Consider the following 56,545-nt stretch of genomic DNA (forward strand, 5'->3'; position numbering starts at 1 on the left):
TGCGCTCAGAGAGATTCGAACTCCCGACCCCTTAGTTCGTAGCCAAGTGCTCTATCCAGCTGAGCTATGAGCGCGACATAAGTAAAGTTGGCGGTGAGAGAGGGATTCGAACCCTCGATACAGTTGCCCGTATGCATCCTTAGCAGGGATGTGGTTTCAGCCACTCACCCATCTCACCGTAACGTGCCGCCATAATACAAACTTAACCCTAGTACTGCAAGCACAGCCGCTCTTTTTTTTGCATTATTTTGCTCAATTAAATACTTTTTAAACAATTTACTCAAATTTGAGCAGAATTTATCCCATATCGATACATATTACTTTCAGAATTTGGCTTCTCGACCCCAATTGCTCGCGGAAAAACACATTATTGCAATCATTTACGTGCAGTCTGACGCTGCATGTCTTATGCTAATCCTATCTTCTGACACAAAACCAAATCCATGATGAAAAATTGGGTCGATCCTGAAGCCAAAGCGGAAGCTGAACGCTACGAAAATCCTATTCCGAGCCGTACGCTCATTTTAGAAACTATAGAACAATTAAATTCGCCACAATCGCATGCCGATTTAGTGGAACACTTCCAAATTGCCGATCAAAAGAGTATTGATGCCCTGAGCCACCGACTCATCGCCATGGTACGTGATGGTCAACTCATGAAAGATGGCTTTAAATTTCAACGTATGGCGGATCAACCGAGCCATGAAGCCACCGTATATATCAACAGTAAGGGTTTAGGTACCGCCAATATTTCTGGACATGATGATTTACTATTACCCGAACGCGAATTACGCCAAGTGTTTAATGGTGACCGCGTCAAGGTTCAACAGACCTCAGTTGACCGTAAAGGTAAAGCCTGGGGCTTTATTTCTGAAGTGGTACAGCATCGTGTCAAACAGATTATCGGCAAAGTCTCGCAACATGAAGGCGAATACTTTATTCAGCCTGCAAATCCGAATGCACATCAACCGATTACCTTAGAAAAGGAATTGATTGAACATGCTCAATTGAAAATTGGCGATTCTGTTCGTGTTGCCATTGATGATTACCCGACTCGTGAGACCTTTGCGACAGGTCATATCGTACAGTCGATGGCAGATAAAGCCGATACAGAAATTATTATTCCGCAAACCATTCTAGAGTTTGGTTTGCCTTACGAATTCCCAGAAGAAGTGCTGAAAGAAGCGGAAAGCTTTAAAGAGCCAAGCGCCAAAGACCGTCAGGGTCGTATTGATTTACGTGATTTACCTTTGGTCACCATTGATGGTGAAGATGCGCGCGACTTTGATGATGCCGTTTATGCTGAAAAACGCCCAGGTGGGGGTTATCGTGTCGTGGTTGCGATTGCGGATGTGAGCCATTATGTCCGTATTGGCAAGCCTCTGGATGAAGAAGCACAAGAACGTGGCACATCGGTGTATTTCCCGCATTTTGTGCTGCCAATGCTGCCTGAAGCACTCTCGAATGGTCTCTGTTCTTTAAATCCAAATGTCGACCGTTTATGTATGGTCTGTGATTTAAAACTCTCACGTACTGGTCGTGTCACTGGATTTGAGTTTTATCCATCGGTGATGCATTCACAAGCACGCCTGACCTATACACAGGTAGCGCAATATTTTGATGGTGACAGTGCTGCCGTTCCAGAAAACCGCGATGTGCGTAAATCTTTAAATACCTTATTCCAACTGTATCAGGTGTTAAAAGGCTTACGTGCAGAACGTCATGCCATGGAGTTTGAAACGGTCGAAACCTACATGACCTTTGATGACTTGGGCGGTATTAGTGAAATTTTGCCACGTACCCGTAACGAAGCACACAAATTGATTGAAGAGTGCATGTTGTTGGCCAACGTGGCTGCGGCAGAGTTTGCATTGGAACATGATGTTCCGATGCTGTATCGCGTGCATGAGCCACCTGAGTTTTCGCGCACCCAAAAAGTCCGCGATTTTGTCAAATTACTCGGTTTGAAATTCCCAGACCAACCGACGCAGAAAGATTATCAAGCCGTCATTGAAGCCACTAAAGACCGTATTGATGCGCCAAGTATTCATGCGGTGCTGTTACGCTCCATGATGCAAGCCTATTACGGCGCCAAAAATGCGGGGCACTATGGTCTGGCATATGAAGCCTATACCCATTTCACCTCGCCAATCCGTCGTTACCCAGATTTACTGCTCCATCGTGCCATTAAAGCCAAACTGGCTGAAAAACCGTCCCCACTTTCGGGTGCTGCACTGGATGATGCGGGCGAGCATTTTTCACAAACCGAACGTCGTGCAGATGAAGCCTCACGCTCTGTGACCATGTGGCTCAAATGCCATTATATGCAACAACACCTGGGTGATGAATTTGTCGGTGTCATTTCAGCGGTGGCTGAATTTGGTTTGTTCGTGACGCTGAAAGACCTGTATGTCGATGGCATGGTGCATGTCAGTCAATTGGGCGATGACTTCTTTGTCTTTGACCAAGTTAGTCAAAGTCTGGTTGGACAAAATCGTGGTCAAACCTTTGGTTTAGGCGATGAAGTCAAAATTAAAGTGGCTGGAGTGAACTTGGAAGAGCGTAAAATTGACTTTCAACTGATCCAGCAACTCACGCATGCAGGACGTGCCATTCGTAGTCGTGCACCGCGCGTTGCCAAAGCTGGAACCGCACAGGTAAAAGAAGAAACCTTTACCCCGCGCGCTGCAAAAGCGCCTAATGAAACGCGTGAGTCAGGCGAGCAACCCGTTGCGAAAAAGAAAGCCAAGGCCAAGCCAAGTTCTTATGGCAAAAAAGCTGATAAAAAAGCCGCAGCAAAGGCTGATATAAAAGCTAAAGAAAAAGCCAAGAAAAAGAGCAAAGCCAAAAAGAAAAAAGCCAACGCAAAAGTGCGTAGCGAATAAGTTTAAATAGGTGTTAAGTCCCGTGGCTTAGCACCTTTTTATAAAAAAAAGCATGAAAATTATTCGACGTTTGATCCGCAAACCCATTAGCCAGTATCATCCCCTATTTTACTTTTTATCAACCTGTACCCGACGGGCGCTCCGCTATTGGCAATGGAAAACCGATGGTCAAGATTATGCTCAAGACAAGTGCTCTACGCCCTTGCCTTATCGGGTAAAGAAACATCAATCGGTCTTGATCCGAAAATTAGGTGATAGCGAGCAACACTGGCAACACAACAAAGTGATCAACCTGAAAATTGCCAGTCCCTGTATTTCAGGTATTCTGATTCATCCTCAACAAACTTTTTCTTTCTGCCAGTTGGTGGGGCAACCCACATCTGCCAAAGGCTATGTGGAAGGCATGGAACTGAGTTTCGGTCAGGCACGAGGCGGTATCGGTGGTGGCATCTGCCAAATTGCCAACCTGATTCATTGGTTGGTGCTGCATAGCCCACTACAGGTGGTACAACGCGCGCAGCACTCCTTTGACCCCTTCCCTGATCAAGGACGGGTTTTACCTTTTGGTAGTGGTGCTGCCATCTTCTACAATTACATCGATTATCAATTTTATAATCCGACCCCACATACCTTTCAAATTCGCTTATGGTTTAGCGACAAATGTCTGGAGGGGGAACTACGTTGCTCGGTAGATTTGGGCTATGTCTATCATGTGTTTGAACAACAGCATGCTTTTTTTAAAATAGGTTCTGACTATTATCGTCAGAATGAAATCTGGCGGCATCGTAAAGAAAAATATAAAAGTGGCGAAATTCTGGAAACTGAATGCATGACCCGTAATTTTGCCAAAGTCCTGTATATCCCTCAGCGGATTGATCAATCCTTTGCCTCTTGGGCGGAATTTACTGCTGAACAGCAAACTCCCACAATAAAAACTTGATTTCCCTGTCAAGAATCCCTACATCTAGATTAAGTTTAAAATGAAATGGCGAATGCACATGCACTTAGATCAAGCAACTTTACCTGTTCCTCAGTTTGATCAAATTCAACTTAGCGAATTAAAACAACAAATCGAACAAGCCATTCAACACGGTCAGCAATTTTTAGCCGAACTCACTGCCGTACCTGAACAGCATGCCGCTCAACTTCAAGTGTTAAGCCAAGTCGATGAACTTGAAAATAGCATGAGTGAATCTTGGGGAGTACTCTCCCATTTAAATGCGGTCATGAACAATGCTGAAACCCGTGATGTGTATCAGTCATTACTACCTGCACTGAGTGAATATTACACCGCGCTCGGGCAACACACCGTGCTGTACCAAACCTATCAGCAAGTACAAGATTCGACAGAATTTCAACAACTGCCTGCGGCTCAGCAAAGCGCGATCAAGCTGGCATTACGAGATTTCAAACTCTCTGGAGTCGCCTTAGAAGGTGAAGCAAAGAAACGCTATGCTGAAATTTCAGCACGTTTATCGCAACTGTCTTCCGATTTCTCCAACCATGTCTTGGATGCCTCTCAAGCCTATTTCAAACCCTTAACTGAAGATCAGCTTAAAGGGCTACCTGCCAGCAGCATTGAACTATTAAAACAATATGGTCAGCAACGTGAACTTGAGCAAGCGGTGGCTACTCTAGATATTCCTGCTTATTTGGCCATTATGACCTATGCCGAAGATCGTGCTGTACGTGAAGCATTGTATCGTGCATATACCACTCGTGCCTCAGATCAGGCAGAACAAGCTGAATTCGACAACACGGCGGTAATGGAAGAAATCTTAAGCTTGCGTCAGGAAATGGCGCAATTGCTGGGTTTTAATAACTATGCAAAATTGTCCCTCGCCAGCAAAATGGCGCCCGATGTCGACACTGTTGCCAACTTTTTGGTTGAACTGGCAGAACATGCACGCCAACCTGCCGAGCAGGAAATTGCCGAACTGAAAGCCATTGCAGCACAAGACGGAATTAAAACCCTCGAACCATGGGATACAGGTTTCTACTCTGAAAAACTCAAAGTTCAACAATTCAATCTGTCTCAGGAAGATTTAAAACCCTATTTCCCTGCACCGAAAATTATACAAGGCTTATTCAGCATTGTTGAACGCTTGTATGGCATTCAAATTGTGCAACGTGCAGCACCTGTCTGGCATGCAGATGCACAATATTTTGAACTTGAAGATCAAGGTAAAGTGGTCGGTGGTTTCTATTTTGACTTGTATGCCCGCAATGGCAAACGCGGTGGTGCATGGATGAGTGGTTTCCGTTCTCGTATGCAAACCACACAAGGTCTACAAAAACCAATCTGCTACATGGTGTGCAACTTTACCCCACCTGTTGCAGGACAAGCAGCTTTACTGACCCATGATGAAGTCACCACCCTGTTCCATGAATTTGGACACGGCTTACACCATATGTTGACCGAGGTCGATCACATCTCTGTCGCAGGCACCCACGGCGTAGCTTGGGATGCAGTAGAACTACCAAGCCAGTTTATGGAGTTCTGGACTTGGGACAAAGAAAGTCTAGATTTACTTAGTGAGCATATTGAAACTAAAGAGGTGCTGCCTGAATCCTTACTCAAAGCGTTGCTGGATGCCCGTTTCTTCCAGTCGGGTATGCAAACCCTGCGTCAAATTGAGTTTGCCTTATTTGATTTAAACATTCACCGCACCACCCCTGCATTAGATGCAGCGGGTATTCAAGCCAGCTTAGATCAAATTCGCCAAAACTATGCCGTTGCCCCAACGGCTGCCTACAACCGATTCCAACACAGCTTTAGCCATATTTTCGCAGGCGGCTATGCTGCAGGCTATTATTCTTATAAATGGGCTGAAGTTTTAGCCAGTGATGCCTTTGATCGCTTCGAACAAGAAGGGATTTTCAATACGCAGACTGGCAAAGAGTTTCGACAGTTTATTCTAGCAGTTGGCGGAAAGGATACAGCGCTTGATGCATTTATCAATTTCCGCGGACGCGAGCCAAAAATAGACGCATTATTACGCCATCAGGGTTGGACGAACACGGATAAAAGCGCTTAAACTACGTCATTATTTTTCACAGGGTGTTATTAACTGACATGAAAAGACAGTTTATCGCAGGCGCAAAATGTCCTAAATGCGGAGCTTTAGATCGTGTGGTTAAGATCATCACTGTGGATGACGAGTGGATTGAATGTATAGAGTGTGAATATACAGAAAAGCGTCCGACTCATGTCGAGCCCGCTGAACCTGAATATCCAGACGAAATTGGGGTCATTCAATTTAAACCTCGTCAGCCTGAATAACCACAAGGTTCAAGTCATGACGTTAGATCAAAGACAAAATTCAAAACTTTTAATGGGGATCATTGCAGGACTGATTGCTGTGGTGGCTATTTTTCTCGGCTACCAATGGATGACATCCTCGCAACCAAAACATGAGCTGGAACAACCAGTCGTGCGTGCAGCAGTAAAACCAGCAGCTCAAGCACTTGCTCCTGCTACTGAAACGGCGGCATCCACAGCAACAGCAGATGCTGCTGAAGCACCAATCCAATTGGTCGATGAAAGCCTGTTGAAACAAGATGTACCAAAAAATGCAGCGCTGGCAAAAGAAGAAATTGCCAAACTGGACGACCTCCAGACTCAGCTGAATGAGCAAGAAAAAATGCTCAAAGCACAACATAGTGATGCAGATGACCTGATTGCACTTAAAGAGGAACAAATTAAGTTGCTTGAAGCACAACTCGCACAAGCTCAATAACCGATTGCTTAAAATTCGGCTAGAATAGATTCGTCTATGACTATGCCGAATTTTTGCATGAACATCTCCCCAACCAATCGCAATCTAGTCAAGGCGTTTGGTTTTCTGACCCTGTCTGCCTTTTTATTTTCGCTGATGGGCGTCTGTATTCGTTATGCTTCTTATAGCGTCGATAATCCGACCATTGTCTTTTTCCGCAATTTTATTGGCTTATTCGTCTTTCTACCAATTATATGCAATAAAGGATTAGGCTTTTTAAAAACCACCAAAATCTGGATGCACACTTGGCGTGCCGTGGTCGGTCTAATTGCCATGTATGGCTTTTTCTATGCGATTGCGCATTTAAAACTCTCCAATGCCATGGTGTTTACCTATTCCTCTCCCATCTTCATTCCGCTCATTGCCTGGCTGTTTTTAAAAGAAAAAATTACCCATTCCATGCTCTTGGCCGCTGCAATTGGTCTGGCGGGCGTCTTGTTTGTGGCAAAACCAGACTCAGGACTATTCAACCAGATTTCCCTGATTGGCTTAATCGCGAGCTTTTTAGCTGCCATGGCGTTTGTGACCGTGCGTGCGCTGACCAGTACCGAGCCACCTGAACGGATTGTATTTTACTTCTGCTTCATTGGTACGCTCATATCCATGCTCCCCATGTTCTGGTTATGGCGACCTTATACACTACATGAACTCAGCTTTTTGATTACCGCAGGCGTATTGGCAAACATCAGCCAGATTTTTATGTCCAAAGCCTATCAACTAGCACCCGCAGGTCAGATTGGTCCCGTGAATTATATTGCGATTATTTTTGCTGGGACTTGGGGCTATATTTTCTGGCAGGAAGTGCCTGACCATTACAGCCTCATTGGTTTCAGTTTGATCTTGGCCGGTATCCTATTTTGTAGTCCTTTATTTCAACAACGCCAAAAAACATAAAGCACCCGAAGGTGCTTGATCTGTTATTCGAGTCACTTAGTAATACCAACCAAACAATTTAAACAAGTAAGGTACATAAGCAATAATCAGCATGGCAGGGAATAATACCAAGAGTGGCAGGATCCAGCGTTCATAGCGATAGTAAAAAGACGCATGTCGAACTTCTGCATCCGCTTCCGCGACTTCTGCATCGCCAATCGACTGACGTGCCAGCAAATGATTCAGTGCTACAGGTGGCGTCACATACCCCAATTCAAAACCAATCAAGGTAATCATCCAGAAATGCACAGGATGAATGCCATACTGATAGGCAACAGGAGCAACCGTAGCTGAAATTAAGATCACGGCACCAAACGGATCCATAATCATGCCAACCACAATCATCAGAACCACAATCATGCTAATAACCAAGTAGATGTTGGCAATATCCGTCGGGAACATACTCATGACTTCAATCCGCTCAAGGAAGCCACCGACACTGACCGATAACGCCATGAGAATAACCAATGCCCCAATATGCCCAACCGTTTCACTGGTCGAAATATGCAACGATTTCCAGAAACCCACTTGGCGCATCGGATCTAACTTTTCTGAATGCTGCACCGCATGATTGACAACAAGCTCACCTGCCGCTTGTGCCGGATGAATCCCCTCTCGATATTCTGCGGTATTGGATAAATCAGCACCAGCCGTCACAGGTTGAGCCGAGGATGTATAACTTAAATCCAACGTTTCATCCCAATGCCCGACAGCTTGAATCGGTGCAGGTTCATGGCGTAATTTATCGAACAACACCATAACCAACAGAATGATTGGCATCATCACCGGTGCAGTAAATTCATTCAAATCTGTCGACAAGGCGTACTTATAAAACAGCCAGATCAACACAAAAATCATAATATAAGGCAGGACAGGTGCAAGCGCGCGGACAGATTTAGGTCCTGCAATATGCAATGGTGCGATACGGAATTTCTGCTCCGCAAGGAACAGCGATACCACTAAAAACAAGGTCGATGTCAACAAGAACGTATAACTGCCGTATTGATAGAGCCAGTCTGTAGTCACTTCTTTATTCAGTGATGCCACCACCACAATCAATAAACATGGTCGTAATACCACGCCCAAAGAACCCGACATCGCTGTTGCTGCCAAAGCAAATTGACGGCGTCCTCCTGCATTCCAGACTTCTTTATAAATGATTGCTCCAGCCGCTATCACGAAAATCCCTGATGCACCGGTATATGCAGTTGGTAATGCCGCCGCAATCAGAATTAACCAGGTTAAAGTTTCAGGTGCCAGATTCCATGGACGCAAAATATTCAGGAATAAATCCACAATTCGGGTTTGCTTTAATAACATCCCCGCCCAGATAAAGAGCGCAAGATTCAGGAAGATATTGGAGAACTCGACCAGTTGCCCCAAGTAAATCCCTTGTCCCATCGGGTAGTCCATAAAGAAGGTAAAGGCAACACCTGTAATCACCGCCATATAGGCATATAAAGGCACACTCAAAAATGCCATACCCAATCGCCCGCCGTCTTTGGTCGGCATAGGCTGTTTAACTAATTGAAACAGGCTAATCAAGGTCAGCAAGCCAAATAACGTAATCCACATCCAGTAAATACTGAACATTTCACTCGTCATCGGTACACCCGAGTTTTGGACAGAATGATACTGGCTTAAACTGGAAGCCACCAAAAAGCCATTGGCTACCAACATAAACAGACTATATACCCGAAAATCAATCTTGGTTGCAGGACTGCGTAAACCAATATGATGGGTTTTTAGGGTTGCGCTGATGGCTGCAAATACCACCATCAATACCAATAAAATGGCACGATTTTCACTCCCAAACTTAAACACCCCAAAGAAGGTGGTTTCCACAGTACGGTAGGTTCTTAAGGTTGGATGTGCCTGCATGTGTTGCATGGCTTTGTCGTAGAACTGATATTTTTCTTCACATAAATTTTGTGCTGCAAGAATTGAAGCCCTGACATCCGATTCTGAAGCTGTACCAAAAATATCGGCAAATTCATCTGCAGCATTAGTTTTCATTTGTGCTTGAACCAATGCATCCACATTCGGATGACGGTTACAATCGGGTTTGCTCGGTTCTGCTCTTAAGAAAGAATATTGCATGCCTTTGGCAGGGTCGCCATACAGGCTTTCCCCCATGCGCAATAATTGCCCATGAATCATTTCACCTGTGCCAATAATCAGTGTTAAAACCAGCAACACTAAAATCACAAAGGCGGAGATCCATTCAGTCCAAATATATTTAAACAGGTCTAATCCAGACCGTTTCTGTCCTGCATCGTACATATGCGTTCCTGTTTTTATTTTACTCATCATCAATGATGATGTAGACATCCTTTCTGCACAGAACATCTCCATATTCTGTTGCTATCTTTATTTTTCAACTTCACTCTGCATGACTTTCAGACTGAAAAAAATGACCGCTTTTGTTTTCTTTCTGCTTAAAATGTCAACTGTTTGGCTTTAACACCCTTAAATGAAAAGGAAAATATACTGCGGCTAACAGCATGCCCCAAATCGCACCCAACAAATGTGCTTCGACCAAAACAGGGCTACCAATCAATTCTGCAGTGCTGGTGTTGCCCATGGTATTTTCCCAAATCAACTTTAATACAATCAGTCCCAACACGCCTGCCGCAAATTTACGTTCATGGACATAACTGAGATGAACCAATGCCACTGCAACATAAGCACCATGCAATACACCTGAAAGTCCTGCATAGGCTTCAATATCAGGAAAACCATAATAAAAACTCAGACTAATACAGACAGGAAGCAAGAGCAGCAATGCTGCAAATTTCCACACGCGTACATGCGGAAAAATAAAAGGTAAACAGGCAAAGGCCAGCATATTGAGCAAGTAGTGAACCCATCCCACATGAACCCAATGTGCAGTCCAAAGGCGCCAGAATTGTGCCAACAGATCTGGACGCCAATAAATAAAATAGTCTGCAAAAATCTGTAGGCAGGCAGAGATTGAAGCAACCCCTGCTATAAATGCCACTTTTCGAGCAACGTATGGATCAATCATCAGCATCTCCTTCTACATCAGCAGCGATTCCTTTGCCTCTATTCGCAGGCTCGACCTTGGCTATTGTTTGGTACTACTGACCGTATCTTCCGTTCCATCAAATAGATCATCCAAGCCTGTACTGTCGTCCTGCTCATCCCAGAATTGGAGCATCCCCCCATCACCTGTACGTTTGCCCGTATGTTCTGTCCAGTAACGATCAGAGATCCCTTGCACCATACTGGCAGCCATACTATCAATCAGCTTAAACTGAGGATTCACTGGTTTTTCATCAGAACGTGCAGCAGCAAACTGCTTTAAGGCATCACGAATTTTGGCATCATCGCCACTGGCTTGCGCAGCAACCGCATATAAGGCATGTGGTAAGCGTACCCCTTTTTGTTCGCCAATTTGCATTGATTGTTTAAGGGTTTGGTATGGATCTGGTTTACCATCCCCCGCGCCTGGCAGTAATGTCCAGATTGCTGCACGAGTCGCCTCTGGCGCGCCCCAGAACTTTTCATTGTTCAAGCAGACCATCCCGCGCTCTACTATCGCAGCGATGTCTTTCGGTACATTGACTGCACCCCCTGAGTTAATGTCATTGGTCATGGCTTGTAAGCCACTGAGCATGCCCAGTAAATACACAGTCTGATCAATGTCACTTTTCATTTTCGGGCAACTTTCACCCAAAGCTTGCTGGTATTTGGCTTGCCAACGCTTCTCTAACAGTTGATAACCCGCATACTGACGCTGTGCCGCTACTGCTGACCAACGCTTTTGTTCAATTCGTGCATCCTGAGCTTCTGTAACTTGCCCCGATTTGGATGCACGTAAATAGCGTAGCTCAGCATCCAAAGCATGATTTTCAGCGCATGTTCCTGCAGCGGAATACAGTAAAATGGCAATACGGGTCGGGTCTGCGCCCATATCTTGGGTCGACATGATGGCTGGGGTTAAGGCAGTACCTGAGTTGCATACCATATCCGCATCATCCATGGCTAAAATGGGTGGTACAATATGTTTTTCACTAAATCCTAAAGCGACATTCGCACCTGATTTCACCACATGCGAACACCCTGTAAATACTGTTGTTGTAATCATTAAAATCGCCATACCTTGGCAAATTTTCTGGACTTGCGACATCTTCCTGTCCTCTATATTTTTTGTTTGTGTCCTTCGCAGTAAACATAGCAGAAGCGAATTTTCAAGAAAAGAGTATTTACTCTAATTCAAAGCATTACTTTGCCATGAAAAATAAAGAGAAAAATTGACTGTAGAAGCAGAATTCTTAAATTTTAGGCAAAAAAAAGTAGCATTGCGACGGTTCAGCACATGCTACCTATTAAATGAACGCCCAGAGGGCTTTATGTTCGTGTAAATCGATCCTTCAGCACCGTTCCTAATCGTCCTATAACAATTGCCAAAACAATCGCTACCATCAGAAACATCCACGTGGGAAAAATCATACTGATCTCCTCGTCTGCTGTTTGGTGGTTTTAATGTACAAAGAAAATGCAGTTGGAATCGCTAAAATTGTCTAACAATTTATACTTTTTGCCAATTTATTGAGTTTCTGTCTGACAGGAGCAAGCTGAAATATATATAATATTTTGATTTTTATAATTTTAATAAAAATAGATATACCATCAGGTGTCTGACAATTAGAGCATTTTTGCCAATAATTTAAGTCTTTTCCAATCTGCCAAGGTCAGTTGGTCGTACCAAATCACATAGCTACAGCGTTGTTGCTGCTGGAAATAAAGTACGATATACCAGTGATGATCCACCACGCGTTGTAGTTGCATGCGTGTCACTTGTTGATCAGTGATGGCAACCGACCATTCGTGTAAGGAGAAAGGCTCAAAATAATATAGAGGTGTTTGTTGAAGCTGCAACCAAAATGAGAGCAATACAATAACTAGAGCGATACAGGCCAACCAAAGTGGCAATAAGATGAAAACTAAACTGAGAATGAGGATAAGAATGCAGATTTGAAACACAATCGCCACGCGACTGCGTTTCAAATAATAGGCTGTATTAGCCATGAACATAATGCTTTAATTTAAGAATAAACGTCTTGATCTCAGCGCGAGGCGGTTCACCCACTTCCATAAACCAATCCAGTAAATCTGGATCTTCTTGATCGACCAATTCAGCAAATAAAGCCTTTTCTTCAGGAGAAGCATTTAAATAATAATTGCGAACATATGGGTCAAAATACACATCAATTTCTTTTAATCCACGACGTGCACGGTAAATCACTTTGCGTTCTTCAAGCGTCATTTCTTCGCTCATTATATTCCCCTAGACCGAACAGAATTGCCCTAGTTTAACCGAATCATTTAGCCAATTTCGAGCACATTTCCACTGAATGACCAAATCTACCATTTTTATTATGGAATTGAGCATTGCTCATATTGCCCAACTCCCAGCAGATCTTTTAACTTCGTATCCACAATTATAATTCAAGGACTTCAACATCATGCAATCTGGTGCTATTCGCCCACTCGACCCGATGCTACCACGCCAACTGTTCACTGAAGAACATGAAGCATTTCGTGAAACTGTACGTAAATTTTATACACAGGAAGTGATTCCCAATACTGAAAAATATGAGCAACAACAACATGTTGATCGTGATTTGTGGAACAAGGCGGGTGAACTCGGTTTACTCTGCGCCACCATGCCCGAAATCTATGGCGGTTCAGGGGTCGATCGTCTCTACAGTATGATTCTGATTGAAGAGCAAGCCTATGCCATGGACTCCGCAACTGGCTTCTCCCTGCATTCCGACATAGTCGCCAACTACATCTTAAATTTTGGCAATGAAGAACAAAAGCAGTGCTGGCTTCCCAAAATGGCGACGGGTGAAACTGTGACAGCGATTGCCATGACAGAACCGGGGACAGGCTCAGATTTGCAAGCGGTAAAAACCACAGCAGTCTTAGATGGTGATGAATATGTGATTAATGGCTCCAAGATTTTTATTACCAATGGCTACCTGTGTGATATGGCTATCGTGGTGTGTAAAACAGGTCATGGTGACAAAGGTTCAGCAAATCTGTCTCTAATCATGGTTGAAGCAGATCGAGCTGGGTTTAGCAAAGGCAAACCCCTGCATAAAATTGGCATGAAAGGTCAGGATACCTGCGAGTTATTCTTTGATGATGTCCGTGTACCTCAGCACAACTTACTGGGCGCTGAAGGCATGGGCTTTATGATGCTGATGAAGGAACTGGCATGGGAGCGTATGCTGGTGGCAATTATCTGTCAGGCAGGTGCAGAAGCTGCTTTTGCGCATACTGTGCAATACACCAAGCAGCGTAACGCATTTGGCAAACCTATCGCTTTTTTTCAGAATACCCGCTTTAAATTAGCGGAGCTGCGTACCGAAATAGATTTTTGTCGCACTTACCTTGATCGTTGTATGCAGCTACAACTACAGGGTCAACTCAGTGATGCTGCTGCGGCTGCAGCAAAATACAAGATTTCAGAGATGTACTCCAAAGTGGTGGATGAATGTTTACAACTACATGGTGGATACGGTTACATGCTGGAATACCCGATTGCACGTGCCTATATCGATCATCGTGCCAATCGAATCTATGCAGGGACCAATGAAATTATGAAAGAACTCATCTCACGAACCCTATAAAAATTGACCTAATAAAAAGGAGCTACACGCTCCTTTTTATGCCTAAGATTATGACACCAATTTAGGTTTACGTTGCGCATGCGGATGCGCTTTTTGGAATTTTAAGACTGCATCTTCAAAACTCGCATGTTTTAAGGTTTTACGATCTGCCAAATAATTATTGGTCACTTTCCATGGCGCATGTTTGCCTTGTTTAGGCATCACATTGGCTGCACGGGCAATATATCCCGAAGTCAGACTCCCCATCACCGTGTCTTCAAGTAATTCAGTCTGATCTCCCTGAGGAATCACCTGTACATAGCCTTTTTGATCCATATAGTTAATCAAACGACAGATATAATCTGCAGCAATATCAACTTTCAAAGTCCACGAGGCATTGATATAACCAATGATCATTGCCATATTCGGGACATCACTGACCATGACACCTTGGTAAAGCATATGCTTCGAAGTATCAATCGGTTGACCATCCAACGACACCTTCATCCCTCCAAGAATTTGAATGTCCAAGCCAGTCGCCGACACAATAATATCTGCATCCAAATGTTTACCAGACCTGAGTAATACCCCTGTTTCAGTAAACTTTTCAATTAAATCTGTTTCAACACTCGCTTGCCCTGAACGTAAAATTTTAAATAGGTCACCATCGGGAACCACACACAAACGCTGATCCCACGGATTATAGCTCGGGGTAAAGTGTTTCATATCCACCTTACCCTTAAGCTGCATTTCAATCGACTTCAATAAAAATTTGCGCAGTAATTTTGGCTGCTTTTGTGCAAGGGCATAAATCCCACGTTGCATGCCAATATTACGGGCTCGGGTCAGTTTATAAGCGACATCTTCAGGTAAATATTTACGCATTTTATCGTAAACAAAATCTACAGAAGGCACAGACGCAATATACGTTGGCGAACGTTGTAGCATAGTCACATGTGCAGCACCACCCTTCGCCATCGCAGGTACCAAGGTAATGGCTGTTGCGCCACTGCCAATAATTAAGACTTTCTTGCCACGATAATCTAATTTTTCAGGCCAATGCTGTGGATGAATAAACTCACCCTTAAATTCGGGTAGATTTTGAAATATAGGTTGATAGCCATGCTCATAGTTATAGTACCCCGTGCAGCCTAAAATAAAATTAGCCACCCAAGTTTGTTTCTTTTTGTTATGGTTTTCAATTTCAACCACCCATTTCTGAATTTCAGTATCGTAATTGACTGAAATGACATTATGTTGAAAGTGAATTTTAGATGAGATATTAAACTCTTCCACTACCTCAGACAAATAGCCTTTAATTGCAGCACCGTCAGCTAAAACACTGGATTGCTGCCAAGGCTTAAAATTATAGCCAAAAGTCGACATATCCGAATCAGAACGAATACCAGGATATTTGAATAAATCCCATGTACCCCCAATACTCTCGCGACGTTCAATAATCTCATAAGAACGATGAGGATTGTTTTTGGATAAATGTACCGCTAGACCAATACCAGAAATGCCAGCACCCACAATCAAAATATCAATTTGCTTTTCCATGTTGTTTTTATAACCTTACTGATAATACATTTTTATTAAAGCACAAATCTGACAATGATCAATGTCAAGTTGATTTAAAACCGCTATTAAAACGTATCATTTCGGGACATCCTGAAATTTTGTCTAACAACAGGCATTAAAAAAGGTCGGTTAAAAACCGACCTTTTTTAAGAACAACTGAATAGCTCTACGAAATTATTTAACTTCGCGATCTACTAGTTCAACGTAAGCCATCGGTGCAGCATCACCCGCACGGAAGCCCGCTTTAAGAACACGTAGATAACCGCCGTTACGTTCTTTGTAACGAGGGCCAAGAACGGTAAATAATTTACCAACAGTTGCTGCTGAACGAGTACGAGCAAACGCTAAACGACGGTTTGCAACAGTATCGTTTTTAGCTAAAGTGATTAAAGGCTCAGCAACGCGACGTAATTCTTTAGCTTTAGGAACAGTAGTTTTAATTAACTCGTGTTCGAACAAAGAATTAGCCAAGTTTTGGAACATCGCTTTACGATGACTGCTTGTACGGCCTAATTTCACACCACTATTACGATGACGCATGGTGATAGTCCTACTAAATTAACGGCTACGATAGGCGAAACGATCGTCCATACGGAGACTAGCTGGTGGCCAGTTCTCTAAACGCATGCCGAGTTGTAAGCCTTTAGAAGCCAGAACATCTTTGATCTCAGTAAGCGATTTCTTACCAAGGTTAGGAGTCTTAAGTAACTCAACCTCAGTACGCTGTACTAGATCACCAATGTAGTAAATATTTTCTGCTTTTAAACAATTCGCAGAACGAACAGTAAGCTCTAGATCATCTACTGGACGAAGCAAAATTGGATCAACTTCTTCACGAGGTTCTTGAGCAACAGGAGCTTGATCTTTCTGAAGGTCAACAAAAATTGCAATTTGTTGTTGCAAGATTGTAGCCGCTTTGCGGATCGCTTCTTCTGGATCAACTGTACCGTTGGTTTCAAGATCAATGATCAGTTTATCAAGGTCAGTACGTTGTTCTACACGCGCATTTTCTACGATGTAAGACACACGTTTGATTGGGCTATAAGATGCATCTAACTGTAAACGACCCACTGGGCGAGTTTCGCCTTCTGGGAAGCGTGAATCAGAAGTTTCATAACCACGGCCTTGAGCAACTTTAAGGCGCATTTTTAATGAGCCAGTTGCACTTAATGTACCGATCAAATGTTCAGGGTTAACCACTTCAACATTATGAGGTAAACGAAGGTCAGCGGCAGTAACATCACCAGGACCTTGTTTCTCTAATGTTAAATAAGCTTCATTTTGATCGAACAGCTTAATAGACAATCCTTTCAGGTTCAGCAAGAGCTCGACGATGTCCTGCTGCAAGCCTTCCAAGGTACTGTACTCGTGCTCAACACCTTCAATTTCAACTTCAACCACAGCTGCGCCAGGTAAAGAAGAAAGTAGGATGCGACGTAAAGCATTACCAAGAGTATGACCAAAGCCACGCTCTAATGGTTCTAGAATAACTTTTGCCGAGGTCCCGCTAACCGCTTCGACCTTGATCGCTTGCGGAGTTAGAAACTCATTTGCAGTACGCGTCATTATTGCTACCTCAAGGATTATTTAGAATACAATTCTACAATCAAGCTTTCGTTGATTTCAGCAGGTAAATCAGAACGATCTGGTGCAGCTTTAAATGTACCTTCCAACTTAGAATGATCAATTTCCATCCAAGAAGGAATACCACGTTGAGCAGCTAATTCAACTGCATTTTTGATACGCAATTGTTGCTTAGCGCCTTCGTGAACTGCAATCACGTCACCAGCTTTAACTTGGATAGACGCAATATTAACACGACGACCATTTAAAGTGATAGAACGGTGAGATACAAGCTGACGAGCTTCTGCACGTGTAGAACCAAAACCCATGCGATAAACAACGTTATCTAGACGGCTTTCAAGCAATTTCAACAAGTTTTCACCAGTTGCGCCTTTAACACGAGCAGCTTCTTTATAGTAGTTACTAAATTGACGCTCTAAAACACCGTACATACGACGTACTTTTTGTTTTTCACGTAATTGTAGTGAATACTCAGATTGTTTTGCACGGCTTTGACCATGTTGGCCAGGAGCTTTAGCATGTTTTTTAGTCTTAACGTCAAATGGTTTAACGCCAGATTTTAATTGCAGGTCTGTCCCTTCGCGGCGAGAGAGTTTGCATTTTGGACCAATATAACGAGCCATGAATGTTTCTCCTTACACGCGACGTTTTTTAGGTGGACGGCAACCGTTGTGCGGAATTGGAGTCACATCGGTAATGCTGTTAATTTTATAACCCACTGCACCTAATGCACGAACCGCAGACTCACGACCAGGACCAGGACCTTTTACAAGGACGTCCAAGTTTTTCAAACCGTAATCTAAAGCAGCTTTACCAGCAACTTCAGCAGCTACCTGAGCAGCAAACGGAGTTGATTTACGTGATCCACGGAAGCCTTGTCCACCTGAAGTAGCCCAAGCCAATGCATTACCTTGACGATCAGTGATCGTTACAATGGTGTTATTAAAAGAAGCGTGAATGTGTGCGACACCTTCAGAGACGGTACGAGTGACCTTCTTGCGTGCGCGAGTATCTTTAGCCATCTTTTAGCTTCCAGAAATCTTATTTCTTAATAGGTTTGCGCGGACCTTTACGGGTACGTGCGTTAGTTTTGGTGCGTTGTCCGCGGACAGGCAAGCTGCGACGATGACGAAGACCACGGTAGCAGCCTAAATCCATTAAACGTTTAATGTTCATGGAAATTTCGCGACGTAAGTCACCTTCGGTAGGAACCTTAGTAACTTCTGCACGAATCGCATCAAGCTGAGCATCATCTAATTCACGAATCTTTGTAGTTGGAGCGATACCTACAGCAGCCAAGATGTTCTTAGCAGTGTGGCGACCAATACCAAAGATATAAGTGAGAGAGATAACAGCATGCTTGTTATCCGGAATGTTTACACCGGCAATACGAGCCATTCAATTTTCTCCAAAAAGGCAGTAGAGATAATCAACCGCCCCACAAAAATCTTGAGGGGCGGATAATAACCTAATTAGCCTACTGAAATCAACAGGTCTTGATCAGATTTTAACCTTGACGCTGCTTATGACGAGGTTCTGCGCTGCAAATTACGCGAATAACCCCATTACGACGGATAACTTTACAGCTACCACAAATTTTCTTTACAGAAGCTTGTACTTTCATGATGAAACCTCTAAGTGCGCTTATCCCTTCGGATGAGCAGTCGTTTTTCTCATTAACGTTTGATTATCATATTGATGAGAAGTCAGGTGTGCTTGCAATTGCGCCATGAAATCCATAACTACAACAACAACAATTAGCAAAGAAGTACCACCCAAATAGAATGGGATACCAAACGAGCTTTGCAAAATCATCGGCATTAAACACACGATCGTAATATAAATTGCACCAATAAATGTCAAACGATTGAGAATATGATCTAAATAACGAGCAGTTTGCTCACCTGGGCGAATACCAGGCACATAAGCTCCGCTGCGTTTTAAGTTTTCTGAAACTTCTTTAGGACTAAATACTAGCGCCGTATAAAAATAACAGAAAAAGATAATTAACGCACCAAAGAGCACCAAATACAACGGCTGTCCAGGCGACAATAAAAGAGCCAAATCTTGCAAACTACGCTTGATAATCCCTGCACTCGGATCTGAACTACCCACCCATTGACCCAGACTGGCTGGAAACAACAGTAAAGAGCTAGCAAAGATCGCTGGAATCACACCTGCCATATTAATTTTTAATGGTAAATGTGTTTGCTGCGCAGTAAATACACGACGACCTTGCTGTTTTTGAGCATAATTTACTGGAATACGACGCTGCGCTTTCTCAATAAACACAATTGCTGCCAACACCGCCAATGATAACAAGCCAAAAATAGCCAAGCCAATCAAGCTTGTTTGACCATTATCTACCGATGAAATAGATTGCATAATTAAATTCGGCAATCCTGCAACAATACCTGCAAAAATGATCATGGATATACCATTGCCCACTCCGCGTTCGGTAATTTGTTCACCCAACCACATTAAGAACATGGTACCTGCAACCAATGAAGTTACAGCTGGAACGTAGAAGGCCAAACCAGCAGAAAGCGTGATGCCCTGACTAATTAAACCTGCACACATCCCTGTCGCCTGCACTAAAGCTAAAAGCAACGTACCTTGACGTGTATATTGGTTAATCTTGCGTTTTCCTTGCTCACCCTCTTTTTTCAAAGCCTCGAGTGATGGAATAACTGTCGACATTAACTGCACAATAATCGATGCAGAAATATACGGCATAATTCCCAAGGCAAGAATTGACATTCTTTCTAAAGCACCACCTGAAAACATGTTAAACAAACCAAGGATCGTACCTTGGTTTGCATTAAAAAGGTTTTCAAGTGCAGCATTATTAATGCCCGGTACTGGAATATGCGCTCCTAGTCGAAAAACCAACAATGCACCGAAGAGAAACATCATTCGGCGAATAATTTCACGGTATTTCACGTAAAACGGTTGGCCTTTCATCATGTGAACATGACCTGAAGAACTAGGAGACATAGACACTCGCGATTACTCCTCGACTTTGCCGCCAGCAGCTTCAACAGCAGCTTTAGCGCCTTTAGTCAATGCAACACCTTGAACAGTGAATGCACGAGTAATTTCACCAGAAAGTACGATACGAGCACGAATCATATCTTTACGTACAACATTCGCAGCTTTTAAAGTTTCAAGTGAAACGATATCACCTTCAACTTTAGCAAGCTCTGATAAACGTACTTCAGCAGTTTTTAAAGCGATTTGGCTAGTGAAACCGAATTTAGGTAAACGACGATAAATCGCAGTTTGACCACCTTCGAAACCTGGACGCACGCCACCGCTCTTACGAGACTTTTGACCTTTAACACCGCGACCACCAGTCTTACCAACACCAGAACCGATACCACGGCCAAGGCGAAGATTGTCGCGCTTAGCACCTTCTGCAGGTGCAAGTTCATTTAAACGCAGAGTCATGGCTTATTCCTCTACACTAACCATATAGTAGACTTTGTTGATCATACCACGGTTAGAAGGCGTGTCTTGCACTTCTACAGTATGACCAATACGACGCAGACCTAAACCTTGTAAGCAAAGCTTGTGATTTTTCAAGCGGTGCGAAGCAGATTTAGTCTGGGTAACTTTAATCGTTTTCATGATTGATTACCCTTGAATTTGTTCTACAGAAAGACCGCGTTTAGCAGCTACTTTCTCTGGAGAAGTCATATCACGCAAACCTTTGAAAGTTGCGTTTACAACGTTCGCAGCATTTGTAGAACCGTAACATTTAGCAAGTACGTTATGTACGCCTGCAGCTTCAAGAACGGCACGCATTGCGCCACCAGCGATTACGCCAGTACCTTCAGAAGCAGGTTGCATGTACACACGGCTTGCACCATGACGCGCATTCACAGGGTGTTGTAAAGTAGTACCAGCAAGGTCTACAGTAATCATGTTGCGACGTGCAGCTTCAAGTGCTTTAGAAATAGCAGCTGGAACTTCACGAGCTTTACCACGACCGAAACCTACGCGACCATTACCATCACCCACAACAGTTAATGCTGTGAAAGAGAAGATACGACCACCCTTAACAACTTTGGCTACACGATCAACGGCAACCAGCTTTTCAACAAGACCTTCGTTTTGTTCAACTTTAGCCATGATTAGAACTCCAAGCCGTTTTCACGAGCAGCATCAGCCAAGGCTTTGATACGACCATGATATTTAAAACCAGAACGGTCAAATGCAACTTTAGTAACACCAGCTGCTTTAGCACGCTCTGCGATTAAAGCACCTACTTTAGTCGCTGCTTCAATATTACCAGTTGTACCCGCACGTAAAGTAGCATCTAAAGTTGAAGCTTGCGCTAAAACTTTGCCACCATCTGCTGAGATAACTTGAGCATAGATGTGACGCGGCGTGCGGTTTACACACAAACGAGTCGCACCCAACGCACGGATGTGCAAGCGTGTGCTTTTCGCACGACGCAAACGGGATTGTTTCTTTTCGTTCATAAGAACCTCGCGCCTTATTTCTTCTTAGCTTCTTTACGAAGTACAACTTCGTCAGAATAACGAACACCTTTACCTTTATAAGGCTCTGGTGGACGGTAACCACGGATATCTGCAGCAACTTGACCTAAACGTGCTTTATCAGCAGATTTAAGGATAATTTCAGTTGCTGTAGGAGTTTCAGCAGTTACACCTTCAGGAAGCGTATAGTCGATCGGGTGAGAGAAACCAAGGTTAAGGTTAACAATGTTACCTTTAACCGCAGCTTTATAACCAACACCGATAAGTTGTAACTTACGTTCGAAGCCTTCACTAACACCCTTTACAAGGTTGTTAAGAACAGCGCGAGCAGTACCAGCTTGCATCCAAGCGTCTTTCGACTCAGCTTTTGGAGCAACAGCTACAATACCGTCTTCCTGTTTAAGCTCGACCAGCGCATGCAGGTTGAAAGACAATGTACCTTTGCTGCCTTTCACTTCGACCTGCCGGCCGTTCTGAGTAACTGTAACACCGTTAGGTACAGTTACTGGGGCTTTAGCCACACGAGACATGAGGAATCACCTATTAAGAAACAAAAGCAATAACTTCACCACCAACGCCTGCAGCACGTGCAGCGCGATCAGTCATGATGCCTTTGCTTGTAGAAACAATTGCAACACCTAAACCTTGCTTAACGCTCGGAAGTGCATCTTTACCGCGATATTGGCGAAGACCTGGACGGCTTACGCGCTTCACAGTTTCGATAACTGGTTTGCCTTCGAAATATTTTAAAGTGATGGTCAAAGTAGCTTTGCCTTCAACTTCAGCAACTTCTACGTTTGAAACATAACCTTCTTGTTGAAGTACGTTTGCAATTGCAACCTTCAACTTAGAATTAGGCATTGAAACTGTTTGTTTCTTTGCCATTTGTGCGTTACGAACACGAGTTAACATGTCGGCAACGGTATCTTGCATACTCATTTATAGTCGCTCCTTACCAGCTTGCCTTAACAACGCCCGGTACATCACCTTGCATTACTGTGTCACGTAATTTGTTACGGCTTAAGCCGAACTTACGGAAGTAACCATGAGGACGACCAGTTAAACCACAACGGTTACGAAGACGTACTGGAGACGCATTACGTGGTAATGCTTGTAACTTCATCATCGCTTCGAAACGCTCTTCGTCGCTTGCATTTACATTTGCAATCGTAGCTTTTAATTCAGCACGTTTTGCAGCAAATTTAGCAACAGTAGCTTCGCGTTTCAATTCGCGATTAATCATACCTTTCTTAGCCATATCGACCTCTTATTTGAACGGGAAGCCGAATGCACGCATAAGCGCACGGCCTTCGTCATCGGTGCGAGCAGTCGTAGTAACGGTAATATCCATACCACGAATACGATCAATCTTATCGAAATCGATTTCAGGGAAAACGATTTGCTCTTTAAGACCCATAGAGTAGTTACCACGACCATCAAATGATTTCGATGAGAAACCACGGAAGTCACGGATACGAGGGATCGCGATAGAGATCAAACGGTCTAAGAATTCGTACATATGTTCGCCGCGTAAAGTAACTTTACAACCGATCGGCCAACCATCACGAATTTTGAAACCAGCGATTGATTTGCGAGCTAATGTAAGCACTGGTTTTTGACCAGCAATTGCTTGCATATCTGCAAGAGCACCATCAAGGAGTTTTTTGTCAGCAGCTGCTGCACCAACACCCATGTTGATCGTGATTTTAGTGATGCGAGGAATTTCCATCACATTCTTAATGCCCAATTGTTCTTGTAATTGAGCTTTAAGTTCGTCGTTATAACGCGCTTTAAGTCTGGCCATTGCCTATTTCAACCTATTACTTCGCTACCGCCACTGATTCACCATTTGATTTGTAAACGCGAGTTTTCACGCCATCAATCACTTGGTAACCAACACGGTCAGCCTTTTGGGTTGTAGCATTAAAAATTGCCACGTTAGAAATATGAAGCGAAGCTTCTTGAGTTACGATGCCGCCTTCAGCGCCAGTAACACGGTTCGGCTTTTGATGCTTCTTCACTAAGTTAAGGCCTTCAACCTTAACCAAGTCATTAGAAACAGACAGAACAGTACCCTGTTTGCCTTTTTCTTTACCTGCGATCACAATTACTTGATCGCCTTTTTTAATCTTAGCCATGAGTGCCTCTTATAGAACTTCAGGAGCCAATGAAATGATTTTCATGAACTGTTCAGTACGAAGTTCACGAGTCACTGGTCCGAAAATACGAGTTGCAATCGGCGCTTTGTTGTTGTTCAAAATTACAGCTGCGTTGTCATCAAAACGGATCACAGAACCATCTGGACGACGAATGCCGAACTTTGTACGTACAACTACAGCATTCATCACGTCACCTTTTTTAACACGTGCGCGTGGAATAGCTTCTTTTACAGTAACTTTAATAATGTCGCCAACAGAAGCATAACGACGATGTGAACCACCAAGTACTTTAATACATTGTACGCGGCGGGCACCACTGTTGTCTGCTACGTCGAGCATAGTTTCGGTTTGAATCATTGCCCTACTCCAAAACCGTGCATCACCGGTCGCAATTTCGAAAGGCTCAAAGAGTACTCGAAATTGACCGATGATGCAAGAACGTTTAATTACTCAGCAGCAGCTTCAACAACTTCAACTAATGTCCAAGACTTAGTTTTAGAAATTGGGCGGCTTTCTTTGATGGTTACAAGATCGCCAATCTTAGCGGTGTTGTTCTCATCATGAGCATGTAATTTAGTTGAACGGCGGATTGATTTGCCATACAACGGGTGTTGAACACGACGTTCGATAAGCACAACAATAGACTTGTCCATTTTGTCGCTTACTACTTTGCCGGTTAACGTGCGGACTGTTTTTTCACTCATTGTCCGTTCCCCTGTTTTTCGGTAAGGAGGGTCTTAATACGAGCAATTGTTTTACGAGTAAGCGCAACTTCATGCGACTTACCCAATTGACCAGTTGCTTTAGCCATACGAAGACGGAATTGGTTAAGCTGTTGCTCATCAAGCAAAGCTGTCAACTCTTCTACCGACTTTTCACGTAGATCTTTAGTTTTCATTACATTACCGTCCGAGTCACGATAGTGGTTTTAAACGGAAGTTTAGCAGCAGCAAGCTTGAAAGCTTCAGTTGCCAACTCATCGTTCACACCTGCCATTTCGTACAGGATCTTACCTGGTTTGATTTCACAAACCCAGTATTCCACATTACCTTTACCGTTACCCATACGAACTTCTAATGGCTTTTCAGTAATTGGTTTGTCTGGGAATACACGGATAAAGATCTTACCACCACGCTTAACACGACGGCTAATGGTACGACGCGCAGCTTCAATTTGACGTGAAGTCATACGACCACGTTCAATTGCTTTAAGTGCGATTGTACCAAATGATACTGTACTACCACGGTGCGCTAGACCAGTGTTACGGCCCTTTTGCACTTTACGGAATTTGGTACGTTTAGGCATCAACATGGATTATTCTCCCTTGTCAGCAGCACGGTCATTACGACGTCCACGACGTTGTTCTTGACCTTCACCACGACCACGACCGCGTTTAGCTGGGCGCTCTTCAGCAGGAGCTGGGTTCATGACTTGTTTCATGCCGCCCAAGATCTCACCACGGAAGATCCAAACTTTAACACCAATCGTACCGTAAGTTGTTTCAGCACGCATAGTTGAGTAGTCGATGTCCGCACGAAGTGTATGCAAAGGTACACGACCTTCACGATACCATTCAGTACGAGCGATCTCTGCACCACCTAAACGGCCAGAAACTTCAACTTTGATACCTTTAGCACCAGCACGCATAGAGTTCTGTACCGCACGCTTCATAGCACGACGGAACATAACACGCTTTTCTAATTGAGAAGCGATTGCTTCAGCAACTAAACGAGCATCTAAGTCTGGGCGATCGATTTCGTTGATGCTTACTTGCGCTGGAACACCCATAATAGATGTTAATTCGCGCTGTAATTTCTCAATGTCTTCGCCTTTTTTACCGATAACGATACCAGGACGAGCAGTGCTAATAGTTACTTTAGCAGCGCCTGTAGGACGTTCGATAAGAATATTGCTGATCATTGCGTTCTTAAGTTTTTTAGTTAAAAACTCACGAACTTGCAAATCTTTAAGCAAGTATTCAGCGTATTGTTTCGGACTCGCATACCAGTTGGCGTTATGACGTTTTACAACACCAAGGCGGATACCGATTGGATGAACCTTCTGACCCATATCAAACCCCTACCTTAACGGTAATGTGACAAGTACGCTTAGTAATACGATCCGCACGGCCTTTAGCACGTGGCATAATACGTTTAAGGCTAGTGCCTTCATCAACGTAAATCGTAGTAACCTTAAGGTCGTCTACATCTAAACTGTTATTATGTTCAGCGTTTGCAATTGCAGATTCCAATGCTTTTTTCACCAAAACTGCAGCTTTTTTGTTGCTGAAGTTCAAGATGTTAAGCGCGTGAGCAACAGATTTGCCACGGATTAGGTCTGCAACCAAACGAGTTTTTTGTGCCGAGATAGCGGCACCGCGTAATTTAGCAGTAACTTCCATCATAGCACCTTAACGTTTAGATTTCTTGTCAACACCGTGACCACGATAGGTACGAGTTGGCGCGAATTCACCTAGTTTGTGACCAACCATATGTTCAGATACGATCACTGGAACATGGTTACGGCCATTATGTACAGAAATTGTTAAACCAACAAAATCCGGGAGGATCATCGAACGACGCGACCAAGTTTTGATCGGCTTACGGTTATTAGCCGCAATAGCCGCTTCAACCTTAGCGAACAAGTGCGCATCGACGAATGGGCCTTTTTTCAGAGAACGAGGCATTGTCAGATTCCTTTACTTGTTACTTAACGCGACGGTCGCGAATAATCATCTTAGTCGTACGCTTATTGGTACGTGTCTTGTACCCTTTAGCTTTTTGACCCCATGGGCTTACAGGTTGAATACCTTTGTTACGACCTTCACCACCACCGTGCGGGTGATCTACTGGGTTCATCGCCATACCACGAACGGTAGGACGAACGCCACGCCAGCGTGCTGCACCTGCTTTACCAAGTGAACGAAGGTTGCTTTCTTGGTTAGAAACTTCACCAAGAACTGCACGGCACTCAACGTGAATTTTACGCATTTCACCAGAACGTAAACGAACGATAGCGTAAGAACCGTCACGACCCAACAATTGAACCGAAGTACCAGCTGAACGAGCTAATTGCGCGCCTTTACCGATTTTAAGTTCGATGTTGTGAAGAGTAGAACCGATAGGCATGTTGCGAAGCGGTAAGCAGTTACCTGGACGAATTGGAGCATCGTTACCAGATTGAACTTTATCGCCAGCGCGAAGACCTTTAGGCGCGATGATGTAGCGACGCTCACCATCAGCATACAATACAAGTGCAATGTGTGCTGTACGGTTAGGATCGTATTCAATACGCTCTACAGTTGCAGGAATGCCATCTTTGTTACGTTTAAAGTCAACAAGACGGTAGTGCTGCTTGTGACCGCCACCAACGTGACGAGTCGTGATGTGACCGTTATTATTACGACCACCAGTACGTTTTTTAGCTTCTACCAACGGCGCATAAGGCGCACCTTTGTGAAGATGGTCGTGAACGACTTTCTCTACAAAGCGACGTCCTGGAGACGTTGGCTTACATTTTTGAATAGGCATAATTCTCGTCCTTATTCCGCTGTGCTTTCAGCGGTATCGCCCAAGTCAGCCATTTCAACATCTTGGCCAGCTTTCAGGGTGACGTATGCTTTTTTAACATCAGAACGACGTCCGATAGTTTTACCAAAGCGTTTAGTCTTACCTTTAGTGATAGTCGTGTTAACTTTAACAACTTCTACACCAAACAATTGCTCAACAGCTTTTTTAATTTCAAGTTTGTTTGCATCAACTGCAACTTTAAAAACTTGAACACCAGCTGTTTCGCCTAAAACTTGTGCTTTTTCTGAGAATACAGGTCCTTGTAGGACTTGATAGATACGTTCGTTGTTCATCCGAGTTCTACCTCAATTTTCTTAGCAGCAGCAACAGACATAACAACTTTATCGAACGCGATCAAGCTAACAGGATCGATTGCAGTAGCATCAACCACATCAACGTGTGGAATGTTGCGCGCTGCTAAATATAGATTCTCATCTACAGCATCCGTAACGATCAATGCGCGAGTAGCATTCAAGTCGTTAAGTTTCGCAAGCAATTCTTTAGTTTTTGGAGCTGCAACAGCAATCTCTTCAACCAACACAAGACGATCTTGGCGAACAAGTTCAGCTAAGATACATTGCATTGCACCGCGATACATTTTGCGGTTAACTTTTTGAGACCAATCTTGTGGACGAGCAGCAAAAGTCTTACCACCACCAACCCAGATTGGGCTACGAATAGAACCAGCACGAGCACGGCCAGTACCTTTTTGACGGAATGGTTTTTTACCACCGCCAGATACATCAGCACGCGATTTCTGAGCTTTCGAACCTTGACGACCACCAGCTAAATAAGCTGTAACAACTTGGTGTACAAGAGCTTCGTTAAATTCACGACCGAAAGCAACTTCAGATAATTCAACAGCAGAGCCGGAAACAGTTTTTAAATTCACGTTATTTCCCCTCAGGCCTTGATCGTAGGACGAACGGTAACGTCGCCACCAGTAGCACCAGGAACCGCGCCTTTAACCACTAGAACTGAACGTTCTGTGTCGATAGCAACGATCTCAAGACCCTGTGTAGTTACGCGTTCAGCACCTAAATGGCCAGCCATTTTTTTGCCTTTGAATACGCGACCAGGAGTCTGGTTTTGACCAGTAGAACCTAAAACACGGTGAGAAACCGAGTTACCATGAGTAGCATCTTGGGTACGGAAGTTCCAACGCTTAACACCACCTTGGAAACCTTTACCTTTAGACGTACCAGTAACGTCAACGATTTGACCAACTGTGAACAAGTCAACAGTTAGAATACCACCAACTTCACGACCTTCAAGATCAGCTTCTGTAGCGCGGAATTCTTGAACTAGACGACCAGCAGCAACACCAGCTTTCGCGAAGTGACCTTTCTGAGCGCTAGTTACGCGAGATTCGCGACGTTCACCAGTAGTGATTTGAATCGCTTGATAACCATCAGTTTCAAGCGTTTTGATTTGAGTGATGCGGTTAGGATCAACCTCAATCACTGTTACAGGTACAGAAACACCAGCATCTGTAAAGATACGGGTCATACCGCACTTGCGACCGACTAAACCAATAGCCATGTGCATAACCTCTAAAAAAGCGGCCTAATTAACTTTAAAAATGTTAATTAACCGAAAGCCTTAACCCAAAGCGATCTGAACATCAACACCAGCTGCAAGATCTAACTTCATCAATGCATCAACAGTTTTATCTGTAGGTTGAACGATGTCGATCAAACGCTTGTAAGTGCGGATCTCGTATTGGTCACGCGCATCTTTGTTAACGTGTGGTGATGTTAAAACGTTAAAACGTTCGATGCGAGTTGGCATCGGGATTGGACCACAAACTTGTGCGCCAGTACGTTTTGCTGTTTCTACGATCTCTTGAGCAGATTGATCAATTAAACGATGATCAAAAGACTTAAGACGGATACGAATTCTCTGGTTAGACATACCAGTTAACTCCAAGCCAAATATATAAAGAATCACCCTTGACGCATCTCACCTATTGGTAAGTATCAAAGGCAGTGAAAATCACTAAGGTCATGATCGATGCCATGACTGTCACGATGTTAACTACTTTCTTCGCAGTTAACCCCTTGCGTTGAAGGGTCACTTATTATAGCGATTGTTTAACGCTTAAGCAAATCCAATTTGCTTTTTTTAGTCTTTTTTTCATATTTTTATGATTTTCAATTGTTTATTATTTAAGCACTATGCTGTTTTCTGCAGTACATACTCTATGGCCTGATTGAGCAATTGATTACCCTGCAAAAACTGTGCTTTTGGAGTATGTTTCAACTCCCTTTCTATTTGTACATAAGTACCCGAAAAATTAGCGAACTCTTCATCATTGTCCAAGAACAAACTCAAAGTTTCAGGGGTAATCTCTGGGTGAAACTGAAATCCTAGTACATTCTTTCCAATTTGATACATTTGATTGCGACACACATCATTTTCAGCCAAATGAATCGCCCCTTTCGGAATTTCAAAGGTTTCACTATGCCATTGCATCACATTAAAATACTCTGGCAGTTCAAAACAATCCTGTGGCACATGCGGGACTTTACGTACCGTCGTCCAGCCCAATTCTTGCATACTGGTTTTACTTACTGCCGCACCTAAAGCGTTGGCAATCAATTGCCCGCCCAAGCACAATCCGATGGCAGGCTTACCAAGTGCGAGATAACGTCTTAGCCAACGTTTTTCAATCTTGAGCCAAGGGAAATTGACTTCATCATTCACACTCATGGTTCCACCCATGATAATTAATAAATCTACATCCTCTACCTGTGGCAAAGCCTCAATTTCCAAGGGTAAATCCACAGGCAAGGCAAAAAACTCTGTGGCTGTAATCTGAGCTTTATGGGCTTTTAGAAATTCATAACAACTACCGAACCCTTCACCAGCAATATGCTGAAAATAATGTACTTTTAAATGCGACTTCATGCGCTGTAACCTATTGTTGTAGCTTTCCTCAAGGATTTAGCAAAATTGAAGCCAACTTTTAGTTAGGTAGCGTGTTTTTACAGTTCTTACCAATTCGGTAGCGAAAATCCATAGATTCTCTTAATCTAGAGCGCATCTTACTCTTTATATGAGTCACATCTTGAACAAGAAATCTCAAACTGCGCTGATTCATGCACCAAGAAAAGCACCACAGTATATTTCCAGCGTTCAACCTCCCCTGTTTCGTGCATCCACCATCATCTTTGAAAACACCGATGCACTATTTAATCGCCACTGGACCGATCCTTATGACTACAGTTACGGAACGCATGGCACTCCAACCACCTTTACTTTAGCTGATCAAATTGCACAAATTGAAGGTGGCGAATATTGCCTATTAGCACCAAGTGGATTGTCTGCGATTAACTTAGTCAATTCTGCTTTACTCAAACAAGGCGATGAAGTCTGGGTGCCTGATAATGTCTATGGTCCAAATATGGAACATCTGCGTAATCTGGAAAAACGTTATGGGATTCAAGTTTGCGTTTATAACCCGATTGATCTTGAAAGCTTCAATCCTTCAAGTCATGCCAAGCTACTTTGGCTCGAAGCCGCAGGATCGGTCACTTTGGAATTTCCTGACTTGGTCGGGTTGGTTAAAAAAGCCCAATCACAGCAAATTCTAACTGTACTGGATAATACCTGGGGAGCAGGCTTAGCCTTTAATCCTTTTGACTTTTCAGCAGAACATTTGGCTGTCGATATCAGCGTGCATGCCCTGACCAAATACCCAAGTGGTGGTGGCGATATCTTAATGGGTTCTGTGGTCACACGTGACCAACATCTACATCAGCAATTGTTCCGCATGCACGCCATTCAGGGCATTGCGGTGTCTGGTGATGATACTGCCCAGATTCAACGCAGCTTGGCGCATATGTCGATTCGTTATGATCAACAAGCACAGTCCACCTTGACATTACTTCAATGGTTAAAGCAGCAACCACAATTTAGTCAGGTGTTACATCCAAGTGATACAAATGCTGCAGGCCATGAATACTGGAAACAGGTTTGCCAAACAGGCAAAAGTGCAGGTTTGGTCAGTGTGCTCTTCAAACCAGAATACGACTTAAAAGCGGTGCGAAAGTTTTGCGATCATCTGAATTTATTTAAGCTCGGTTTTAGCTGGGGTGGTCCAATCAGCCTAGTCATGCTATATGAGCTGAATCACATGCGCTCACTCAAACATACACATTTACAACAAGGTTTATTGGTGCGCTTTTGTATAGGACTAGAAGATGCTGAGGATTTAGTTCAAGATATTCAAAATGCATTAAAACAGCTCGAATAATTCTAAAACAGGTGAAAAATGAGTACACCAATCGCCATTGCAAAAAAAACCACAGATACCACACAAGAGATCGTTTTACATTCTCAATTTGCCAATCGGCATGGTCTAATTGCAGGTGCAACAGGTACGGGTAAAACCGTAACCCTAAAGGTACTGGCAGAAAGTTTTTCACGCATTGGTGTTCCCGTTTTTTTAGCCGATGCCAAAGGCGATGTCTCCAGTCTGGCTCAAGCAGGCAGCAGTAGCCCTAAATTCGATGAACGCATTAAAACATTGGGCATTGATGTCATTCCTTTTGCTGCCTCACCTGTTGTGTTCTGGGATTTATTTGGTGAACAAGGTCATCCCATTCGCAGTACAGTTTCCGAAATTGGACCACTGTTATTGGCACAAATGCTGAATTTGAATGACACTCAAGAAGGCGTCTTATCCGCAGTTTTTCGAATTGCCGATGATCAAGGGCTACTATTAATCGACTTTAAAGATTTAAAAGCCATGCTCAGCTATGTCAGCGAGCATGCCGCCGATTTTAAAGCCGAATATGGCAATCTCTCCCCTGCCAGTTTAGGTGCTATCCAGCGTAATTTACTGGCTCTTGCCGATCAGGGTGGTGATCAGTTTTTTGGGGAACCTAGCTTAAATATTCTTGATTTTATACAGACTGATAGTGAAGGTCGCGGCTATATCAACCTGCTGGCAGCCGACAAACTGATGAACACCCCTAAACTCTACGCCACTTTCCTGCTATGGATGCTCTCGGAATTATTTGAACAACTACCAGAAGTTGGAGACATGGACAAACCAAAACTAGTGTTTTTCTTCGATGAAGCTCATTTACTGTTTGATAATGCTAGTGCGGCCTTACAAGAAAAAATTGAACAAGTAGTACGCCTGATTCGCTCCAAAGGCGTCGGGATTTATTTTGTAACCCAAACCCCCCTAGATTTACCCGAAAGTGTACTCGGACAACTGGGAAATCGCGTTCAACATGCCTTAAGGGCCTTCACCCCGAAAGACCAGAAAGCAGTTAAAACGGCAGCCGCTACATTTCGAGCCAATCCTAGTTTTGATGTCGAGCAAGCCATTACCGAATTGGGCGTAGGCGAAGCCTTAATTAGCTGTCTGGACGAACAAGGTACACCACAAATGGTTGAACGTGGCTGGGTCATGCCTCCCTACTCGGCGTTTAATCCTATTTTACCCGAGACTCGCAAAACCTTAATGGCACAGAGTATTGTGGCGGGCGTCTATGAACAAAGTGTTGACCGTGACAGCGCCTATGAATTACTACAACAAAAAGTTGTCGAACGCCAACAGCAAGCTGAATCTGAAGCAGCCGCTAAAGAACAAGCCAAACAACAAGAAGTACTCGCCAAACAGCACGCCAAGGAGCAGGAACGTTTGGCACGTGAACAACAAAAAGAAGCGGATCGTGCTGCCAAGCAGCGGGAAAAGCTCACTCAAGATATTGTGGGAACCTTTGCCAAAAGTGCTGCCCGTAGTTTAGGTGGCTCGACTGGGCAAAAAATTGTGCGCGGTTTATTGGGCTCTTTATTTGGTGGGAAATAACCTTCCCATTACAGCTTAAATTTAGCTTTAGCTGCTCAGTACAATAACCATAATTTTTTCAACCCAAACCGATTATTGAAACAAAAATTGCATCCGTATCAACATTTAGTTTGACCCTCTATTTTCACACAACCTCCCGATTTATTTTATTCCATAAAAAAAATAGGGTTTTGTGTTAAAAAGAGATTGCAAATAAAATATTAAATATGTATTTTAAATACATCTTATAAATAACAGCCAGTGAGATCGCAAAATGACTCCGCAGCAAATTGAACTCGTAAAAGCAACTGTTCCCGTTCTTCGTGAAAATGGCGTCGCACTAACAGGCTATTTTTATAACCGCATGTTAGGTAACAATCCTAACTTAAAAGAAACATTTAATATGGGGCATCAACGCAGTGGTGCTCAGGCTCAGGCTTTGGCAGGTGCGGTACTGGCGTATGCCGAAAATATCGAAGATCCTTCGGTTTTGTTACCTGTAGTTGAACTGATTGCGCATAAGCATGTCAGCCTGAACATTCAAGCGCCTGACTACAATATTGTGGGTGAGAACCTGCTGCATTCAATCAGTGAAGTGCTGAATATTTCGATGGAAGATCCATTAATTGGTGCTTGGGCTGCGGCTTATGGTCAATTGGCAGATCTGTTTATTAGCACCGAAAAAGCGATTTATGATCAACATCAGCAAACCAAAGGCAGTTGGTTAGGCTGGCGTAATTTCAAAATCGCCAAAAAAATGGTTGAAAGCGACGAAATCACCTCTTTCTACCTAGCACCTGTTGATGGCGGCGAATTACCGAAATATGAAGCAGGTCAATATATTTCGATTCGCGTTTTTGTCGAACAACTTGGACATAAACAGCCTCGTCAATATACGCTTTCCAATAGCCCACAAGCGGACTATTTACGTATTTCAGTAAAACGAGAAGATGAAAAAGGTGAGCAAATTGCAGGTTGGGTATCTTCTACCTTACACAGTTTGGAAGAAGGTGCTGAAGTTGAAGTTTCAGCACCTACAGGGAATTTCTACCTGATCGATCCAAGTAAACGTAATGTATTTATTAGTGGTGGTGTTGGCTTGACACCAATGATTGCAATGCTGAATCAGTTGGTGACTATGGATATGCCACAACCTGTGAGCTTTATTCATGCATGTCGTAGCAGCCAAGTACATGCCATGAAAAAACACATTCATGAATTAAAAGACAAGTATCCACGTTTAAGCACATTTACTGCCTATGAGTTTCCGCATGAAGGTGATGTTTTAGGCGAAGATTATGATGTTGCTGGACGTTTAGATTTAGGTGCAATGGATGCGGCTGTTTTACCAGTCAATGCCGATTACTACCTCTGCGGCCCAATGCCGTTTATGGCTGAACAACACCAAGCGTTGGTTGCACGCGGCATTAAACCTGAACAAATTCATAGTGAAGCATTTGGTACAGGTGGTGTGCGCATCTAAGCTTCCGATCGCATGCATACCTAATAGGGCTAGTCTGTGATAGACTAGCCCTATCTATTCATCTCAAAAAAGATGAGCACAATCATGCAGCTAAATAAATTTACCGATTATGCCCTGCGCATTCTGATGTATATTTCACGACCGAGAGACAGTGCTTATACCATTGCGGAAATTGCCGCGGACCTGAAAGTGTCACAAAACCATTTGGTCAAAATTGTGCATTTTATGGGGAAACAGAACTGGTTGATTACTACCCGTGGTAAAGGTGGCGGCATCCGTTTAAACCCAGAAGCAGTGCATCTACAAGTGGGCGAAGCCGTTCGAATTTTGCAAGGTGAAAATCCGATTGTAGAATGCAACAATCCCCCTTGTGTACTCAGAAGCAATTGCGGCTTAAAAAGTATTTTAGATCAGGCACTCGAACAGTTTTATCAACATTTAAATCAATACACATTAGGTGAAGTTCTGGCTCGCTCTAACGCAAAAAACAGCAAGACCATTCAAAATGGGATTGAACTGCTCAATCTATAAGAAGTTAGAGTATCTAGAGGAAAATTCGCGTGTATGAGCGACTTCCTTTATACTAGGCACTTGAAAACTAGTGAATGAAGTTGAGTTATGCACCACAGCAGAGGAAAATCAAAAAACAGTAAAGCCGCTCAAGCGCCTAAGCAGAAGATCAGCTATGAAAAAAAGATGGATCCTGCAATTACTGAATATGCTGTACGTGCGCTCAACTGGCTACGTAGAGCAGCATTCTTAATGAGTGCACCCAAGCTCAACTTATGCGTAGAAGATACGGGTTACGAAATTGCCTTTGCAGGACGCTCGAATGCGGGTAAATCCAGTGCCATTAATGCCTTAACCAATCAAAAACAACTCGCGCGCGCCTCAAAGAAACCTGGTCGTACTCAAATGATCAACTTCTTTAGTTTGGGTAATCCAGACCAACGTCTGGTCGACTTACCCGGTTATGGCTATGCGGCTGTTCCTGAAGCCATGAAAATTGTGTGGCAAAAGGAACTGGAAAACTATCTCATTCATCGTCAAAGCTTACAAGGTTTAGTGTTATTAATGGATATCCGCCATCCACTACAACACTTCGATGTAATGATGCTGGAGTGGGCTTATTCGCGTAAATTGTTTGTACACGTGTTATTGACCAAATCGGACAAGTTGAACCGTGGTCCTGCCAACAAAGTCTTGTTGGAAGTGAAACAGCAATTGAAGAAAATGAAACTAGATTTCTCAATTCAATTGTTTTCCTCACTCAACAAACAAGGCTTGGAAGAGCTTGCCAGTATCATGGGCGGACGTCTGAACTTTACTCTTGAGCAATCTACCCAGTTTGATTTGGCGCTGATTCCAGATGCAGAAGAAGATGCGTTAATGGAAGACGACCTTGAAGATGATGAAGGTGACATTTTTGAAGCAGAAGAAATTGCAGCAGAAGCAGCTGAGCAAGCCCCTAAACAGGATTAAGTTCCACTAAATTCAATCAACTCATCATGAATTGATATTGAAATGTCCCGCATTGCTAAACACATTGCGGGACATTTTTTTCATACTGCCCTCAATGCGTTAAAAATGCTTGAGATCGTAGAATGAAACTCTTACAACGACTAAACAGAACAAAAATTGGCTCTTCCATTCAATATAGAATTCAACCACGCAAAGTGAAATTTGAATGGCAAAATACCCCTGTAGACTGGGTGCCTGACCAGCCTTTTGTTAGCTATTTTATTAATGAAATTAACATGATTTTACCCGCAGGCGAGTTCTGGTTTTGTCGCCTGTACAATAAAGTGTTGCCACAAATTCAGGATGAAAAACTCAAACAAGATGTACAGGCTTTTATCCGCCAAGAAGCCATGCATGCACAGGCACACAACTCTGCCAACAAAGACTATTTGCGCGAACGCCAGATCGATATCCAGCGCAATCTGAATCTGATGGACTTCCTGTTTGGCAAATTACTGGCAGATCAACCTCTGGGCCTGAATATCCCCAAACCCTTCGAGCATCAGTGGGACTTGTTCCGTCTTGGAATTGTTGCGACGGTGGAACACATGACCTGTGTCTTAGGTAAATATGCACTTTACAATACCGAGTGGCAACAGCGTGGTGCAGACCCTACCATGCTTGATTTGGTGAAATGGCATGGTGCCGAAGAAATTGAACACCGTACCGTAGCATTCGATGTGTACCGCCATTTGGGGGGTGGTTATCTGGCACGTTACTACCTCAGTGTAGTGGTGATCGCTGCGGTACTTGGACTGTGGGTAGATGGTACCGCGCATATCATGCAACAAGACCCACGTTTTAACTCCATACGCCCAGCACTATACAAACCGTGGATTTGGCGCGAGTGGTATGCCATTTCACAACACAACAATGGCTTACTGCCCAACCCGCTTTGGCTAATTTCGCAACAGCTGGGTTATTTAATGCCGTGGTACGATCCAGTACATGAAGCCAAAACAGAGGATGCTGTTGCCTATTTAGATCAATCCCCCGCGGCACTACGCGCGATGCTTAAAGTCGCTTGAACCACCCACCTATCGGAACACTACAAAAAGTAGGCTGAATTCTCCTGCTTTTTCACTCATCCTGAAATTCACTTTCCGATTGAGTACGCCCCTTATGCATCCTCATCTCAGTGTTTTGACCCTTGCAGTGCATGACCTACAAGCGTCACTGGATTTTTACTGCCAAGGATTGGGCTTTAAAAGTGAAGGGATTATTGGACAGGAATATGAAAACGGTGCAGTTGCATTTATTGAGCTGCAATCTGGTTTAAAATTGGCGCTGTGGCCTCAACAAAGTTTGGGCCTAGACTCAGGTTTGGCTTTAACCCCCTTGTGCCCGACTGGATTTTCTCTGGGGCATAATGTTGGCTCAGCAGCAGAAGTCGATGCCATTATGATGCGTGCTGAAAAAGCGGGTGCAACCATCACTAAAGCTGCACAAGCCACCTTTTACGGCGGCTATGCTGGCTATTTTCAAGACCCAAATGCACATCTCTGGGAAATTGTCTGGAATCCCTGTTGGGAACCAAGCTAAGCGTTCGACTCATTAGGAATGTGACGGGTATGACGATCGACCACCACACTAATCATCATATCGCCTTGTACATTCACTACGGTTCGCACGGTATCAAGCAAGCGGTCAATCGGCAGTAAAATCGCAATTGCTTCTGCGGGCAAGCCCACCGATTGCAAGACCATAATCATGGTAACCATGCCTGCACTTGGAATCCCTGGTGCACCTAAAGAAGCAATCATTGCAGTTAAGCAGACAATCACTTGCTGCCCAAGGCTTAAATCCAAACCGATTAAATTAGCAATAAACAAAGCAGCAGCGGCTTCATAAAGTGCCGTACCATCCATATTTAACTGCGTCCCCAACGGAATCACAAAACCCGCTGTTGCAGGACTCACTTTGAGATTCTCTTGTGCGCATTTCATGGATAGCGGCATGGTGGCTGAACTGGAACTGGTGGCAAAGGCGGTGATTAACGCGGCTCGTGTGCCTTTAAAGAAGGTCACAGGATCCATCTTGCCAAAAATCCATAATAGCAACGGTAAAACCACCGCCCCGTGGAAAATAGTGGTTCCTGTGACCACCACAGCAAATTCTGCCAATCGGCTCAATACAGAAAGGTCTTCGGTTGCAATCAGCTTGGCTAAAAGTGCAAAAATTCCTAACGGCGCCAGTTTCATTACCCAACGAATCATCAGCATCATGATTTCAAAAAACTGTCCTGCAAGCTGACGCACCGCTTTAAATCGCTCTCCCCCATGCACCAGTGCTACACCAATAAACAGTGCAAACACCACCACTGCCAAAACATTACCCTCAGCAAAAGCTTTAAACGGATTGATTAGGGTGTTTTGAATAAAATTGGTAAAGAATGAGGACGGCGTCAGGGTATCAGGAGTTTGGTATTGATTCATCTCATTCTGGAATAAGGCAATATCTACCCCCTTACCGACATCAAATAAATGCGCACTGCCAATACCCAAAATTAGGGCTAAAGTGGTAGTCGTGACACAGCAAGCGACGGTGATTTTCCAGACTCGCCCTAACTGCCCACCCGCTTGCAAGTTAGATACCCCGACCACAATCGAGCTAAAAATCAGGGGAATCAACAGCATTTTTAATAAGCCGATAAAAATACTACTGATAATGCCCAAGCCATATAAACTGGTCGAAAAAAAGCTACTCTGTGGAAATACACTAAGTAGAAATCCAAACGCGATCCCCAGAATGGCCGCAATTAAGATTTGAGTATTTAAGCTCATAACGAAAGTAATTTTATCTTTTAAAGTCACACCACTATGGCATACCTTATACGTGGAAATCGAATTTTTCTTGTCCAAAACATGTAGCAGGCTGCGGCAAACCAACTCACCTTAACTAGCCTAGATCCAGTTGATCATTTACGTAGACACCCTTATCTCCGACAATTCATTAAAAACAAAAAAAGCCCCATTAAAATGAGACTTCTTGGGGTATGAACATCTTTTTAAATCTTATTGCGTTTCAATTTCCCTGAGCCGAATCAAACCTTCTTGGGTGGTGCTACACACCAACTCACCATTTTGCCACATCCGTCCAAAATTCAGTCCACGTGAATTCGCACTCACGGTGGCATCCATGTCATATAACATCCAGTCATCTACACGGAATGGCTTATGGAAATACATAGCATGGTCAATACTGGCACATTGTAAACTTGGCGATAACCAGCTTAAACCATGCGGACGTAATGCTGTGGTCATTAAAGTAAAGTCTGAATAAAACGCAGCAATTGCCTGATGCAATGACACCTCATCGATCTCTGCCGCAATACGGTCATGCGTGCGAATATAATGCGCATAAGACGGCGCGGCAGGTTGTGGCTGATACGGATTTGCTGGATCAATCGGGCGAATCTCGACATGACGGTCACGCATAAAGCTGGCACGAACATTCTCAGGTACAAACTCCACCATCATTTTTTTCAGTTCAGCTTCCGATTTCACCTGCATCGGTGCAGGATAATCTGGTTCCTGAATCTGATAATTCAGGCCGTCTTCAGGCTCTGCAAACGACACCATGGCAGTAAAAATAGTACGTCCATGCTGAATGGCACGCACCTGACGACTGACAAAACTTTTGCCATCTCTTAAACGATCCACTTCATAAATGATCGGTGCATTGACATCACCGCCAAACAAAAAATAAGCATGTAAGGAATGTGCAGGACGATCTGCCGTATATGATGCGGCACGCAATGCCTGTCCTAAAACTTGTCCACCAAAAACACGCTTACCCACTAAATTACGGCTTTGACCGCGAAAAATATTCTCTTCAATTTTTTCAAGGCTAAGGAGTTCGACCAACTCTTGAGTTAAGGCATTCATAGGAGACCCGTTTTTAAATTTTATACACACCTGCAAAATCGGTGTTGATTAGAAAGACGACAGGAGTATTCACTCTAAACCTATATTACATAAATGTTGACCAATCCCCTAGAGATTAATTGACCGTGCTGTCACTGTAATTTTCAAATTTAATTGCTAAAAATATGTGGTTTAACGCTAGAATCTTGGCATAAGCAGTAAATTTGTCAGAAAATGACATCTAGTTTTTGATTACAATTACGCAGCATCATTTCCCCTGTGCATTTTGGGGCTTCGTACCGTATTAGGAGTGTTTATGTCCAAGCGTGGCTTTGGTCAAATGTATCGCCAGCTTTCCAGCAAGCTGCTTGACCTTGTGGTAACCCCTCATATTTTGGGTGAAGTACCCAGCAACCCGACAACTCCAAGCAACAGTGCAGACCCAGATGCAACTCAGGCACCCACCCAAAAAGTGGTGTGCTACGTACTCCAAAATTATTCACGTAGTAATGCCTTGGTGGTCGATGGTGAAACGCGTCGTTTAAAACTGCCTGCGGCATTAGATTCGCTGCTGATTGGTGAGCATAAAGAAAAAGCCTCGATCTTGTTTTTACAACATCATGACGAGCAGAACTTACTTAATCCACCACCCAACACCTTTCCGCCACGTTTATTGCGCCTGATTGACTTACTCGAAAAGCATCCTGAACTGGACGTTGAACTGATTCCTGTAACGGTGCTATGGGGTCGTTCACCTGACAAGGAAGACTCTTGGTTTAAATTGTTATTTACCGATACTTGGGCAACCCCAAGCCGCGTCAAGCAAATGGTGAACATTGGCTTGCATGGACGTGAATCTTATCTGGAATTCCATGAAGCACAGTCTTTACGTGATTTAATTGCTTATGCCAAGAGCAACCATCCAAATTTATCGCCTGCGACCTATATTATTAGCAGCTTGAATAACTATATGGATGCACAACGTGAAGTGGTGTTGGGTCCTGACTTGTCTGACCGTCGTAATGTCGTGCACAGTCTGATTAAAGCACAAGATGTACAGGATGCCATTCGTCGCGAAAGTATTCGCAGCAAAATCAGTATGCTTGAAGCAGAACGTCGTGCGATTGGTTATTTAAATGAAATCGTGTCGGACTATTCTTCTTCGGCCGTTCGTTTTGCGGATATGGCACTCACCCGTTTATGGACCCAGCTCTATGATGGTGTGGAAGTGCATAACTTCAGTACCGTGCGCGAACTGGCGAAAGAATACGAAATTATTTATACCCCATGTCACCGTAGCCATATCGACTATCTATTACTGTCTTATGTGATTTATAAACGTGGCTTGATGGTGCCTTACATTGCCGCGGGCGATAACCTGAATATGCCATTTGTGGGTCAATTGCTACGTGGTGGTGGTGCATTCTTTATTCGCCGTACTTTCCGTGGTAATGGCTTATATACCACCGTATTTAAAGAATATCTATTTAGCATTCTGTCACGTAACACGCCTTTGGAATACTTCATTGAAGGTGGTCGCTCACGTACAGGTCGTTTATTGCCAGCCAAAACAGGCATGCTCGCCATGACTGTGCATGGTCACTTGCGTGGACGTGCCAAGCCAATTGTATTCGTCCCGACCTATATTGGTTATGAACGCCTGATGGAAGGTTCGACCTATGTGGGTGAAATGCAAGGTAAACCGAAAGAAGCAGAGTCGGTGCTTGGGATTATGAAAACCCTGCGCAAAATTGAACGCATCTTCGGCAAAGTGCATGTCAACTTCGGCGAACCTGTATTCTTGGATGACAAACTCAAAGCATTCGGTGCTGAGGATATTCGCATTGAGAAAAATGACGATCCAATTCCGAATGAAGTTTCAGATGCGGTGAACAGTGCGGCACATACCATTTTGGAAAACATCAACCGTGCCGTGGTGATTAACCCTGTATCCTTGTTGTCTTTAATTCTATTGGCGACACCAAAACATACACTGGATGAAGAGCTGTGCATTAAACAGTTAGATGCTTACCGCAATCTACTGACTGCGCTGCCTTATGATGAACGTACCCAAGTCACGCCACTTTCAGGCAAAGAAATTATTGCCTATGGTTTAAAACTCAAGCTGATTAAGCGTGTGAAGCATGTTCTGGGTGACATCATTGCGATTGAAGATAATCAAGCGGTGTTACTCACCTACTTCCGTAATAACATTGTGCATGCCTTTGTCTTGCCATCTTTGATTGCGGCTTTGGTTGAACATAACGGCATCATCAAGCGTCATGATTTATGCAATGTCATTCGCACGCTCTATCCATTCTTGAAAGCAGAGCTGTTCTTGAAATGGAATGATGAAGGCTTAAAAGCGCAAATTGCGGCTTATACCGATGCTTTAATCAGCACCAAACTCATTACTGAAGATGCAGACGGTCATTTAATTTCCCCTGCACCAAACAGCGAAGAACACAATCAATTGTTAGTGCTTGCAGGTCCTGTAATGCAGAGCCTAGAGCGCTATTACATGACTCTGGCACTGATTACCCAGCGTGGTTCAGGCAATATCTCGACGCGTCAAGTGGAAGAGTTGAGCCACTTGGTCGGTCAGCGCTTATCTGTACTGTATGAGTTCAATTCACCAGAGTTCTTTGATAAAGCCCTGTTCCAAGGTTTTATTCGTGTACTGACTCAGCAAGGCTATATCAGCACCAATGCCGAAGGTTCAATTGTATTTGACAGCAACTTTAGCAATATTGCTGCCAATGCGAATTTGGTACTGGATGATGTGACTTTACAAATGTTGCAGCACATTACCACCTTTAGCGATGAAGAGTTGAAACAGGTGTTAGATGCGGTTGCGGCTCAGCAAGCGAAACGTCGTTTGAAGCGTAAGAAGAAGTAATTTTAAGAAGCATAGGTATCTGCGATTTTAGATACCTATGCTGTATAGATAACAATAAAATTTGAATCGATTTTTGAATAATCATCATTATGTTAAATGGCATATTGTTTAATAGGAAATTTAAAAATATTGATAATAAATCTATTACCTAAAAGATAAATTTTCCTTTATATATGCAGAATTTTTGTCATTATTAATGATTAATCTATCAGTATAAATTTCTTGCATTACTTTGATTAATTGATGTTTTTCTTCTCCATTTAATGGAAGTTCATTTGGATCTAAAACTATTTCACCAGCTAAAGTCATATTGAATGTAATTTTTAAATCTTCTTTCATACTCTTGTATGATAAAAAAGTATAATATTGCCCTATTGAAAATCTCATTTTTCCAAAATCGGTTTTGATAGGTAAACCACCATAAAAATTTATAATTTGGGTAGCTACTTGCATACATTTTTCTGATGAAATATTTCCATTATACTCATTAATCGAGATATTCATTAAAACATCACTTATTTCATTTATATCACCAAGATTTTCTATAATTTCATATAGTTGATCAGCGATATGCACTATGTTTTGATTAGAAAAAAAAGGTGAAGGATTCCAAACATGTCTAAGTAATATTTGAATCTTTTGTGTGTGATACATATTAAAAATTTCTCAAAAAATATTATACGGAGGACTCCTCTCTCAAAACAAGGGCTTTAATTTTTACGGCTTTTTCAAAATGATCTAATTTATGTTGCATGATCCACCAAGTTGCGGCTTCCATTAAAAGTTCAGGATTATCATTCTTATTTTTAAAAAAGGCATAGAAAGATAAACCCACGCTATCTCCCTTTTTTTGAATTTTCTCATTACATCCACTGATAAATAGTTCTCTTAGCTCTTTTCTCATATTTTTAACTTTTCCTAAAATTAGCATAAAAATTTACCAGAATGCCTTTTACATTACTTTTCACATTCAACGAACATTTTCCAAAAATTTCATTCAACAAATTACAAAATATTCTTCACTGACTCTTCGCCAACAACGCTGAATAATCCTCAAAATAATCTGGATGCTGTAATTCAAAATCCATCTGCTGCATGTTTGAAGCATAAATCTGCTTACCTGACAGTTGCTCAGTCGACAGACTCAACTCGGGTAAACTCAATTGTCGTTGAAACCACTGAATAATTTCATGTAAAGGAATCGGCTGATTATTCGTGACAATATAAGAACTTTTAGGATGTTCCACGTGAATCAAATGCGCCAGAAAACGGGCTAAATCTTCAATATGAATACGATTGCTATAATGAATATTCGGATAGGTCGAAGTCTGCTGTGCCAGCTTCACCATTCGTGCCACAGAAGTCCCGTAAATGCCAGTCGGGCGAATAATGATACTTTGCTCAGGATACGCTGCCTGCCACAGTAACTCCATCTTACGCAGCACTTCGCCTTGTGCATCAATCGGTTTAGGCTCAGTCGTATCATCAATTCGTTCCCCTGCCTGCTCGCCATACACCCGCGTAGAAGACACCACGATTACTTTTTTGACAGGGTGCTGTTTGAGGGCTTTTAGCATGGCAGGAATGGCATCAACAAAAGTCGTTTGATAGCCTTCAGGCGTGCTCGCTGCGGGCGATAACAACACATAAACGACATCTACAGGTGCAATCTGACTCAAATCAAGTTGATGAATATCCTGAATCAAATGCGTAGCAAAATCCTGCGGCTTAGCAGTACGGCTAATTGTGGTAATTTGGTGCCCCTGTAGAAATAATTGTTTAGCTACCCGTTGAGATGTTTTACCATAACCTATAAATAAAATATGCATTTAGCACCTGATTACACACTTTGGTTGAGGGGACATGACCGCAGTCCAACAATTGCAAGGGGTTGGAAGCGCCTCTGCTGCTTTACTCGAAAAACTGAATATTTTCACCACGGATGATCTACTGTTTCATCTGCCGCGTGATTATGAAGATCGTAGCACGATCATCCCCATGAACCAATTGGAGGTTGGGCGCAGTTATCTACTGGAAGGCACAGTAAAATCCATCGACTTTCCCCCTGGAAAGCGGAAATCCATGGCCATTTTACTGGACGATGAGCTGGGTAAAGTCACTTTACGCTTTTATCATATCTACAAAGCCCTGACCGATCGTGCCAAAGCTGGTAATCGTTTACGTGTGTTTGGTGAAGTGCGTGTTGGAGCACGTGGCTTAGAAATGTATCACCCCGAGATTCAACTCATTACCGAGCACACCCCGCTCCCAAAAACCGAACTCACCGCGATTTATCCCGCAACCGAAGGACTGACCCAATCCAAGTTACGTGAATATGTAAAGCAAGCCTTAAAACAACACAGTGATGATCTGCCTGAACTGCTGCCACAGAAATTCACTAATGGCTATGCCTTAAAACAAGCTTTGCATTACATTCATGAACCTCCGCTCGATGCCAATATGGTACAGCTGAGCCAAGGCTCACATCCTGCACAACAACGGCTGATCTTTGAAGAGTTGGTGGCACATCAAGTGAGTTTACTGACTCGACGTGCCTATATCCAGCAAATTGAAGCCCCCGCCTTTGCCAGTAGTAAAACCCTTGCCAAACAATTGCTCTCAGGTTTGCCGTTTAAAATGACAGCAGCTCAACAACGTGTATCGAAAGAAATCTCCGATGATTTAAAACAACACAAACCCATGCTGCGTCTAGTACAAGGTGACGTCGGAGCCGGAAAAACGCTGGTTGCAGGTGTCGCAGCCTGTCATGCCTTGGAAGAAGGTTGGCAAGTTGCCTTAATGGCACCGACTGAAATTCTGGCTGAACAACATTATCTGCATTTCAAACGCTGGTTTGAACCTTTAGGTTTAAACGTAGCATGGCTATCAGGCAAGCAAAAAGGCAAAGCACGCGCATTAGCAGAACAGCAGATCCAGCAAGGATCGGCTCAACTGGTGATCGGAACTCACGCGCTGTTTCAAGACAATGTTGCCTTTCATAAATTAGGTTTGGTGATTATTGATGAACAACATCGCTTTGGAGTTGATCAACGCTTGGCACTTCGCAATAAAGGGGCACAAAACACCACCCCACATCAATTGGTGATGACAGCCACCCCGATTCCGCGCACCCTCGCCATGTCGGCTTATGGGGACTTAGATACCTCTGTGATTGATGAGCTACCGCCTGGCCGAACCCCAATTCAAACCGTGACCATTCCTCTAGACCGTCGTGAAGAAGTGCTGCAACGCATAGCCACCAACTGTGCCGAAGGCAAACAAGCCTATTGGGTTTGTACGCTAGTAGAACAATCGGAAACTTTAGATGCGCAAGCCGCGGAAGCCACCTATGCCGAAATTCAACATCGTTTTCCTGAGCTGAATATTGGGCTGGTGCATGGCAAAATGAAAGCCGATGAAAAGCAAGTCGTTATGCAACAATTTAAGGACAATGCGCTACAACTGCTGATTGCGACCACCGTAATTGAAGTTGGCGTAGATGTACCGAATGCCTCCATTATGGTGATTGAAAATGCTGAACGGCTAGGTCTATCGCAACTGCATCAATTACGTGGTCGCGTTGGACGTGGCGCCAAAGCCAGCTTCTGTGCCCTGCTGTATAAAAATCCGCTCTCGCAAAATGGACAAGAGCGACTACGCATCATGCGTGAAACCAATGATGGCTTTATCATTGCAGAAAAAGATTTGGAAATTCGCGGACCGGGTGAATTACTCGGCACCAAACAAACGGGAGATATGGGCTTTCGCGTCGCCAAACTGGAACGCGATGATCATCTGCTCAATCAGGCACATTATGTCGCACAGCAAATCTTAAAAGATTATCCTGCACAGGCAGACGCTTTACTCAAACGCTGGCTCCCTGAAGCCCCTCGTTATGCCTATGTTTAAACCACTGTTGTCTAGCGCCCAAAACTGGCTACATGCGCAACTGCCCTGTCAGTTTTGCGGGATGGAACGTGGGCGTCATGCCAGCTTGTGTCTGGATTGCTGGAATAGCTTACCTTGGCTGAAACAGACCGTACAGCGACAGGAAATCGAGATTCAAGTCGCTTGTCATTATGCCTATCCGATGGATCGGGTGGTTCAGCAATTCAAATATGAACAACAATTACATTTTCAAATTTTACTGACAGGGCTCCTCAAACAACTGGACTATCGGCAGATTCAAGCCATTGTCCCGATGCCGATTTCAACCCAACGCTTAGCCGAACGCGGTTATAACCAGAGCGTAGTGCTGGCACAGCGTTTGGGTCAGCACTTAAACATTCCTGTCTGGCAACCGATTCAACGGCTACATCAACATTCACAAAAAGGCTTAAGCCGTTTAGAACGGCTGGATAGCATCGAGCAGCAATTTAAAATCGCACCGAGAAATGCATTACGTTATCGTCGTGTGTTGATGCTGGACGATGTCGTCACTACAGGCAGTTCACTTAACGCCTTAAGACAAGCACTGGCTGAATTAGGCTGCCGCAAAATTGAAGCCGCCTGTATTGCCGCGGCTCAATCTTAAGCATCACCGTACTAAGCCAACTAATTTAACAAGGCTATGCCTGCGTTTTTAAATACTGATGCACCCATGGCAACACAATTTCTCGAGTCAACGGAGCTAAAGGCGTGGTTGAATCATCCAAATCAATCCACTTCAGCTCCGCAATTTCAGCCGCGGCTTGTGGCGAACTGTTCAGCTCCACATGGAATACATGGCTCACCAATACGTGATCAGGTTCATTGGCTGCTGCCGTTTCAAAACGCCCAACCGCCTGAATGATTCTTGCTGGACAGCCAATCTCTTCCGAAATTTCACGCAAGATACAGTGTTCAGGTGCTTCATCACTTTCCAGTTTGCCACCCACTTGCATAAAAAAGCGGGTATTGTGCTTACGTACCAACAACATCTGCTGCTTTGCATTTAAAACAATGCCCGCAGCGACAGTAATTTGTTTCATTAGCCGTGCTTCACCAAATCTTGCTGCTCACTCATCCCCCATTTCGGCGTCGGTGCAGTAAATACATCAAACTGCTGCAAAACCGCTTCAATTGAATTTTCAGCAATTAAAGTCTCAGTAAAACGTGGATGCGTAAAACCTTTTTCGGTCGTTAAATTGATGAATTTGATCAGCTCATCATAAAAGCCGTGGACATTTAAAAATGCACAAGGCTTCAGATGAATGCCCAATTGTGCCCATGTCCATTGCTCAAAAATCTCTTCTAAAGTTCCCGCCCCACCCGGCAGCGCAATAAAGGCATCCGACAGTTCCGACATTTTAGTTTTACGCTCATGCATATTATTTACGACATGCAGTTCGGTTAAGTGTGGATGCGCCAATTCACGATCCACCAATGCATGTGGAATCACCCCAATCACTCGACCACCTGCCTGTAAAGCGCTATCCGCAATCACGCCCATTAAGCCTGAACGACCGCCCCCATAGACCAAGGTTTTGCCTTGTTGCGCCAAAGTTTTTCCAACGTGACGGGCTGTATCTAAAAAAATTGTATCTGTACCAACTGCTGAACCACAAAAAACTGCAATAGAATGTGTCATTGTTTCACCGTGTTATGATCTTGTCATGCCGCGAAAGTAAACTAGAAGGAGATTTTTTCATAAATTAGCAATCCGATCAGTGTTTTTCATCAAATCCTTGTCTAAAATACACCCATCGATTTAACCCATACTGCGCAAGGGAGAAAAGACATCCATGCTTGAAGCCTTTTACGCCACAGAGCGCGGTAGTTTAGAAGACGCCACTATAAATGGCGGTTTTGATTTACACCCAGAACTGGTCTGGGTTGACCTGATTGCCCCTTCGCAAGAAGAACAGCAATGGGTGCTGGATGCCTATGATCAAAATCTGCCGACTTTAAAGTCTTTGGAAGACATTTCCTCATCTGCCCGATTCTACCGTGATGATGATGGCATTTTGCATATCAGTACGTATTTTTTAACGAAAAATAAAAATTATCAGGTGGATGGTGAAGCGGATGACAATTCCAGCATTTTAGCCACGGTACAAACGGTTGCGTTTATTTTACATAAAGAACGCTTATTTACCCTACGTGGCGAAAAGCTGGTGGCTTTCCGTGCCTTCCGTGCACGCGCACGTCGCAATGACTATGAAATTGACTATAAAGACCCGACTTGGGTGCTGTTGGGTTTACTGGAAGCCAAACTGGATGAGCTTGCGGATATCTTGGAAGATATCCACAAGGACTTGGAAAAGTATTCCACAGAAGTACTAAATAACCGTCATCGTGAACAGATTCTCGATTTGGATGACATGATTACCCGACTGGCACAGCTCGAAGATATGTTGGGTAAAGCACAACTGTGTTTAATTGACTTACGTCGCGTCCTGACCTTTTTAGCTCGTCCGCGCGCCTTAGGCAGTCATATTTATGATGCGGACATTCGAGAACTGAGTGAAGACGTGCGCTCACTGGTCGAACATGATGCATTCTTGTTCCAGAAAGTGCGCTTCTTACTGGATACCACCTCAGGATTCATTAACACTGAACAGAATGACACCATTCGTCGATTCTCGATTTTACCGAGTATGCTTGCACCACCAATGCTGGTTGCCAGTATTTACGGTATGAACACCGATGTTTTACCCTTTGCTCACGGTACCACCAGTTTTATTGCGGTAAGTTTGATTATTGTCGGCTTCTTTATCGGTCCACTGATTTACTTCCGCTGGAAAAAATGGATTTAATCCAACTTTGATATACTGCTTTCACTGCGAAGTGCAGCAATACGTCTTCTTCGATCAGCACCAATTTTCCATAAAAAAAGCACCGCAATTGCGGTGCTTTTTTATTTAAATGATCTGTAAATCATCTTGCAAATGGCAGGATTGAATAATCTTCATCATTTTTTCAGGCACTGCTTTAAATTGTAAGCCTTGAGCCTGAGGGGTTTGTCTTAACCAACGCACCAATACAGCCAAAGCCAAGGTACTGCCATGCTCTAACTGTGCCAAATTCACCACCACAGGCAATGGCTGTTGCTGAATCACAGCAAGACCCTGCTGGTAATATTGTTCTGCATTGGCAAAATCAATTTTTCCAGCAACCTGCATTTCCTGATTGACGAGACTAATCACCATTCACCTATCTTATTTTTTCTTCACTGCTGCATCAGCATCTGGTTCAAAGTTAGCAATCGCTTTATCCAAATCGCCGCCATTACGTTTTACAGTTGCTGCAAATTGATTACGGAACTGAAGACCTAAGTCGATACCCGAAACATTAATGTTACGAATTTTCCACTGGCTACCTTTATCCGTCAACTGGAAGGACACAGGAATCTTCTCGCCATTGTTTAAGAAGTCAATGGTCACGACAGGATTGGCACTGCCAGTCGCCTTGTAAGGACGCATGCTATAGGTCTGATTGCTAAACTTCGCAAAAGCGGTACCGTAGTTTTCGATCAAAGTTTCACGGAAATTCTTTTCAAACTGTGCACGTTGTGCTGCAGTGCTGTACTGGTTGGTCGCATAAGTCCCCATCACAATACGGGTAAAGGCTTGTGAATCAACATACGGATCTAAATTCTGACGTATAATCGCTTTCACTGCTGCTGGGTTGTTTTGCAATTTGGCATGGTCTGCTTTTAAGCGACCAATTAAGCCATCAGCCACACGCTTGATAAATGCTGGAGGAGCTTCAGCTGGCGCAGCAAATGCAGTTCCTGCAATCATGGTGGATAAAATGCTAGCCGTTAGTGTTTGTTTCAACAACATATTCACTCTAAATTCCTCTCTCAATTACTGAACAAATGCTGGTTCAGCATCTGTTGTTTCAGTTGGTGCTTCAGCTTCTGCCGATGGTGTCGATGACTTACCCGCACCTGCTGTAATAAATTTACTGATTAAATCTTCAAGATCCATCGTACCTTGCGTATTGGCAATCGATGCACCGCGTTTGACGTAATTTAAACCACCACCTGGTACAACTTTCAGATACTTCTCACCCAACAGACCATTGGTTGCTACCATTATGTAAGCATCTTCATCAATACTGGTGATGGATTTCATGTTCGCAATAAGTTGCTGTTCCATTTCTTTTTGTTGCGCTGGGGTTGCTTCAGTATATTCTGTGCTATAGCGCAACTCTTCCAGTGAGTTGTTTTCAACAGTTTTCATCTGTTCTGCATTAAAAGAAGTCAGTTTACCATCTAGCTCAAAATGCACCGTTGCCAAACGGGTCACAGGGTCTAAAGTAATATCCGTGACTCGACCAATGGTGACACCACTCATGGTCACTTTGGCTCGCGGTTTTAAACCATTTACATTATCAAACTGAGCGGTCATGTTATAAGCATCACGTAAATTGGTGCCTACCAGACCACTGACTTTCATTGCCAAGAAAAACAATGCAACACCGAAGACAATGACAAAAAATCCTACGGCCAGCTCACTTGCACGTGATTTCATTAAACCCCTCCGAACATGACCGCAGTCAACACAAAATCAAAACCTAATACACAAAGCGATGAGTACACCACGGTACGCGTTGTCGATGTCGCAATACCTTCTGAAGTCGGCACACAGGCATAACCTTGATATACCGCAATCCAAGTACAAATGATGGCGAAGACAATACTCTTAATAATCGTGCCATTAAAGATATCTTTATAGAACTGCACGTTACTTTGCATGCCACTCCAGAAAGAACCTTCATCCACACCCAAGAAATCTACACCCACCATTTTTCCGCCAATGATACCAATGGCTGCAAAAATCACGCTGAGCATCGGCAAACTGACAATGCCTGCCCATAAACGTGGCGATACAATCCGTTTTAATGGATCAACCCCAATCATTTCCATACTGGACAATTGTTCGGTGGCTTTCATTAAACCAATTTCCGCGGTCAAGGCAGAACCTGCACGTCCAGCAAACAATAAGGCTGCAACCACTGGTGCCAATTCACGCAACAAGGTTAGCGATACCATGGTGCCCAACATCGCTTCTGAGCCAATGTTGACCAAAATGGAATAACCCTGTAAGCCCAAAACTAAACCGATGAACAATCCCGACACGGAAATAATCAGTAAGGACAACACGCCAACACGGTACATTTGGTAAACAAACAGTTTGACCCCTAACCATGTCGGCATAGAGAATAGGATTTGTAGCAACATGATGGTTGCAACACCTACACCCTGAACACTCTGAATAACGCGTCTACCTAATGAGGCAATAGCATTCATGCACGAACCTCGCCTGCCAAATACGCTTGATGACTAAACTGATATTCTACAGGTCCTTCAGCCGCTCCCGTCAGGAACTGTTGCACAAATGGCGATGCATTGGCCTGCAATTGCTCAGGTGTGCCTTCTCCTTGCACCTTACCTTCTGCAACCACATAGATATAGTCAGCAATGGATAATGTTTCTGCCACATCATGCGACACAATAATGGTGGTAAGTTCTAAAGCTTCACGCAAAGAGCGGATTAAACGGGTCAACACCCCTTTGACAATCGGGTCCTGTCCAGCAAAAGGCTCATCATACATAATCAATTCAGGGTCTAATGCAATTGCACGCGCCAATGCTACACGACGATTCATCCCGCCTGAAAGTTCAGAGGGCATAAGTTGTTCTGTGCCACGCAGCCCGACTGATTCCAGCTTAAGCGCCACCAACTCTGCAATTAAATGCTCTGGTAACTGAGTATGTGCGCGTAACGGGAATGCCACATTTTCATAGACACTCATATCAGTAAACAAGGCACCACTTTGAAACAACATGCCCATACGAGCGCGTGCTGCAAACAATTCATGTCGCGACATATGCCCAATATCTTTACCATCCAGCAACACTTGTCCGTGATCAGGTGTAAGTTGCCCCCCAATCAAGCGTAACAATGTGGTTTTCCCTGTACCTGATGGCCCCATAATGGCAGTAATCTGCCCTCGTCGAATCTTTAAACTGACTTGATCATAAATGATTCGTTCCCCTCGCTTAAAACTCAACTCTTGGATTTCAATCAAAGACGAGCTTTCGAGGGGTGCTTGATTATTCATAGCGGAGAAAGTTCCTGCAATTTTTCAGCACGCATACTATAAAGGATTGAACTATAAAATGTTACCTAGTTAGGTCGGATAAACTGTGTGCAATTTGTTTTTTGAATCGGTCATTATAATTATGAGATACGGCACGTATAGTCTAAAATTTAGAACGCTGTGTTATATGAATTGCGCATAAAAGAAGTAAATTAAATTACTCATCAAAAGAATAAAACCAAGATAAGGCATAAGTACCTCTTTTAACGAATATGCTAACACAGACTGTTGCTCCATATTGTTGCTCATATTTGTCATATTTCAACAGAAATTTGACATAGTATACATTTTATAAACAGCAAACAAAATCACTAAACATAAAAAAACCAGCGCTTATGCGCTGGTTTTTTTAGAATATCGAACTTAGTCGTTAAACTTACGACGTGGACGGTCAAAACCACCTTCACGTTGTGGACGATCACCAAAATCACGCTTTGGACGATCTTCACCACCAAATGAACGCTTAGGACGATCATCACCGAAAGAACGTTTCGGACGATCATCACCAAACGAACGTTGTGGACGGTCACCAAAACCACCTTCACGACGGGCTGGACGATCACCAAAATCACGTTTTGGACGGTCACCGAAAGAACCTTCGCTACGTGGTTTGTAATCTACACGGTTACCACGATTGTCATCATTCGAATTAAAACGTGGCTTATCGTTGAAACCACCTTCGCGACGTGGACGATCAGAGTTGAATTCACGCTTTGGACGATCATCAAAAGAACGTTGCGGACGATCACCGAAACCGCCTTCACGACGTGGCGCTGGACGATCACCAAAATCACGTTTTGGACGTTCATCAAAAGAACGTTGTGGACGATCACCGAAACCGCCTTCACGACGTGGACGATCGCTGTTGAATTCACGACGTGGACGATCTTCACCGCCTTCACGACGTTTGAAGTTGCTTTCGCCTTCAAAACGACGACCGCCACCGAAACCACCGCGACCGCCATCACGACGACCACCGCCGTTGCGACCACGACCACCACCATCACCGCGACCAGAACGTGCTGGAGGTGGAGATGGCTCTAAGCCTTCAATTTCAGATACTTCTAAACGTGCATCCAAGTAATCTTCTAAAGCACGGATTTTACCGCGTTCACGGTAAGTTGCTAAAGTAATCGCTTTACCTGTACGACCCGCACGACCTGTACGACCAATACGGTGTACATAGTCTTCGTTCTTCATTGGAAGACCAAAGTTAATTACGTGTGAAATAGTTGGTACGTCTAGACCACGTGCTGCAACGTCAGTTGCAACCAAGATCTTGGCACGACCTTCACGAATACTACGTAAACGACGGTTACGAACGGTTTGTGGCATTGCACCGTGAAGTGCAACAACTGAGTGACCTGCTTCTGCAAGTTCTTCAGCCAACATATCTGTATCTTCTTGCGTAGATGCAAATACAACAGCTTGATCAAGGTCTTCTTCGCTCAACCAGTGAGTTAAAAGCTTTTTCTTGTGCTCAAAACCATCAGTCCAGTGCAAAGTCTGAGTGATGTCTGTATTGGTCGAGTGACCAGTTTCAATTGCAATACGCTCAGGGTCATTCATCATGCGTTCAGCAAGTGTAATGATACGCGGAGCAAATGTTGCAGAGAACATTAAAGTTTGCTTACGGTTTGCAGCTAGATCGCTAATTGCTTCTAAGTCTTCAGAGAAACCTAGATCAAGCATACGGTCAGCTTCATCCACGATTAACGCATCAACTTTGTCGAGTTTAATTTGACGACGGTTTACAAGGTCAAGTAAACGACCAGGTGTTGCAACAACAACTTGCGCACCTTTTAACTGTTGGATTTGCTTACCAAATGGCATACCGCCCATGATCGCTGCAATACGTGCACCTTTCATGTGACGTACAAATGCAATCGCATCTTGGCTCACTTGTTGCGCCAATTCACGTGTTGGGCAAAGTACTAAAATATTTGGTTGAGTAATTGCTTTCATGCGTTCTTTGAACGGAACGACTGTCTCTTGAGCCGCCAAAGCATTTAACGTTGGAAGTAAGAACGCCGCAGTTTTACCTGAACCTGTTTGGCTTGATACAAGAAGGTCTTTACCTTCTAAAGCAGCAGGAATCGATTGTTCCTGTACAGGCGTAGGCGCAGTAAAGCCTAGGCTTTGTAGAGCTTGTTGTAACGATTCATGTAAAGAAAATTCAGCAAAAGTTTTGCTCATAGAGTTTTTCACCCGAAAAATGGGTGCTCCATTAAAATAAAGTCAGATGGACATCGGCAAAAAGCGGCACAGCAATAATCGCTGAAAATATAGAATCAGCGGCGATCCGAGAACGACGATGCGTATAACGCACATTTGATTACAGCCGCAACCTGAAGGAATCGCTTAAGCGATTGGGTGGGGCGCGAAATAATGTCCTCTCTTTGGACCGGACGCGCATACACAATGATAGAAGAGAATGTTCAGGTAATGAACGAAATTTAGTGCGTGGCAAGATTATAACAGCATATTTTCAAAAGTCACCCTTTTTAATCGACTTTTACCATTTTTTTACGAAATATTATTCAAAGAAGCAATTAAGTCTCAGAATTATATAAAAAAAAGCTCTCATTTTTTTGAGAGCTTTTTTTGTCATGACTTGATCTCGTCATCCTTCGATTACTTTGCTGCATCGCCCCATGCTGGCACAACGGCCTGCATTAATGGCTTCAACATTTTCATTGAACATGCAAGTACTTGACCATTTTCCATAGAGTCGCTACCACCACGTGCATCCACCACAGTACCGCCCGCTTCTTTCACAATAAGCTCACCCGCTGCGATATCCCAAGGTTTAAGACCTAACTCGAAATAACCGTCATAACGACCAGCAGCTACATAAGCAAGATCCAATGCAGCAGAACCTGCGCGGCGATATTGCGCACCAGCTTCAGTCACATTTAATAAAGATTCGAAGTGGTTTTTCGCATAAGAAACGATTTCACCATTACGTTTTGCACGGTAAGCATGACCGACTGCCAAGAAGGTATTTTCTAGGCTATCTTTTACATTCACACGAATACGGCGCTGGTTCATCATGGCACCACGACCACGACTTGCAGAGAACAACTCATCACGCACAGGATCATAAATTACCCCGTGTTGAGTCACACCTTTATGCTGAACAGCAATAGAAATACAGAAATGCGGTAAGCCGTTAATGAAGTTTAAAGTCCCATCAAGAGGATCAATCACCCAGCACCAATCTGCATCGTGACCTTTAC

The 56,545-nt window shown here is 43.6% G+C and carries 66 protein-coding genes, 2 tRNA genes and 1 pseudogene (1 of these 69 cut by a window edge); 18 read left to right on the forward strand and 51 right to left on the reverse strand.

Going from position 1 to position 56,545, the window contains the following annotated elements; translation table 11 throughout:
* A tRNA-Arg gene (locus tag MKI85_RS06960) sits at positions 1-74 on the reverse strand.
* A 14-nt stretch (positions 75-88) separates the two neighbouring features.
* Positions 89-178, reverse strand: a tRNA-Ser gene (locus tag MKI85_RS06965).
* Positions 179-443: 265 nt separating this feature from the next.
* On the opposite strand from MKI85_RS06965, the gene rnr reads away from it, so the two are divergent.
* From rnr to MKI85_RS06995, 6 genes are read left to right on the forward strand one after another with little or no spacing between them, the layout of a single operon-like run.
* On the forward strand, positions 444-2,885 hold the full coding sequence (rnr, locus tag MKI85_RS06970; RefSeq protein WP_241626305.1) for a ribonuclease R: 2,442 nt from the start codon (positions 444-446) through the stop codon (positions 2,883-2,885).
* A 52-nt stretch (positions 2,886-2,937) separates the two neighbouring features.
* Positions 2,938-3,825 carry a VanW family protein gene (locus MKI85_RS06975; protein WP_241626307.1) on the forward strand — a complete coding sequence of 296 codons (888 nt, stop codon included), beginning with the start codon at positions 2,938-2,940 and terminating at the stop codon, positions 3,823-3,825.
* A gap of 58 nt (positions 3,826-3,883) precedes the next feature.
* Complete coding sequence (locus MKI85_RS06980) at positions 3,884-5,923, forward strand: M3 family metallopeptidase (protein WP_413351616.1); 2,040 nt, start codon at positions 3,884-3,886, stop codon at positions 5,921-5,923.
* Positions 5,924-5,961: 38 nt separating this feature from the next.
* On the forward strand, positions 5,962-6,168 hold the full coding sequence (locus tag MKI85_RS06985) for a YheV family putative metal-binding protein (protein ID WP_100241823.1): 207 nt from the start codon (positions 5,962-5,964) through the stop codon (positions 6,166-6,168).
* Between the two features lie 16 nt (positions 6,169-6,184).
* Positions 6,185-6,625 (forward strand): hypothetical protein, encoded by a 441-nt coding sequence (locus MKI85_RS06990; protein WP_241626311.1) that lies wholly within the window; start codon positions 6,185-6,187, stop codon positions 6,623-6,625.
* Between the two features lie 57 nt (positions 6,626-6,682).
* Positions 6,683-7,558, forward strand: coding sequence for a DMT family transporter (locus tag MKI85_RS06995; protein ID WP_241626560.1), 876 nt, complete (start codon positions 6,683-6,685; stop codon positions 7,556-7,558).
* 36 nt (positions 7,559-7,594) lie between these two features.
* Here the strand turns inward: MKI85_RS06995 and MKI85_RS07000 are convergent, their stop codons facing one another.
* The 5 genes from MKI85_RS07000 to MKI85_RS07020 all read right to left on the reverse strand — a co-directional run bounded on the left by MKI85_RS07000 (position 7,595) and on the right by MKI85_RS07020 (position 12,902).
* Complete coding sequence (locus MKI85_RS07000) at positions 7,595-9,880, reverse strand: TRAP transporter large permease subunit (RefSeq protein WP_241626562.1); 2,286 nt, start codon at positions 9,878-9,880, stop codon at positions 7,595-7,597.
* 163 nt (positions 9,881-10,043) lie between these two features.
* A complete protein-coding gene (gene rrtA / locus MKI85_RS07005; RefSeq protein ID WP_241626313.1) occupies positions 10,044-10,625 on the reverse strand; it encodes a rhombosortase in 582 nt (193 codons plus the stop codon).
* A gap of 60 nt (positions 10,626-10,685) precedes the next feature.
* Positions 10,686-11,750: a hypothetical protein gene (locus MKI85_RS07010; RefSeq protein ID WP_241626315.1), complete on the reverse strand. Its 1,065-nt coding sequence runs from the start codon at positions 11,748-11,750 to the stop codon at positions 10,686-10,688.
* Between the two features lie 518 nt (positions 11,751-12,268).
* Complete coding sequence (locus MKI85_RS07015; protein WP_241626317.1) at positions 12,269-12,652, reverse strand: hypothetical protein; 384 nt, start codon at positions 12,650-12,652, stop codon at positions 12,269-12,271.
* Complete coding sequence (locus tag MKI85_RS07020) at positions 12,645-12,902, reverse strand: FAD assembly factor SdhE (protein WP_100241829.1); 258 nt, start codon at positions 12,900-12,902, stop codon at positions 12,645-12,647. The genes MKI85_RS07015 and MKI85_RS07020 overlap by 8 nt, the downstream gene beginning before the upstream one ends.
* A gap of 187 nt (positions 12,903-13,089) precedes the next feature.
* On the opposite strand from MKI85_RS07020, the gene MKI85_RS07025 reads away from it, so the two are divergent.
* On the forward strand, positions 13,090-14,262 hold the full coding sequence (locus tag MKI85_RS07025) for an acyl-CoA dehydrogenase family protein (protein WP_241626319.1): 1,173 nt from the start codon (positions 13,090-13,092) through the stop codon (positions 14,260-14,262).
* A gap of 48 nt (positions 14,263-14,310) precedes the next feature.
* On the opposite strand, the gene MKI85_RS07030 is transcribed toward MKI85_RS07025, so the two are convergent.
* From MKI85_RS07030 to MKI85_RS07175, 30 genes and pseudogenes are all read right to left on the reverse strand, one after another.
* Positions 14,311-15,801, reverse strand: coding sequence for a flavin-containing monooxygenase (locus tag MKI85_RS07030; protein WP_241626321.1), 1,491 nt, complete (start codon positions 15,799-15,801; stop codon positions 14,311-14,313).
* A gap of 195 nt (positions 15,802-15,996) precedes the next feature.
* The gene (gene rplQ, locus MKI85_RS07035; RefSeq protein ID WP_004974746.1) at positions 15,997-16,362 is read right to left on the reverse strand and encodes a 50S ribosomal protein L17; all 366 of its coding nucleotides are present in this window, start codon (positions 16,360-16,362) and stop codon (positions 15,997-15,999) included.
* An 18-nt stretch (positions 16,363-16,380) separates the two neighbouring features.
* A complete protein-coding gene (locus tag MKI85_RS07040) occupies positions 16,381-17,388 on the reverse strand; it encodes a DNA-directed RNA polymerase subunit alpha (protein WP_016168586.1) in 1,008 nt (335 codons plus the stop codon).
* Between the two features lie 17 nt (positions 17,389-17,405).
* Positions 17,406-18,029 carry a 30S ribosomal protein S4 gene (rpsD, locus tag MKI85_RS07045; protein ID WP_016168587.1) on the reverse strand — a complete coding sequence of 208 codons (624 nt, stop codon included), beginning with the start codon at positions 18,027-18,029 and terminating at the stop codon, positions 17,406-17,408.
* Positions 18,030-18,041: 12 nt separating this feature from the next.
* Complete coding sequence (gene rpsK, locus MKI85_RS07050; RefSeq protein ID WP_004281491.1) at positions 18,042-18,428, reverse strand: 30S ribosomal protein S11; 387 nt, start codon at positions 18,426-18,428, stop codon at positions 18,042-18,044.
* Between the two features lie 19 nt (positions 18,429-18,447).
* On the reverse strand, positions 18,448-18,804 hold the full coding sequence (gene rpsM, locus MKI85_RS07055; RefSeq protein ID WP_016168588.1) for a 30S ribosomal protein S13: 357 nt from the start codon (positions 18,802-18,804) through the stop codon (positions 18,448-18,450).
* Positions 18,805-18,913: 109 nt separating this feature from the next.
* On the reverse strand, positions 18,914-19,030 hold the full coding sequence (rpmJ, locus tag MKI85_RS07060) for a 50S ribosomal protein L36 (protein WP_000867907.1): 117 nt from the start codon (positions 19,028-19,030) through the stop codon (positions 18,914-18,916).
* A gap of 20 nt (positions 19,031-19,050) precedes the next feature.
* On the reverse strand, positions 19,051-20,370 hold the full coding sequence (gene secY, locus MKI85_RS07065) for a preprotein translocase subunit SecY (RefSeq protein ID WP_171479162.1): 1,320 nt from the start codon (positions 20,368-20,370) through the stop codon (positions 19,051-19,053).
* A gap of 45 nt (positions 20,371-20,415) precedes the next feature.
* Positions 20,416-20,856, reverse strand: a complete 441-nt coding sequence (gene rplO, locus MKI85_RS07070) for a 50S ribosomal protein L15 (protein WP_241626323.1) — start codon at positions 20,854-20,856, stop codon at positions 20,416-20,418.
* Positions 20,857-20,859: 3 nt separating this feature from the next.
* On the reverse strand, positions 20,860-21,036 hold the full coding sequence (gene rpmD / locus MKI85_RS07075) for a 50S ribosomal protein L30 (RefSeq protein ID WP_004985357.1): 177 nt from the start codon (positions 21,034-21,036) through the stop codon (positions 20,860-20,862).
* 6 nt (positions 21,037-21,042) lie between these two features.
* Positions 21,043-21,540, reverse strand: coding sequence for a 30S ribosomal protein S5 (rpsE, locus tag MKI85_RS07080; RefSeq protein WP_004657688.1), 498 nt, complete (start codon positions 21,538-21,540; stop codon positions 21,043-21,045).
* 2 nt (positions 21,541-21,542) lie between these two features.
* Entirely contained in the window at positions 21,543-21,893 is a 351-nt protein-coding gene (rplR, locus tag MKI85_RS07085; protein WP_016654892.1) for a 50S ribosomal protein L18, read from the reverse strand.
* Between the two features lie 14 nt (positions 21,894-21,907).
* Positions 21,908-22,441, reverse strand: coding sequence for a 50S ribosomal protein L6 (gene rplF / locus MKI85_RS07090; RefSeq protein ID WP_131264509.1), 534 nt, complete (start codon positions 22,439-22,441; stop codon positions 21,908-21,910).
* A 13-nt stretch (positions 22,442-22,454) separates the two neighbouring features.
* Entirely contained in the window at positions 22,455-22,850 is a 396-nt protein-coding gene (rpsH, locus tag MKI85_RS07095; protein WP_241626326.1) for a 30S ribosomal protein S8, read from the reverse strand.
* A 13-nt stretch (positions 22,851-22,863) separates the two neighbouring features.
* Entirely contained in the window at positions 22,864-23,169 is a 306-nt protein-coding gene (gene rpsN / locus MKI85_RS07100; protein ID WP_106984040.1) for a 30S ribosomal protein S14, read from the reverse strand.
* Positions 23,170-23,178: 9 nt separating this feature from the next.
* Positions 23,179-23,715 (reverse strand): 50S ribosomal protein L5, encoded by a 537-nt coding sequence (gene rplE / locus MKI85_RS07105; RefSeq protein WP_241626328.1) that lies wholly within the window; start codon positions 23,713-23,715, stop codon positions 23,179-23,181.
* A gap of 16 nt (positions 23,716-23,731) precedes the next feature.
* A complete protein-coding gene (gene rplX, locus MKI85_RS07110) occupies positions 23,732-24,049 on the reverse strand; it encodes a 50S ribosomal protein L24 (RefSeq protein ID WP_241626330.1) in 318 nt (105 codons plus the stop codon).
* 9 nt (positions 24,050-24,058) lie between these two features.
* A complete protein-coding gene (gene rplN, locus MKI85_RS07115) occupies positions 24,059-24,427 on the reverse strand; it encodes a 50S ribosomal protein L14 (protein WP_001982634.1) in 369 nt (122 codons plus the stop codon).
* Between the two features lie 89 nt (positions 24,428-24,516).
* Complete coding sequence (gene rpsQ / locus MKI85_RS07120; protein WP_241626332.1) at positions 24,517-24,774, reverse strand: 30S ribosomal protein S17; 258 nt, start codon at positions 24,772-24,774, stop codon at positions 24,517-24,519.
* Entirely contained in the window at positions 24,771-24,968 is a 198-nt protein-coding gene (gene rpmC / locus MKI85_RS07125; protein ID WP_004650482.1) for a 50S ribosomal protein L29, read from the reverse strand. Before rpmC ends, rpsQ begins: the two co-directional genes overlap by 4 nt.
* Entirely contained in the window at positions 24,968-25,381 is a 414-nt protein-coding gene (rplP, locus tag MKI85_RS07130; RefSeq protein WP_241626334.1) for a 50S ribosomal protein L16, read from the reverse strand. The genes rpmC and rplP overlap by 1 nt, the downstream gene beginning before the upstream one ends.
* Positions 25,375-26,140 (reverse strand): annotated as a pseudogene (gene rpsC / locus MKI85_RS07135) (30S ribosomal protein S3). The gene rplP and the pseudogene rpsC overlap by 7 nt, the downstream one beginning before the upstream one ends.
* Before the next feature lies 1 nt (position 26,141).
* Positions 26,142-26,471: a 50S ribosomal protein L22 gene (rplV, locus tag MKI85_RS07140; RefSeq protein ID WP_004691320.1), complete on the reverse strand. Its 330-nt coding sequence runs from the start codon at positions 26,469-26,471 to the stop codon at positions 26,142-26,144.
* 9 nt (positions 26,472-26,480) lie between these two features.
* A complete protein-coding gene (gene rpsS, locus MKI85_RS07145) occupies positions 26,481-26,756 on the reverse strand; it encodes a 30S ribosomal protein S19 (RefSeq protein ID WP_004281508.1) in 276 nt (91 codons plus the stop codon).
* A 19-nt stretch (positions 26,757-26,775) separates the two neighbouring features.
* Positions 26,776-27,600 (reverse strand): 50S ribosomal protein L2, encoded by an 825-nt coding sequence (gene rplB, locus MKI85_RS07150; protein ID WP_116761960.1) that lies wholly within the window; start codon positions 27,598-27,600, stop codon positions 26,776-26,778.
* A gap of 11 nt (positions 27,601-27,611) precedes the next feature.
* The gene (gene rplW, locus MKI85_RS07155) at positions 27,612-27,932 is read right to left on the reverse strand and encodes a 50S ribosomal protein L23 (RefSeq protein WP_241626336.1); all 321 of its coding nucleotides are present in this window, start codon (positions 27,930-27,932) and stop codon (positions 27,612-27,614) included.
* Positions 27,929-28,531 (reverse strand): 50S ribosomal protein L4, encoded by a 603-nt coding sequence (rplD, locus tag MKI85_RS07160; RefSeq protein WP_016168601.1) that lies wholly within the window; start codon positions 28,529-28,531, stop codon positions 27,929-27,931. Before rplD ends, rplW begins: the two co-directional genes overlap by 4 nt.
* Positions 28,532-28,542: 11 nt before the next feature.
* Positions 28,543-29,181, reverse strand: a complete 639-nt coding sequence (rplC, locus tag MKI85_RS07165; RefSeq protein ID WP_241626338.1) for a 50S ribosomal protein L3 — start codon at positions 29,179-29,181, stop codon at positions 28,543-28,545.
* 60 nt (positions 29,182-29,241) lie between these two features.
* Positions 29,242-29,553 carry a 30S ribosomal protein S10 gene (rpsJ, locus tag MKI85_RS07170; RefSeq protein ID WP_000070912.1) on the reverse strand — a complete coding sequence of 104 codons (312 nt, stop codon included), beginning with the start codon at positions 29,551-29,553 and terminating at the stop codon, positions 29,242-29,244.
* 261 nt (positions 29,554-29,814) lie between these two features.
* The gene (locus MKI85_RS07175) at positions 29,815-30,549 is read right to left on the reverse strand and encodes a type 1 glutamine amidotransferase (protein ID WP_241626340.1); all 735 of its coding nucleotides are present in this window, start codon (positions 30,547-30,549) and stop codon (positions 29,815-29,817) included.
* Between the two features lie 160 nt (positions 30,550-30,709).
* Here MKI85_RS07175 and MKI85_RS07180 point away from each other — a divergent pair, with 160 nt between their 5' ends.
* The 7 genes from MKI85_RS07180 to MKI85_RS07210 all read left to right on the forward strand — a co-directional run bounded on the left by MKI85_RS07180 (position 30,710) and on the right by MKI85_RS07210 (position 37,991).
* Entirely contained in the window at positions 30,710-31,897 is a 1,188-nt protein-coding gene (locus tag MKI85_RS07180; RefSeq protein WP_241626342.1) for a PLP-dependent transferase, read from the forward strand.
* An 18-nt stretch (positions 31,898-31,915) separates the two neighbouring features.
* Positions 31,916-33,466, forward strand: coding sequence for a helicase HerA-like domain-containing protein (locus tag MKI85_RS07185; protein ID WP_241626344.1), 1,551 nt, complete (start codon positions 31,916-31,918; stop codon positions 33,464-33,466).
* A gap of 253 nt (positions 33,467-33,719) precedes the next feature.
* Complete coding sequence (gene hmpA / locus MKI85_RS07190; RefSeq protein WP_241626345.1) at positions 33,720-34,928, forward strand: NO-inducible flavohemoprotein; 1,209 nt, start codon at positions 33,720-33,722, stop codon at positions 34,926-34,928.
* An 84-nt stretch (positions 34,929-35,012) separates the two neighbouring features.
* A complete protein-coding gene (locus MKI85_RS07195) occupies positions 35,013-35,459 on the forward strand; it encodes an RrF2 family transcriptional regulator (RefSeq protein ID WP_241626347.1) in 447 nt (148 codons plus the stop codon).
* Between the two features lie 87 nt (positions 35,460-35,546).
* Positions 35,547-36,410, forward strand: a complete 864-nt coding sequence (gene yihA, locus MKI85_RS07200; RefSeq protein WP_241626349.1) for a ribosome biogenesis GTP-binding protein YihA/YsxC — start codon at positions 35,547-35,549, stop codon at positions 36,408-36,410.
* Positions 36,411-36,532: 122 nt separating this feature from the next.
* Positions 36,533-37,477 carry a metal-dependent hydrolase gene (locus tag MKI85_RS07205; protein WP_241626351.1) on the forward strand — a complete coding sequence of 315 codons (945 nt, stop codon included), beginning with the start codon at positions 36,533-36,535 and terminating at the stop codon, positions 37,475-37,477.
* Positions 37,478-37,571: 94 nt separating this feature from the next.
* Entirely contained in the window at positions 37,572-37,991 is a 420-nt protein-coding gene (locus tag MKI85_RS07210) for a VOC family protein (protein ID WP_241626353.1), read from the forward strand.
* On the opposite strand, the gene MKI85_RS07215 is transcribed toward MKI85_RS07210, so the two are convergent.
* Both MKI85_RS07215 and MKI85_RS07220 read right to left on the reverse strand, forming a co-directional pair.
* Entirely contained in the window at positions 37,988-39,232 is a 1,245-nt protein-coding gene (locus MKI85_RS07215; protein ID WP_241626355.1) for a dicarboxylate/amino acid:cation symporter, read from the reverse strand. The genes MKI85_RS07210 and MKI85_RS07215 overlap by 4 nt on opposite strands.
* A 231-nt stretch (positions 39,233-39,463) precedes the next feature.
* Positions 39,464-40,336, reverse strand: coding sequence for an acyl-CoA thioesterase (locus MKI85_RS07220; RefSeq protein ID WP_100241852.1), 873 nt, complete (start codon positions 40,334-40,336; stop codon positions 39,464-39,466).
* Between the two features lie 295 nt (positions 40,337-40,631).
* On the opposite strand from MKI85_RS07220, the gene plsB reads away from it, so the two are divergent.
* Entirely contained in the window at positions 40,632-43,214 is a 2,583-nt protein-coding gene (gene plsB / locus MKI85_RS07225) for a glycerol-3-phosphate 1-O-acyltransferase PlsB (protein WP_241626356.1), read from the forward strand.
* Positions 43,215-43,358: 144 nt separating this feature from the next.
* Here plsB and MKI85_RS07230 read toward each other — a convergent pair whose 3' ends face one another.
* From MKI85_RS07230 to MKI85_RS07240, 3 genes are all read right to left on the reverse strand, one after another.
* The gene (locus MKI85_RS07230; protein WP_241626358.1) at positions 43,359-43,868 is read right to left on the reverse strand and encodes a hypothetical protein; all 510 of its coding nucleotides are present in this window, start codon (positions 43,866-43,868) and stop codon (positions 43,359-43,361) included.
* Between the two features lie 22 nt (positions 43,869-43,890).
* Positions 43,891-44,118, reverse strand: coding sequence for a DUF6500 family protein (locus MKI85_RS07235; protein ID WP_241626563.1), 228 nt, complete (start codon positions 44,116-44,118; stop codon positions 43,891-43,893).
* A 115-nt stretch (positions 44,119-44,233) separates the two neighbouring features.
* Positions 44,234-45,043 (reverse strand): NAD(P)H-binding protein, encoded by an 810-nt coding sequence (locus tag MKI85_RS07240; protein ID WP_241626360.1) that lies wholly within the window; start codon positions 45,041-45,043, stop codon positions 44,234-44,236.
* 34 nt (positions 45,044-45,077) lie between these two features.
* Between MKI85_RS07240 and recG the strand changes: the two genes are divergently transcribed.
* Together recG and MKI85_RS07250 are read left to right on the forward strand one after the other, a co-directional pair.
* Positions 45,078-47,123 (forward strand): ATP-dependent DNA helicase RecG, encoded by a 2,046-nt coding sequence (gene recG, locus MKI85_RS07245; protein ID WP_241626361.1) that lies wholly within the window; start codon positions 45,078-45,080, stop codon positions 47,121-47,123.
* Entirely contained in the window at positions 47,110-47,748 is a 639-nt protein-coding gene (locus tag MKI85_RS07250; RefSeq protein ID WP_241626363.1) for a ComF family protein, read from the forward strand. The genes recG and MKI85_RS07250 overlap by 14 nt, the downstream gene beginning before the upstream one ends.
* Positions 47,749-47,782: 34 nt before the next feature.
* On the opposite strand, the gene MKI85_RS07255 is transcribed toward MKI85_RS07250, so the two are convergent.
* Both MKI85_RS07255 and MKI85_RS07260 read right to left on the reverse strand, forming a co-directional pair.
* The gene (locus MKI85_RS07255) at positions 47,783-48,184 is read right to left on the reverse strand and encodes an NUDIX hydrolase (protein ID WP_241626365.1); all 402 of its coding nucleotides are present in this window, start codon (positions 48,182-48,184) and stop codon (positions 47,783-47,785) included.
* Positions 48,184-48,783, reverse strand: a complete 600-nt coding sequence (locus MKI85_RS07260; RefSeq protein ID WP_241626367.1) for an LOG family protein — start codon at positions 48,781-48,783, stop codon at positions 48,184-48,186. The genes MKI85_RS07255 and MKI85_RS07260 overlap by 1 nt, the downstream gene beginning before the upstream one ends.
* Before the next feature lie 154 nt (positions 48,784-48,937).
* Between MKI85_RS07260 and MKI85_RS07265 the strand changes: the two genes are divergently transcribed.
* A complete protein-coding gene (locus tag MKI85_RS07265; RefSeq protein WP_241626369.1) occupies positions 48,938-49,951 on the forward strand; it encodes a magnesium and cobalt transport protein CorA in 1,014 nt (337 codons plus the stop codon).
* A gap of 105 nt (positions 49,952-50,056) precedes the next feature.
* Here the strand turns inward: MKI85_RS07265 and MKI85_RS07270 are convergent, their stop codons facing one another.
* The 7 genes from MKI85_RS07270 to MKI85_RS07300 form a co-directional block, all read right to left on the reverse strand.
* Positions 50,057-50,344: an STAS domain-containing protein gene (locus tag MKI85_RS07270; protein ID WP_413351594.1), complete on the reverse strand. Its 288-nt coding sequence runs from the start codon at positions 50,342-50,344 to the stop codon at positions 50,057-50,059.
* Positions 50,345-50,353: 9 nt separating this feature from the next.
* Positions 50,354-50,986, reverse strand: a complete 633-nt coding sequence (locus tag MKI85_RS07275) for an MlaC/ttg2D family ABC transporter substrate-binding protein (RefSeq protein ID WP_241626371.1) — start codon at positions 50,984-50,986, stop codon at positions 50,354-50,356.
* Between the two features lie 18 nt (positions 50,987-51,004).
* A complete protein-coding gene (gene mlaD / locus MKI85_RS07280) occupies positions 51,005-51,673 on the reverse strand; it encodes an outer membrane lipid asymmetry maintenance protein MlaD (protein ID WP_241626373.1) in 669 nt (222 codons plus the stop codon).
* Positions 51,673-52,452, reverse strand: a complete 780-nt coding sequence (gene mlaE, locus MKI85_RS07285) for a lipid asymmetry maintenance ABC transporter permease subunit MlaE (RefSeq protein ID WP_241626375.1) — start codon at positions 52,450-52,452, stop codon at positions 51,673-51,675. The genes mlaD and mlaE overlap by 1 nt, the downstream gene beginning before the upstream one ends.
* Entirely contained in the window at positions 52,449-53,267 is an 819-nt protein-coding gene (locus MKI85_RS07290) for an ABC transporter ATP-binding protein (RefSeq protein WP_241626377.1), read from the reverse strand. Before MKI85_RS07290 ends, mlaE begins: the two co-directional genes overlap by 4 nt.
* Positions 53,268-53,669: 402 nt before the next feature.
* A complete protein-coding gene (locus tag MKI85_RS07295; protein ID WP_241626379.1) occupies positions 53,670-55,502 on the reverse strand; it encodes a DEAD/DEAH box helicase in 1,833 nt (610 codons plus the stop codon).
* A 438-nt stretch (positions 55,503-55,940) separates the two neighbouring features.
* Positions 55,941-56,545, reverse strand: the 3' portion of a protein-coding gene (locus MKI85_RS07300) for an inositol monophosphatase family protein (protein ID WP_241626381.1). 226 nt of this gene lie beyond the right edge of the window; only the last 605 of its 831 coding nucleotides appear in the window; its start codon lies off the right edge, out of view — the gene reads right to left on this strand; it ends in the stop codon at positions 55,941-55,943.

It is taken from the genome of Acinetobacter zhairuonensis (assembly GCF_022601715.1).
In the GTDB taxonomy this organism is placed as follows: domain Bacteria; phylum Pseudomonadota; class Gammaproteobacteria; order Pseudomonadales; family Moraxellaceae; genus Acinetobacter.

Coding starts and splice junctions, on each gene's coding strand:
- MKI85_RS07235 (WP_241626563.1), bottom strand. CDS start 44,118: ATGAGAAAAGAGCTAAGAGAACTATTTATCAGTGGATGTAATGAGAAA.
- rpsQ (WP_241626332.1), bottom strand. CDS start 24,774: ATGAGTGAAAAAACAGTCCGCACGTTAACCGGCAAAGTAGTAAGCGAC.
- MKI85_RS07215 (WP_241626355.1), bottom strand. CDS start 39,232: ATGAGCTTAAATACTCAAATCTTAATTGCGGCCATTCTGGGGATCGCG.
- MKI85_RS07025 (WP_241626319.1), top strand. CDS start 13,090: ATGCAATCTGGTGCTATTCGCCCACTCGACCCGATGCTACCACGCCAA.
- MKI85_RS07195 (WP_241626347.1), top strand. CDS start 35,013: ATGCAGCTAAATAAATTTACCGATTATGCCCTGCGCATTCTGATGTAT.
- MKI85_RS07185 (WP_241626344.1), top strand. CDS start 31,916: ATGAGTACACCAATCGCCATTGCAAAAAAAACCACAGATACCACACAA.
- rplW (WP_241626336.1), bottom strand. CDS start 27,932: ATGAACAACGAACGTATCTATCAAGTCCTACAAGGACCTGTATTCTCA.
- MKI85_RS07265 (WP_241626369.1), top strand. CDS start 48,938: ATGCTTGAAGCCTTTTACGCCACAGAGCGCGGTAGTTTAGAAGACGCC.
- rplF (WP_131264509.1), bottom strand. CDS start 22,441: ATGTCTCGTGTGGCTAAAGCCCCAGTAACTGTACCTAACGGTGTTACA.
- MKI85_RS07290 (WP_241626377.1), bottom strand. CDS start 53,267: ATGAATAATCAAGCACCCCTCGAAAGCTCGTCTTTGATTGAAATCCAA.
- rpsM (WP_016168588.1), bottom strand. CDS start 18,804: ATGGCTCGTATTGCCGGTGTAAACATTCCGGATAACAAGCATGCTGTT.
- rrtA (WP_241626313.1), bottom strand. CDS start 10,625: ATGATTGATCCATACGTTGCTCGAAAAGTGGCATTTATAGCAGGGGTT.
- rplR (WP_016654892.1), bottom strand. CDS start 21,893: ATGAACGAAAAGAAACAATCCCGTTTGCGTCGTGCGAAAAGCACACGC.
- rnr (WP_241626305.1), top strand. CDS start 444: ATGATGAAAAATTGGGTCGATCCTGAAGCCAAAGCGGAAGCTGAACGC.
- plsB (WP_241626356.1), top strand. CDS start 40,632: ATGTCCAAGCGTGGCTTTGGTCAAATGTATCGCCAGCTTTCCAGCAAG.
- yihA (WP_241626349.1), top strand. CDS start 35,547: ATGCACCACAGCAGAGGAAAATCAAAAAACAGTAAAGCCGCTCAAGCG.
- recG (WP_241626361.1), top strand. CDS start 45,078: ATGACCGCAGTCCAACAATTGCAAGGGGTTGGAAGCGCCTCTGCTGCT.
- MKI85_RS07015 (WP_241626317.1), bottom strand. CDS start 12,652: ATGGCTAATACAGCCTATTATTTGAAACGCAGTCGCGTGGCGATTGTG.
- MKI85_RS07270 (WP_413351594.1), bottom strand. CDS start 50,344: ATGGTGATTAGTCTCGTCAATCAGGAAATGCAGGTTGCTGGAAAAATT.
- rpsK (WP_004281491.1), bottom strand. CDS start 18,428: ATGGCTAAAGATACTCGCGCACGCAAGAAGGTCACTCGTACCGTCTCT.
- MKI85_RS06990 (WP_241626311.1), top strand. CDS start 6,185: ATGACGTTAGATCAAAGACAAAATTCAAAACTTTTAATGGGGATCATT.
- mlaE (WP_241626375.1), bottom strand. CDS start 52,452: ATGAATGCTATTGCCTCATTAGGTAGACGCGTTATTCAGAGTGTTCAG.
- rpsS (WP_004281508.1), bottom strand. CDS start 26,756: ATGCCTCGTTCTCTGAAAAAAGGCCCATTCGTCGATGCGCACTTGTTC.
- MKI85_RS07240 (WP_241626360.1), bottom strand. CDS start 45,043: ATGCATATTTTATTTATAGGTTATGGTAAAACATCTCAACGGGTAGCT.
- MKI85_RS07030 (WP_241626321.1), bottom strand. CDS start 15,801: ATGGAAAAGCAAATTGATATTTTGATTGTGGGTGCTGGCATTTCTGGT.
- MKI85_RS07000 (WP_241626562.1), bottom strand. CDS start 9,880: ATGTACGATGCAGGACAGAAACGGTCTGGATTAGACCTGTTTAAATAT.
- MKI85_RS07250 (WP_241626363.1), top strand. CDS start 47,110: ATGCCTATGTTTAAACCACTGTTGTCTAGCGCCCAAAACTGGCTACAT.
- rpsE (WP_004657688.1), bottom strand. CDS start 21,540: ATGGCTAAAGTTGAACAAAACGAAGGTCTTGTTGAAAAGCTGGTTGCC.
- secY (WP_171479162.1), bottom strand. CDS start 20,370: ATGAAAGGCCAACCGTTTTACGTGAAATACCGTGAAATTATTCGCCGA.
- rpmC (WP_004650482.1), bottom strand. CDS start 24,968: ATGAAAACTAAAGATCTACGTGAAAAGTCGGTAGAAGAGTTGACAGCT.
- MKI85_RS07010 (WP_241626315.1), bottom strand. CDS start 11,750: ATGTCGCAAGTCCAGAAAATTTGCCAAGGTATGGCGATTTTAATGATT.
- MKI85_RS06975 (WP_241626307.1), top strand. CDS start 2,938: ATGAAAATTATTCGACGTTTGATCCGCAAACCCATTAGCCAGTATCAT.
- rplV (WP_004691320.1), bottom strand. CDS start 26,471: ATGGAAGTTACTGCTAAATTACGCGGTGCCGCTATCTCGGCACAAAAA.
- MKI85_RS07020 (WP_100241829.1), bottom strand. CDS start 12,902: ATGAGCGAAGAAATGACGCTTGAAGAACGCAAAGTGATTTACCGTGCA.
- rpsH (WP_241626326.1), bottom strand. CDS start 22,850: ATGAGTATGCAAGATACCGTTGCCGACATGTTAACTCGTGTTCGTAAC.
- rplO (WP_241626323.1), bottom strand. CDS start 20,856: ATGACTCTGCGTTTAAATGAACTTGCACCTGCAGAAGGTGCTAAGCGC.
- MKI85_RS07175 (WP_241626340.1), bottom strand. CDS start 30,549: ATGAAGTCGCATTTAAAAGTACATTATTTTCAGCATATTGCTGGTGAA.
- MKI85_RS07260 (WP_241626367.1), bottom strand. CDS start 48,783: ATGACACATTCTATTGCAGTTTTTTGTGGTTCAGCAGTTGGTACAGAT.
- rplQ (WP_004974746.1), bottom strand. CDS start 16,362: ATGCGTCATCGTAATAGTGGTGTGAAATTAGGCCGTACAAGCAGTCAT.
- MKI85_RS07230 (WP_241626358.1), bottom strand. CDS start 43,868: ATGTATCACACACAAAAGATTCAAATATTACTTAGACATGTTTGGAAT.
- hmpA (WP_241626345.1), top strand. CDS start 33,720: ATGACTCCGCAGCAAATTGAACTCGTAAAAGCAACTGTTCCCGTTCTT.
- MKI85_RS07040 (WP_016168586.1), bottom strand. CDS start 17,388: ATGACGCGTACTGCAAATGAGTTTCTAACTCCGCAAGCGATCAAGGTC.
- rpsD (WP_016168587.1), bottom strand. CDS start 18,029: ATGGCTCGTTATATTGGTCCAAAATGCAAACTCTCTCGCCGCGAAGGG.
- rpmD (WP_004985357.1), bottom strand. CDS start 21,036: ATGAAAACGATTAAAGTTACCCAGACTAAATCTGCTTCGCACCGCTTG.
- MKI85_RS07205 (WP_241626351.1), top strand. CDS start 36,533: ATGAAACTCTTACAACGACTAAACAGAACAAAAATTGGCTCTTCCATT.
- MKI85_RS07220 (WP_100241852.1), bottom strand. CDS start 40,336: ATGAATGCCTTAACTCAAGAGTTGGTCGAACTCCTTAGCCTTGAAAAA.
- MKI85_RS06985 (WP_100241823.1), top strand. CDS start 5,962: ATGAAAAGACAGTTTATCGCAGGCGCAAAATGTCCTAAATGCGGAGCT.
- rplP (WP_241626334.1), bottom strand. CDS start 25,381: ATGTTGATGCCTAAACGTACCAAATTCCGTAAAGTGCAAAAGGGCCGT.
- rplB (WP_116761960.1), bottom strand. CDS start 27,600: ATGCCTATTCAAAAATGTAAGCCAACGTCTCCAGGACGTCGCTTTGTA.
- MKI85_RS06980 (WP_413351616.1), top strand. CDS start 3,884: ATGCACTTAGATCAAGCAACTTTACCTGTTCCTCAGTTTGATCAAATT.
- mlaD (WP_241626373.1), bottom strand. CDS start 51,673: ATGAAATCACGTGCAAGTGAGCTGGCCGTAGGATTTTTTGTCATTGTC.
- rplC (WP_241626338.1), bottom strand. CDS start 29,181: ATGGCTATTGGTTTAGTCGGTCGCAAGTGCGGTATGACCCGTATCTTT.
- rpmJ (WP_000867907.1), bottom strand. CDS start 19,030: ATGAAAGTACAAGCTTCTGTAAAGAAAATTTGTGGTAGCTGTAAAGTT.
- MKI85_RS07210 (WP_241626353.1), top strand. CDS start 37,572: ATGCATCCTCATCTCAGTGTTTTGACCCTTGCAGTGCATGACCTACAA.
- rplE (WP_241626328.1), bottom strand. CDS start 23,715: ATGGCCAGACTTAAAGCGCGTTATAACGACGAACTTAAAGCTCAATTA.
- rplN (WP_001982634.1), bottom strand. CDS start 24,427: ATGATTCAAACCGAAACTATGCTCGACGTAGCAGACAACAGTGGTGCC.
- MKI85_RS06995 (WP_241626560.1), top strand. CDS start 6,683: ATGAACATCTCCCCAACCAATCGCAATCTAGTCAAGGCGTTTGGTTTT.
- rpsJ (WP_000070912.1), bottom strand. CDS start 29,553: ATGTCTAACCAGAGAATTCGTATCCGTCTTAAGTCTTTTGATCATCGT.
- MKI85_RS07295 (WP_241626379.1), bottom strand. CDS start 55,502: ATGAGCAAAACTTTTGCTGAATTTTCTTTACATGAATCGTTACAACAA.
- rplX (WP_241626330.1), bottom strand. CDS start 24,049: ATGGCTAAGATTAAAAAAGGCGATCAAGTAATTGTGATCGCAGGTAAA.
- MKI85_RS07255 (WP_241626365.1), bottom strand. CDS start 48,184: ATGAAACAAATTACTGTCGCTGCGGGCATTGTTTTAAATGCAAAGCAG.
- rpsN (WP_106984040.1), bottom strand. CDS start 23,169: ATGGCTAAGAAAGGTATGATTAATCGCGAATTGAAACGCGAAGCTACT.